General features: G+C 33.5%; 57 protein-coding genes (2 of these 57 only partly in view). 21 read left to right on the plus strand and 36 right to left on the minus strand.

Annotated elements, in window-relative coordinates; translation table 11 throughout:
* The 8 genes from ACJJVT_RS13170 to ACJJVT_RS13205 all read left to right on the plus strand — a co-directional run.
* Positions 1 to 536, plus strand: partial view of a primase-helicase family protein gene (locus ACJJVT_RS13170; protein ID WP_405399298.1) — the 3' end only. Its footprint begins 676 nt before the window's first position; 536 of the gene's 1212 nt are visible here — the last part of the coding sequence; the start codon falls outside the window, past its left edge; it ends in the stop codon at positions 534 to 536.
* A 194-nt stretch (positions 537 to 730) separates the two neighbouring features.
* Complete coding sequence (locus ACJJVT_RS13175) at positions 731 to 1588, plus strand: toprim domain-containing protein (protein WP_405399299.1); 858 nt, start codon at positions 731 to 733, stop codon at positions 1586 to 1588.
* 166 nt (positions 1589 to 1754) lie between these two features.
* Positions 1755 to 2207, plus strand: coding sequence for a BfmA/BtgA family mobilization protein (locus ACJJVT_RS13180; protein ID WP_405399301.1), 453 nt, complete (start codon positions 1755 to 1757; stop codon positions 2205 to 2207).
* A 2-nt stretch (positions 2208 to 2209) separates the two neighbouring features.
* Positions 2210 to 3100, plus strand: a complete 891-nt coding sequence (locus tag ACJJVT_RS13185) for a DUF5712 family protein (protein ID WP_405399302.1) — start codon at positions 2210 to 2212, stop codon at positions 3098 to 3100.
* 428 nt (positions 3101 to 3528) lie between these two features.
* Positions 3529 to 4965: a type IV secretory system conjugative DNA transfer family protein gene (locus ACJJVT_RS13190; protein ID WP_405399303.1), complete on the plus strand. Its 1437-nt coding sequence runs from the start codon at positions 3529 to 3531 to the stop codon at positions 4963 to 4965.
* 210 nt (positions 4966 to 5175) lie between these two features.
* Entirely contained in the window at positions 5176 to 5421 is a 246-nt protein-coding gene (locus tag ACJJVT_RS13195; RefSeq protein WP_405399304.1) for a hypothetical protein, read from the plus strand.
* A 44-nt stretch (positions 5422 to 5465) separates the two neighbouring features.
* A complete protein-coding gene (locus ACJJVT_RS13200; RefSeq protein WP_405399305.1) occupies positions 5466 to 5642 on the plus strand; it encodes a hypothetical protein in 177 nt (58 codons plus the stop codon).
* Positions 5643 to 5690: 48 nt separating this feature from the next.
* Entirely contained in the window at positions 5691 to 5981 is a 291-nt protein-coding gene (locus tag ACJJVT_RS13205) for a hypothetical protein (RefSeq protein ID WP_405399307.1), read from the plus strand.
* A 38-nt stretch (positions 5982 to 6019) separates the two neighbouring features.
* Here the strand turns inward: ACJJVT_RS13205 and ACJJVT_RS13210 are convergent, their stop codons facing one another.
* Complete coding sequence (locus ACJJVT_RS13210) at positions 6020 to 7120, minus strand: hypothetical protein (RefSeq protein ID WP_405399309.1); 1101 nt, start codon at positions 7118 to 7120, stop codon at positions 6020 to 6022.
* Between the two features lie 376 nt (positions 7121 to 7496).
* Here ACJJVT_RS13210 and ACJJVT_RS13215 point away from each other — a divergent pair, with 376 nt between their 5' ends.
* From ACJJVT_RS13215 to ACJJVT_RS13235, 5 genes are all read left to right on the plus strand, one after another.
* Complete coding sequence (locus ACJJVT_RS13215; protein WP_405399311.1) at positions 7497 to 7952, plus strand: JAB domain-containing protein; 456 nt, start codon at positions 7497 to 7499, stop codon at positions 7950 to 7952.
* Positions 7953 to 8111: 159 nt separating this feature from the next.
* The gene (locus tag ACJJVT_RS13220; protein WP_405399313.1) at positions 8112 to 8891 is read left to right on the plus strand and encodes a hypothetical protein; all 780 of its coding nucleotides are present in this window, start codon (positions 8112 to 8114) and stop codon (positions 8889 to 8891) included.
* A gap of 140 nt (positions 8892 to 9031) precedes the next feature.
* Entirely contained in the window at positions 9032 to 10195 is a 1164-nt protein-coding gene (locus tag ACJJVT_RS13225) for a hypothetical protein (RefSeq protein WP_405399314.1), read from the plus strand.
* 156 nt (positions 10196 to 10351) lie between these two features.
* Positions 10352 to 11359 carry a DUF262 domain-containing protein gene (locus ACJJVT_RS13230; protein WP_405399315.1) on the plus strand — a complete coding sequence of 336 codons (1008 nt, stop codon included), beginning with the start codon at positions 10352 to 10354 and terminating at the stop codon, positions 11357 to 11359.
* Positions 11359 to 11967: a hypothetical protein gene (locus ACJJVT_RS13235; protein ID WP_405399317.1), complete on the plus strand. Its 609-nt coding sequence runs from the start codon at positions 11359 to 11361 to the stop codon at positions 11965 to 11967. The genes ACJJVT_RS13230 and ACJJVT_RS13235 overlap by 1 nt, the downstream gene beginning before the upstream one ends.
* 321 nt (positions 11968 to 12288) lie before the next feature.
* Here the strand turns inward: ACJJVT_RS13235 and ACJJVT_RS13240 are convergent, their stop codons facing one another.
* The gene (locus ACJJVT_RS13240) at positions 12289 to 12630 is read right to left on the minus strand and encodes a hypothetical protein (RefSeq protein WP_405399319.1); all 342 of its coding nucleotides are present in this window, start codon (positions 12628 to 12630) and stop codon (positions 12289 to 12291) included.
* 153 nt (positions 12631 to 12783) lie between these two features.
* Between ACJJVT_RS13240 and ACJJVT_RS13245 the strand changes: the two genes are divergently transcribed.
* The gene (locus ACJJVT_RS13245; RefSeq protein WP_405399320.1) at positions 12784 to 13008 is read left to right on the plus strand and encodes a hypothetical protein; all 225 of its coding nucleotides are present in this window, start codon (positions 12784 to 12786) and stop codon (positions 13006 to 13008) included.
* Positions 13009 to 13129: 121 nt separating this feature from the next.
* Here the strand turns inward: ACJJVT_RS13245 and ACJJVT_RS13250 are convergent, their stop codons facing one another.
* From ACJJVT_RS13250 to ACJJVT_RS13270, 5 genes are all read right to left on the minus strand, one after another.
* The gene (locus tag ACJJVT_RS13250) at positions 13130 to 13366 is read right to left on the minus strand and encodes a hypothetical protein (protein WP_405399321.1); all 237 of its coding nucleotides are present in this window, start codon (positions 13364 to 13366) and stop codon (positions 13130 to 13132) included.
* Between the two features lie 113 nt (positions 13367 to 13479).
* Entirely contained in the window at positions 13480 to 13842 is a 363-nt protein-coding gene (locus ACJJVT_RS13255; RefSeq protein WP_405399322.1) for a DUF2493 domain-containing protein, read from the minus strand.
* A 7-nt stretch (positions 13843 to 13849) separates the two neighbouring features.
* On the minus strand, positions 13850 to 14455 hold the full coding sequence (locus ACJJVT_RS13260; RefSeq protein WP_405399323.1) for a hypothetical protein: 606 nt from the start codon (positions 14453 to 14455) through the stop codon (positions 13850 to 13852).
* 123 nt (positions 14456 to 14578) lie between these two features.
* Positions 14579 to 15712: a hypothetical protein gene (locus ACJJVT_RS13265; RefSeq protein ID WP_405399324.1), complete on the minus strand. Its 1134-nt coding sequence runs from the start codon at positions 15710 to 15712 to the stop codon at positions 14579 to 14581.
* Between the two features lie 27 nt (positions 15713 to 15739).
* Complete coding sequence (locus tag ACJJVT_RS13270; protein ID WP_405399325.1) at positions 15740 to 16975, minus strand: tyrosine-type recombinase/integrase; 1236 nt, start codon at positions 16973 to 16975, stop codon at positions 15740 to 15742.
* Between the two features lie 280 nt (positions 16976 to 17255).
* On the opposite strand from ACJJVT_RS13270, the gene ACJJVT_RS13275 reads away from it, so the two are divergent.
* Positions 17256 to 17891, plus strand: a complete 636-nt coding sequence (locus tag ACJJVT_RS13275; RefSeq protein WP_405399326.1) for a vancomycin high temperature exclusion protein — start codon at positions 17256 to 17258, stop codon at positions 17889 to 17891.
* Between the two features lie 62 nt (positions 17892 to 17953).
* Positions 17954 to 19204: an NRAMP family divalent metal transporter gene (locus ACJJVT_RS13280; protein WP_405399327.1), complete on the plus strand. Its 1251-nt coding sequence runs from the start codon at positions 17954 to 17956 to the stop codon at positions 19202 to 19204.
* 21 nt (positions 19205 to 19225) lie between these two features.
* Here ACJJVT_RS13280 and ACJJVT_RS13285 read toward each other — a convergent pair whose 3' ends face one another.
* From ACJJVT_RS13285 to ACJJVT_RS13315, 7 genes are all read right to left on the minus strand, one after another.
* Positions 19226 to 21136, minus strand: a complete 1911-nt coding sequence (locus ACJJVT_RS13285) for an OmpA family protein (protein ID WP_405399328.1) — start codon at positions 21134 to 21136, stop codon at positions 19226 to 19228.
* Between the two features lie 11 nt (positions 21137 to 21147).
* On the minus strand, positions 21148 to 22128 hold the full coding sequence (locus tag ACJJVT_RS13290; RefSeq protein ID WP_405399330.1) for a type IX secretion system membrane protein PorP/SprF: 981 nt from the start codon (positions 22126 to 22128) through the stop codon (positions 21148 to 21150).
* 8 nt (positions 22129 to 22136) lie between these two features.
* Positions 22137 to 26573 carry a Calx-beta domain-containing protein gene (locus tag ACJJVT_RS13295; RefSeq protein WP_405399331.1) on the minus strand — a complete coding sequence of 1479 codons (4437 nt, stop codon included), beginning with the start codon at positions 26571 to 26573 and terminating at the stop codon, positions 22137 to 22139.
* A 157-nt stretch (positions 26574 to 26730) separates the two neighbouring features.
* Positions 26731 to 27618, minus strand: coding sequence for an ACP S-malonyltransferase (fabD, locus tag ACJJVT_RS13300; RefSeq protein ID WP_405399332.1), 888 nt, complete (start codon positions 27616 to 27618; stop codon positions 26731 to 26733).
* Positions 27619 to 27694: 76 nt separating this feature from the next.
* A complete protein-coding gene (locus ACJJVT_RS13305; RefSeq protein WP_405399333.1) occupies positions 27695 to 28204 on the minus strand; it encodes a gamma carbonic anhydrase family protein in 510 nt (169 codons plus the stop codon).
* 10 nt (positions 28205 to 28214) lie between these two features.
* On the minus strand, positions 28215 to 28946 hold the full coding sequence (locus ACJJVT_RS13310) for a LytR/AlgR family response regulator transcription factor (protein WP_405399335.1): 732 nt from the start codon (positions 28944 to 28946) through the stop codon (positions 28215 to 28217).
* Positions 28943 to 31147, minus strand: a complete 2205-nt coding sequence (locus ACJJVT_RS13315; RefSeq protein ID WP_405399336.1) for a histidine kinase — start codon at positions 31145 to 31147, stop codon at positions 28943 to 28945. The genes ACJJVT_RS13310 and ACJJVT_RS13315 overlap by 4 nt, the downstream gene beginning before the upstream one ends.
* A gap of 203 nt (positions 31148 to 31350) precedes the next feature.
* On the opposite strand from ACJJVT_RS13315, the gene ACJJVT_RS13320 reads away from it, so the two are divergent.
* Positions 31351 to 32535, plus strand: coding sequence for a vWA domain-containing protein (locus tag ACJJVT_RS13320; protein ID WP_405399337.1), 1185 nt, complete (start codon positions 31351 to 31353; stop codon positions 32533 to 32535).
* A gap of 37 nt (positions 32536 to 32572) precedes the next feature.
* Here ACJJVT_RS13320 and ACJJVT_RS13325 read toward each other — a convergent pair whose 3' ends face one another.
* Positions 32573 to 33595 carry a type IX secretion system membrane protein PorP/SprF gene (locus ACJJVT_RS13325; protein WP_405399338.1) on the minus strand — a complete coding sequence of 341 codons (1023 nt, stop codon included), beginning with the start codon at positions 33593 to 33595 and terminating at the stop codon, positions 32573 to 32575.
* A 123-nt stretch (positions 33596 to 33718) separates the two neighbouring features.
* Here ACJJVT_RS13325 and ACJJVT_RS13330 point away from each other — a divergent pair, with 123 nt between their 5' ends.
* From ACJJVT_RS13330 to ACJJVT_RS13345, 4 genes are all read left to right on the plus strand, one after another.
* Positions 33719 to 34630 carry a NifU family protein gene (locus tag ACJJVT_RS13330; protein ID WP_405399339.1) on the plus strand — a complete coding sequence of 304 codons (912 nt, stop codon included), beginning with the start codon at positions 33719 to 33721 and terminating at the stop codon, positions 34628 to 34630.
* A gap of 71 nt (positions 34631 to 34701) precedes the next feature.
* On the plus strand, positions 34702 to 34902 hold the full coding sequence (locus tag ACJJVT_RS13335) for a dodecin family protein (protein WP_027064938.1): 201 nt from the start codon (positions 34702 to 34704) through the stop codon (positions 34900 to 34902).
* 66 nt (positions 34903 to 34968) lie between these two features.
* Positions 34969 to 37020 carry a thioredoxin domain-containing protein gene (locus tag ACJJVT_RS13340; RefSeq protein ID WP_405399340.1) on the plus strand — a complete coding sequence of 684 codons (2052 nt, stop codon included), beginning with the start codon at positions 34969 to 34971 and terminating at the stop codon, positions 37018 to 37020.
* Between the two features lie 73 nt (positions 37021 to 37093).
* A complete protein-coding gene (locus tag ACJJVT_RS13345) occupies positions 37094 to 37921 on the plus strand; it encodes a mechanosensitive ion channel family protein (protein WP_405399341.1) in 828 nt (275 codons plus the stop codon).
* Between the two features lie 66 nt (positions 37922 to 37987).
* Here the strand turns inward: ACJJVT_RS13345 and tsaB are convergent, their stop codons facing one another.
* The 21 genes from tsaB to sprA all read right to left on the minus strand — a co-directional run.
* Entirely contained in the window at positions 37988 to 38668 is a 681-nt protein-coding gene (gene tsaB / locus ACJJVT_RS13350) for a tRNA (adenosine(37)-N6)-threonylcarbamoyltransferase complex dimerization subunit type 1 TsaB (protein WP_405399342.1), read from the minus strand.
* A gap of 85 nt (positions 38669 to 38753) precedes the next feature.
* Positions 38754 to 40094, minus strand: coding sequence for a TolC family protein (locus ACJJVT_RS13355; protein WP_405399343.1), 1341 nt, complete (start codon positions 40092 to 40094; stop codon positions 38754 to 38756).
* Positions 40095 to 40161: 67 nt separating this feature from the next.
* On the minus strand, positions 40162 to 41286 hold the full coding sequence (locus tag ACJJVT_RS13360; protein WP_405399344.1) for an efflux RND transporter periplasmic adaptor subunit: 1125 nt from the start codon (positions 41284 to 41286) through the stop codon (positions 40162 to 40164).
* Between the two features lie 44 nt (positions 41287 to 41330).
* The gene (locus ACJJVT_RS13365; RefSeq protein WP_405399346.1) at positions 41331 to 42587 is read right to left on the minus strand and encodes an ABC transporter permease; all 1257 of its coding nucleotides are present in this window, start codon (positions 42585 to 42587) and stop codon (positions 41331 to 41333) included.
* Between the two features lies 1 nt (position 42588).
* Complete coding sequence (locus tag ACJJVT_RS13370; RefSeq protein WP_405399347.1) at positions 42589 to 43818, minus strand: ABC transporter permease; 1230 nt, start codon at positions 43816 to 43818, stop codon at positions 42589 to 42591.
* On the minus strand, positions 43811 to 44512 hold the full coding sequence (locus tag ACJJVT_RS13375) for an ABC transporter ATP-binding protein (protein WP_324023771.1): 702 nt from the start codon (positions 44510 to 44512) through the stop codon (positions 43811 to 43813). Before ACJJVT_RS13375 ends, ACJJVT_RS13370 begins: the two co-directional genes overlap by 8 nt.
* Positions 44513 to 44603: 91 nt before the next feature.
* Positions 44604 to 45722: an efflux RND transporter periplasmic adaptor subunit gene (locus ACJJVT_RS13380; RefSeq protein ID WP_405399349.1), complete on the minus strand. Its 1119-nt coding sequence runs from the start codon at positions 45720 to 45722 to the stop codon at positions 44604 to 44606.
* 30 nt (positions 45723 to 45752) lie between these two features.
* A complete protein-coding gene (locus ACJJVT_RS13385; RefSeq protein WP_405399351.1) occupies positions 45753 to 47009 on the minus strand; it encodes an ABC transporter permease in 1257 nt (418 codons plus the stop codon).
* 36 nt (positions 47010 to 47045) lie between these two features.
* Positions 47046 to 48293 carry an ABC transporter permease gene (locus tag ACJJVT_RS13390; protein WP_405399353.1) on the minus strand — a complete coding sequence of 416 codons (1248 nt, stop codon included), beginning with the start codon at positions 48291 to 48293 and terminating at the stop codon, positions 47046 to 47048.
* A gap of 116 nt (positions 48294 to 48409) precedes the next feature.
* Positions 48410 to 48628, minus strand: a complete 219-nt coding sequence (locus ACJJVT_RS13395; protein ID WP_405399355.1) for a hypothetical protein — start codon at positions 48626 to 48628, stop codon at positions 48410 to 48412.
* Positions 48618 to 49151 (minus strand): DUF420 domain-containing protein, encoded by a 534-nt coding sequence (locus ACJJVT_RS13400; protein ID WP_405399357.1) that lies wholly within the window; start codon positions 49149 to 49151, stop codon positions 48618 to 48620. The genes ACJJVT_RS13395 and ACJJVT_RS13400 overlap by 11 nt, the downstream gene beginning before the upstream one ends.
* A 9-nt stretch (positions 49152 to 49160) precedes the next feature.
* Entirely contained in the window at positions 49161 to 49892 is a 732-nt protein-coding gene (locus tag ACJJVT_RS13405) for an SCO family protein (protein ID WP_405399359.1), read from the minus strand.
* Positions 49892 to 50521, minus strand: a complete 630-nt coding sequence (locus ACJJVT_RS13410) for a hypothetical protein (RefSeq protein WP_405399361.1) — start codon at positions 50519 to 50521, stop codon at positions 49892 to 49894. The genes ACJJVT_RS13405 and ACJJVT_RS13410 overlap by 1 nt, the downstream gene beginning before the upstream one ends.
* A gap of 125 nt (positions 50522 to 50646) precedes the next feature.
* The gene (locus ACJJVT_RS13415; RefSeq protein ID WP_073242389.1) at positions 50647 to 51030 is read right to left on the minus strand and encodes a cytochrome C oxidase subunit IV family protein; all 384 of its coding nucleotides are present in this window, start codon (positions 51028 to 51030) and stop codon (positions 50647 to 50649) included.
* A gap of 52 nt (positions 51031 to 51082) precedes the next feature.
* Positions 51083 to 52057 carry a cytochrome c oxidase subunit 3 gene (locus ACJJVT_RS13420; protein WP_299797374.1) on the minus strand — a complete coding sequence of 325 codons (975 nt, stop codon included), beginning with the start codon at positions 52055 to 52057 and terminating at the stop codon, positions 51083 to 51085.
* 96 nt (positions 52058 to 52153) lie between these two features.
* Entirely contained in the window at positions 52154 to 52735 is a 582-nt protein-coding gene (locus ACJJVT_RS13425) for a heme-copper oxidase subunit III (RefSeq protein ID WP_405399364.1), read from the minus strand.
* Positions 52736 to 52737: 2 nt separating this feature from the next.
* Complete coding sequence (gene cyoE, locus ACJJVT_RS13430; RefSeq protein ID WP_405399366.1) at positions 52738 to 53640, minus strand: heme o synthase; 903 nt, start codon at positions 53638 to 53640, stop codon at positions 52738 to 52740.
* 277 nt (positions 53641 to 53917) lie between these two features.
* Positions 53918 to 54622 carry an energy transducer TonB gene (locus ACJJVT_RS13435; protein WP_073242381.1) on the minus strand — a complete coding sequence of 235 codons (705 nt, stop codon included), beginning with the start codon at positions 54620 to 54622 and terminating at the stop codon, positions 53918 to 53920.
* A 62-nt stretch (positions 54623 to 54684) separates the two neighbouring features.
* Entirely contained in the window at positions 54685 to 55035 is a 351-nt protein-coding gene (locus ACJJVT_RS13440) for a VanZ family protein (RefSeq protein ID WP_405401040.1), read from the minus strand.
* 34 nt (positions 55036 to 55069) lie between these two features.
* Positions 55070 to 55450: a glycine cleavage system protein GcvH gene (gene gcvH, locus ACJJVT_RS13445; RefSeq protein ID WP_282049208.1), complete on the minus strand. Its 381-nt coding sequence runs from the start codon at positions 55448 to 55450 to the stop codon at positions 55070 to 55072.
* 134 nt (positions 55451 to 55584) lie between these two features.
* On the minus strand, positions 55585 to 57671 hold the 3' end of the coding sequence (gene sprA, locus ACJJVT_RS13450; RefSeq protein ID WP_405399369.1) for a cell surface protein SprA. The gene runs 5107 nt beyond the window's last position; 2087 of the gene's 7194 nt are visible here — the last part of the coding sequence; its start codon lies beyond the right edge, outside the window; its stop codon occupies positions 55585 to 55587.

A 57671-nucleotide genomic window follows, 5' to 3' on the forward strand; every position in this document is an offset into this window, starting at 1 on the left:
TCATTCTAATAGATAGTGATGAGATACGGTTTTGGGTTCGCAAGGTGATACCTTTTAAAACAGAGGATACCGAGTACTTAAGCAAGCTTTACAAAGAAATACCTGCCTTTCTTCAATACTTAATCGATAGACCTTTTAGTACACCTAAGACCACTCGCATGTGGTTTACACCTAAGCAGCTTAAAACAGAAGCATTACAAAAATTGGTATGGTTAAATAATAATGAAATAGAACGTGAAATGATATTCTTGTTCTACGAAATGTTTGATTCATTTGTCAAAGACCAAGTAAAGGTAACACCTAGAGAAGTTGTTTCGAATTTAGGCAAGTCACGCAAAAAGCATTTTGCCATGAATGATATTCGAAAGATTCTAAAAAAGAAATGGAACCTAACACCTTCTAACAATGCTAATTCTTATCAAGGTTTTGAATATACCAGTTATGGTGAATTTGTTCAAATAGATCGTAAAGGGAGATACTTCACCATTCAGAAAGAGTACATACTTAAAATTTATGATGAAATGATGATAGAGTGATTTTTCTTATTGAAAATCAATCAACTACATCGTCATCATTTTATCATCAAACTATCATCAATAAAATACTAATGAAGAAAAAAGGGCTTTTTGATGATTGATGAAAATTTGATGAACCAGGCAAAGCCCATTCATACCGCTAATATCAACAATTATCATCAAAACCTCAATTTTAATTTAAAACACTATTAATCATGAAAAATGAAAACAATAATAACCTAGACTGTAAAACTGCTAGAGATATATCAATTATAGAAACATTACAAAGACTTGGGTTCTATCCTAAAAAAACAAAAGAAAAGGAATGTTGGTTTCTTAGTCCGTTCAGATCTGAGAAAACGCCATCGTTTAAAGTGGACTTAAAACTTAACCGTTGGTATGATCATGGCGAAGCTGTCGGTGGAAATGTAATTGATTTAGTTATTAAAATTTCTGGTTACACCATAAAAGAAACTTTAGAATTTCTAAGCAATTCAAATAGTTTTTCTTTTCAAAAGCCGACCGTTTCCACACAAGATTTGACACCAAATTACACTATTGAAAAGGTCATTGATTTGGAAAATGATGTCTTACTATGGTATTTGATTATGAGACGTATTACTGCGAGAGTTGCATTGACCTATTGCCAAGAAATTCATTACACCATTAATGGCAAAACCTATTTTGCAATAGCTTTTAAAAACGATGTAAGCGGCTATGAAATACGAAATAAATATTTTAAAGGATGTCTAGGCAACAAGGGAGTGACACATTTTAATAATGGAAGTCAAAGGCTACTTCTGTTCGAAGGCTTTTTAGATTTCTTATCCTACAAAGAGCTTTTTACAAGAAATAAAGATGAAGATTATTTGATTTTAAATTCCATATCACAGCTAAAAAATTGCTGGACAATTTTATCTAAATATAGCCATATAGATTGCTACTTAGATAACGATGATGCAGGTAAAAGAACAACCAATCTAGTAATGGAAAAATTTTCTTTTGCCCAGGATTGCTCTTCTAAATATGAACCTTTCAAAGATGTCAATGACTACTTAGTGGAGGTTTCTTAAAAAGAAAGCAAGTCGGACAGGGGCGATACCCCTGTCTCCGACTTGCTCTGCGAGGCTAAACACCTCATATTCAGGTTTTTAATTCTATTAATTCATATAACCATTTATAGAATATCTATAAAACAACAGCTATTCAACTGATAGTAAGCACTTTAAAATATAAACCATGTCTAAAAAAAGCATCTTAGTTAATGAAAACGCCCATAAGGACCTTTCTAAATTGGTAGTTCAATTCAATTCTAATTTCGGTCAATTAGTAGGTTCTATGATTCAGTTTTTTAAGAAAACTGGTATCAATCCTAATGAACCATTAAAGGATAATCCGTCCATATTGGTTAAAAAATTAGACAATAGAATTGTCTCTTTTTTAAAGGTTCAAGAACGAGATATTTTGAAACCTATGCGAGCCGATATTTATCAATATCAAAAATCTAATAATGATCGTGTACATGCAGAAAGAGACTTTTTGAACTCCAAACTAAATGAAACAAATGAGAAGCTCGAGAATATTCTCATGGAAATCAGAAAGCAAAGACAGGTGCATTTAGAGGTAGTTCTGTTTTTAGATACTAAAAATAAAACGGGCTTGTTGAACAGAGTACAATCGATACTAAAATAGTTGTGCCAATATCTAAAACACATAGTTCCACAGGAGGGAATAATACGGGCTCTTGTTCAAGTTTAGCTAACTATTTAGAAAAAGAAAATATAGAATTGGATAAGATGTCTGATCAGGAAAAAGACCACGATAGTAAAATGAAGATTGAATCTATGAAGCAACAGTTTTTTAATCATGAAAAATCTGATGTTAGTCATACAGAAGTCATTTCAAGTATTGATAATAATAAAAAGAAATTAGGAAAAGAGGACGCTAAATTTTTTGCTCCTACAATCAGCTTTAGCGAAAAGGAACAACAGCAAATAGCAAAGATGGTATCTGGCAAAAATATCGAGAACATCAAAGATTTGAACGTTAAAGAATTCAAAGCCTATAATAAAGCTATACAAGACTATGCAAGAAAGGCTATGGACAATTATGCGAAAAATTTTAACCGTAAGGACAAGGGCTTAGAAACTGGAAAAGATCTGGTGTACTATGGCAAAGTAGAGCACATGAGAAAATATAAGGGTACAGATAAAGAAGTCCAACAAGGAAAAATTAAGTCTGGTGAATATAAAAAAGGGTTACAAAGCCATGTTCATCTTATTGTTTCAAGAAAAGATAAAACTCAAAAGCTAAAGCTTTCGCCTATGGCTAATGAACGTAATAAAACTAGAAAAATAGGAGGCAATGAATACAAAGTTGGTTTTGACCGAAAAGAATGGATTCAAGCCAATGAAAAAGCCTTTGACCAACAATTTCAATACAAGCGACAAGAAATAGAAAAATTTCAAAATCAAAATATTTTAAAAAATGGTAATCCTTCTGAAAAAGCCAAAATCATAAAAACAATCGAGAAGGATAAAGGAATCGAAAAAGCACAAAACTCACAAAACGAATTAGGAATTTAAAACACAATAACATGTCACTTTCAGAAGCAAACAAAGAAACTTCAGGCTTAGGTAAAAGCGTCTTAGGTCTAATAATGATAGGAGCAATATTTCTGCTATTTAATTTTATAAAGAACTCCTTTTTCTATATAATTAATATGGATGTAGTATATGAATTATGCAGACTAAATGAGTTTATTTCAACTCCATTCGGTAAAATCACGTCTTACCTATTATTCTCTTATATCATCAGCATATTGTTAACATTCAGGCTATTTAAGAATTGGAAAACTAAATGGTTGTACAAACTATACCTTGTACTCTGTATAGCTTCTATACCATCCACTTTAGATTTAGGCTTACTATTCAATATAAATATAACCTGGTATGTATTTTTCGCAATAACTGTAAGTATCATAAAGCTTTCGTTACTTTTTTACAGACCTAAAGTGTTTAGCTTTTTACGCTCTAAATTTATAAGAAGGAAGAAATCACAAGAATTATCAAATATCATTTTAGCAACTAAAAAAAGAAATGTAGAAATTAAAAATCCTTTTGCCGGAATTTATATTCAGGGTGGTGCCGGAAGCGGTAAGACAGAGAGTTTATTAAAACCCATGATGAAGCAATGTATCGAAAACAATTTTGCTTTTATCATCTATGATTTCAAAGGGGAACTTACTCCATTTGCAAATGAAGTTATGGAAACTCAAAATATAAATCAATTCAATACATTAAACTTTAAAGAACCCTTATTAAGTGATCGGTTCAATCCTTTAAATCCATCGCATATTAGAAATACTGCAGAAGTAGTTGAATTAACTAAAACCTTGTTTTATAATCTAAATCCTGCTTCAATTAAAAAGACGACTAATAATTACTTCTTAGACGAAGCTATCAACCTCTTTACTTCGATTGTAATTTTTCTAAAAAATAATAAACCTGATTATTGTACCATCCCTCATATTATAGCAGGACTTTCAAATAATAGCATAGATAAAGTAATCTTAAAAATAAGTACAGAATTTGAGGCATTACCTTATATATCTTCTCTTAAAAATGTAATTGAATTAAAAGCGGAGAAACAAGTAGCAGGTGTAATAGGCTCTTTACAAGGTAGCCTTGCAAAATTCACTTCAAAGGAGTTGTTCTTTATTTTATCTAAAAGCGATTTCTCGCCTGAATTAAATGACCCAGAAAAACCTAATCGATTATGTATTGTTAACGATTCAAGTCTGCCAAGCTTCTATGCGCCCCTTATATCAATGATAATAAACAATTGCTTAAAAAAGATGAATGTGGCTGATAGACATAAAAGCGCGATATTTCTTGACGAAGCACCAACTTTATTTATTCCTGAATTTGAGCAAATACCTGCAACTGCAAGGAGCAACAAAATCGCTACCGTATTTACTACACAAGATTATACACAGATTCTTGATAAATATGGTAAAGAAAAAGCACAAACAATTATTAGTAATCTAGGATCACAATTTTACGGCAGAACTACCAATGTGGAATCTATGAAACAAATATCAGAACTATTTGGAAAATATGATAAAGTGTTCAAAACTAAAAGTAAAGGAAAATCATCTGATTTTTTAACTGTAGGCGATATAAAAATAAATAATGGTCAAGCTGAAAGTATACAACAAAGGTACACTGTTACTAGTAATGAACTGCTAAAACTTAAGCCTGGTGAATTCTATTCCATAATAGGTGATAAAAAATCTCACAATCAACATATACAATTGAAAAAAGAAAAGGCTAAAAAAGAAAACTATAATGCCACGAAAATTAGAAAACTATCAAATGCAATAACCCAGTTTGATTTAGATAATAATTATATAGCAATAAACAACGTGGCAAAGACATTGTTTGATTAACATTTAACGACTTAAAGCTTAATAGTATGATATTAAATACAGCTATAGTACGCAGAGCATTGTTTTTGCTTTGGATAATTTCACCATTAGTAATAAGGCTTTCATCTGAACCAAGCATTTTTTGGCTAATTTCATATTTCATAAGTCTGCCTCTTTACTGCTATTTTCAAATAACTAAAAAATAAATATTAACACCATAAAAACAACAACATGAGTTACATAGATAAATTTGGATTTGAAGATTTTGATTACTTAGACCTACATGAAGAAGGATTTAAATGTTGGCAGACAGATTATAGATTGTTAAGAGAACGAAATGAAGAAGCAGACAAGATAGCTTGGGAAGGTGGAGAAAAGGATTTTAAAGACACTTGCATGCAGAGGGATAAAGATAAGCAAGTTCCAAGACAGCGACCTTTGTTTAGTAAAGAACAATTAGCCAATTGGAATAACTAATTTATAAACCCTAATTCCTTATTTATCACAAAAAGCTTATCAAAATGGAAGAATTAAAAAATGAAATAGATAACGTCTTAAGAAAGGAGCTTGAAGTCTTTAGAAATGAGTTTACCAAGAACTTAGATGACTACCATAAATCCATAATAAAAAAAATGAACCAACAAGCCATTATTATATTTCTTGGTTTAATCATAATAGCCATTATATCAGTTTTATAAGATATTAACTAATATCTAAAGCCAAATTAAAATGAAATTTGTATCTAAATGAAAAAGGAGATAAAAACATTCAAGAGTGATAATCACTCATCCACCTGTCTAATCTGTGAAACTACATATAGGATAGGCAAACAAATTAATCCTCAGCCAAGTTGCACTTGCGGAAATATTCCTTTTTTCGATATAACTCCTCATTACGTGCGTATTGCGATTTCTTGGCCACTGGTCGTTGTAAATAATGATAATGATTGGAAGTCGGAAATTCTCTCCGAAATTAAAGAATTTGGTAGCCCTAAAAGTTTTAGGAATATACCTGATAAATATGATTACAACCGCTAATAGATACTTTATAGTTACAAATTTAATCAGTTTTACACTTATGAATTCTTATTCTCAGATGTATCCCTTACCGATTTATATCCTCTTTCGTTAATTGAATAAATAAAGATATGAGAACCTAATTCCTGAATTTTCATAGTAATTTTTTCCCCTACTAAATTACCATCTAAGATTATGTCTAACGTAGACTCATTCAATTCCCATCTCCCATTTCTATTATTACCATTTTCATAGGTCAACTTTAAATTATCACGATGTGCATTAGAATTAGGGTAAAAAAATATTTGACCATTATTGAATTTCCATTTTCCGTATAATTGTTTTTTATTATAGTCTGTAGAATTTATTTTACGATTAACTTTCAAAGCATTGTATAAGTCCCAATTAAATTCTGGAAACTTATTTTCTCCAAAAACACTGAGATAATGATTATAGTCAAATCTAAGTTTACCCTTTTTTTCTTCAAATTGTTGTTTAGTGAGTAAACCGCTTTCATATACCTTTTCTAAATTTTTAAACTCGGTCAGGTTAGAAATTTTATCATTTACACTTTGCTCATTAATTATATTTAATTTTTCTTGATATTCTAACTCACTAAGAATACCTTTATTTTTAAGGATTTCTAAACTTCGCTTTTGTTCTTGAATTGTTAGTTTACTGACATTTTTTTTACTACTACTACTACTACTACTACTACTACTACTACTACTACTACTACTACTACTACTACCACTAAATATTCGACTATTATTAACCCTTGACTCATTAATTAATTGAAAATAAAATTTTGGGTCATGATTTTTTATCAAACCTTTAGATAAATTCATCAAGTAAAATCCTAAAATTATAAAGACAAAAAATAAATGACCATTCTCACCTCTGGATATCACTAACCCGATTAGACTAATTATTCCAAGAATTAAACAAATTACAGCCCATATTTTATATGATTTATTAGGTTTGGATGGTTCATTTTTAGCTGATGGACTAACAGCTATCGCTATTAGACCAGGTATAAAACCTGCACACAACAAGGCAAAAGCCCACCATCTTCCAATATGCTTACCTCTACCAAACAACTCAGCTATTACAAAAAATAATACAAAGCCGATTAAAATAATTCCAATTGTTGAATCCATGAATTTATGTTTCTGTTCCGATAAATATGGCGCTATCATAAATTGTATGTAGATAATTAACATTAATTCAATTAATGTTGATAATCATCATTTCTACTTTTTATTATTGAGCTTATAACTAAACTCATTTTAGATCTATCTATTGTTTGGATTTGAGTAAAATCTAAGTCCTCTTAAGCTTTATTAACAATTAATATTAAAAAAGAATATCATAACAACATCTACACAAAGTTAAGCACGCAAAATATTCCCATCGAAAGACTACAGCATAAACCAGGCTCATGTTTCGCTCTTATTTATTCCGTTTCCTTTAGAGCTGAAATTTTACTACCACTTGTGATTGCGCAAATATTGTTCAATCTAAAAATCATTTAAAATGAAAAAAGTGACCATTTACAAGAATTTGGTAGGCGAGTTAACCATAAACTACAAACGAACTAAAAAACGAGCACAGAAAATCTCTAGTTCAGAAGACGCAGCGGATTTTATTAGACCTTACTTTGACAATGTAATGGACGATCATGAAGTTGTCAAAGTAATTCATGTAAACCATGAAAATAGAGTAATTAATATTCATCATGCAAGTTCTGGTACAGACACGGCTAGTTTAGTGCCCGTAAAAGCTATAATAAGAGATGCTATCATGTTACCTACTACAGGCATAATACTGGTTCATAATCACCCTAGTGGTCAAACAAGATTCTCAGAGGCAGATATTGCCGTGAGTAAAAAACTAGAAATAGCCTGTAATTACTTCGAAATAAGATTTGTGGATAGCATAGTAATCACCCGAGAAAAGCATAGTTCAATGAAAGATGAAAGGGTCATATGACCCTTTTTTTGTTCCTGAATATATCTATAAAATTTATTTCTCTTTAGCTAAAATATTGTTAACGCGTTCCCTAACCTACTTACAGAATATTATAAAATGACATTTTAATCTGCATCAATTTAGAATTCAACATAAAAAATGTGTTATATATATCTTATCTTGGAAGGATATGTAAAACATATTGTTAAAGTGCATTTAAAAAAAGGCATTTGCTCAAAAAAAAGTTTAATGGATGACAAAATAAATATTGACTTAAGGTCGAAAATTTTACAAAATGCTCTTTTTATTGAAGATGGCATAAACGGACTTCTGATTGGATATTTGGCGATTTTTGATAAAGAAAAAACAAAGAATTTTGGAAATAAAGCTGGAATTCCATTTAAAAGCAAAATTGACTTACTTTTTGATATAAATGTCTTAAACAAAGAGGAACATTTCAATTTAGAATTACAAATGATTTTTCGAAATAAGTTTCTTCACGACTTAAATTTCAATTCGTTTAGATATGCAATAGAAAATCTCGACAACGGAATTATCAACAAACTAAATAAATTTATCGAAGACGAAGACGGAGAGGACATGGACATTGAAGAAAAATATTGGAAGGCATATTATAATCTATACGGAGCGAACGCCAAAATGATTTTGAAAAAATTTCAGGTTAGAGACGACAAGATTACTGAAAGAAAAGATTTTATAGTTGGTTTAACCAGCTCATTTGAAACTGCCATAGACTTATCTTTTGGACTTGTTAGTGATATTAATCAAATATTAGAAGACTCTGACCTTAAACACCCTAAAATTCTTGAATTATCAAATAAAATATTAAGCAAGTGTAAATTATTTACTGAAAAAATGATGACTGAGCCAGAAATGATTTATAATCGGCAATTAATACAAAATACAAAGATTAGCACACTAGAAGACTTGCTGAAATAAAAACGCACCATTACTACTTATATAAAACATAAATATTACATACTTTCCGAGAGGTTTGTGTGTATTATTCGAAAGGTAAGCGTCATTTTACAGGATACGTTTCATAAACAAGCACGTTAGGCACAACACCAAAAAAAAATATGGATTTAGAAGCGAAACTCAGGAAAATTCACAAAGATATAATTGCTACAATTTCAGTTGATGGACTCTTCGTTAACCACCCAGATTTTGATTTTGAAATTGAATTTGACAGAAAAGATGAAACAGATGATGAACTTGTTGAAATAGTAACTAATTTTTTCAGTTATGAATATCAAGAAGGGCAATACATAAGAAAAATAGATTATCAAGAAATAGTCATTGACATAACTACATATTCACCTATTTGGTATGATGAGAATTTTGAAATACCAACCCAAGGAAACATAGAAAATAAGATTCATTACCAAATTGGAGAAATATCTAAAGATTTCGAAATTTTTTTAAAGAATAATATACTTTGGGAGGGTTTTGATGCACATTATTTTAGAAGTTTAAAAATCTATTCTGTGAATACTCAATTGAAATTATCCGAAAAAAAAGATTTAGACAAAGCTTATATGGAAATCTTAAATTCAATTTTTTTCGATTTACACTACAAAAATAACTTAAAACTATCGACCATCGATTTAAGCGATTTGGAAAAATACGACTTTGATAATCACGAAGAACCAGAAATTGAAGATGTAGAGGATACTTCAGTAGTTTATGGAAAATATGATACTGACTTAGTTTCATATTACAACAGAGCCGTTAATATGAGCGATAGTGAATTTAAATATTTGGCATATTTTCAAGTTTTGGAATGTATTTTTGATGAAGTCTATAAATATGAAACAATTGAGGACGTAAAAGGAATTCTTCAATCTAATTGGTTTTCGAATAGAAAGAATGAAGATATAGGTGCAATAATTGATATAGTTGACAGATATAACAAGGATAAAAATGACAGAAACAAAACCAAACTTGTACTTGATAAATTTTTCAAAGGAGAGCTTCACGATGAGGCATATTTTTTAGTAAATAAAGAAATATCTGAATTGCTTTTTGAAATGAAACTATTTCAAAAGGAAAGTGAATTAAAAGATTGCCAAAAATTAGCAAATATAATTTATGACTTTAGATGTGAATGTACTCACTCTAATCGTTCATATCCAATAAAAAACACGACAGTAATTTCAAATGATAATTTAAGTCAGTATTTATTATTAATCAGAAAAGTCTCTGAAAGAATAATATTAAATTATGGAAAGTCAAGTACTTAATAAATTAATTGCGAGTTCTAGCCTTCTTACGAGTACGAGGACTTTATAGAGGACTTTATACCTGTGATACATCAGCTAACTTTAGTGCATAAAGAACGCAACTAATCTTATACAATTTCGTTAGCATTAATGAAGTAAAATATTATATTTAATAGCATGGAAAGAGTAGATTATCAATCATTAATTATCCAAGATCTGATTAATCTTGAGAAAAAGGACGAACTCAATTTAAATCCTTGGTATCAAAGACGGTCTGTATGGAATGACGGTCAAAAATCTTATTTAATAAATACTCTTTTTGAAAGAAAACCTATTCCTGCGATTTACATTAGACATTCGCTCGACTTAGAAAAAGGTAAGAGCCTTAAGGAGGTTGTTGATGGTCAACAACGTTCAAGAGCAATTTTGTCCTTCTGCAATGATGAGTTCAGTGCTATTTTACCAGAAACTCAAAAGAGAGTTAAATATAGCAATTTGACCTCTTTACAGAAACAAAGCTTTTTACTAACTCCGATTCCAGTCGGATATTTACAGGGAGCTACAGATGCAGATGTGATTGATATTTTCGCTAGGATAAATTCCGTGGCTAAAACACTAAACGCTCAAGAAAAGAGAAATGCCAATTTTAGCGGTTATTTCAAGCAATTAAGTGTTACCGAATCTGTCAAAAGACTTGAGTTTTGGAGAAATTATAAGATTTTCACTTCAAATGACATCGCGCGTATGAGCGAGGTGCAATTCATGTCAGATATAATAATTGACTATCTTGATGGTTTGACAGCCTATAGCGCCAGCAAATTAAATAAATATTACAAAAAGTATGATGTGGAGTTTGATAATTCAAGTGAAATATCAGAAAGACTGGATAAAGTGTTTAATTTATTAATTAAAATCGAACCTAATTCTATCAAAGAAACAATATTTAGAAGACCTCCATTATTCTTTTCACTTATGATTGCTCTTGACTTTTTAGGAACCAATAAAATCGATTCTAAGAAATTAGAAAATGGTCTATTTAAAATAGATGATATTTTCAATAGTGATACACCTGTAAGTGAACGTAATAAGAGAGATATTGAGTTTTATAATGCTTCATCTTCGACAACACAAGGTTCTACTCAACGGCAAACCCGACACGATTATATTGTCTCTTATATCTCGTAATGGCGTCACCAAGTATACGTGTAACATACGACAGAGCTATTAATGACATAAGGATTCTAGAAAATTATAGAAGGGATTCACTTTCACTAGAGCCTAAATTTCAACATTTTGTTGCCGAAGTAGTTCTACTAAGACTTTTTTCAATAATCGAAATTTCTTTAAAGGAAACAGCAATGAAATTAGCTTGCCAAGCATCCTATAGAAATGGTACTTCTCCCACTTTGTTTATAAATTGTAAGAGTACAATTGATGCGGAAAATCAATTTATGAATTTCAATAGAGCAAAACCTACGCGACTTTCTTGGACAAATGCCAAGTACATTAAAGACAGTATCAAAAAAGTCATTCCTCACACCGAACCATATAGAACGAATTTGATTATCCATAGTGCAACATTTGAAGAAATGAGAAAGGTAAGAAATCACGTTGCTCACCGCGCTCGTTCAACTTATACAAATTATAAACTTGTAGTAAACACCACTTTTGGTGCTAATCTTAATATCCAACCAGGTCCTTTTTTAACATCAATCAAAAGAATTCCAGTTGCGAAAATTGATTATTATATTGGTGCGGCAAAAATCATTTTAAACGATGTAACAAATGGATAAAGAACTATTAAGATTAGCGATATTGCATTTGAAAGGACTAAATAAATGATAGAATCTCAAGAAACAAACGTAAATCTTAATAAAAATATTGAGATATTTTCAAATTTGGATTTTATATCAAAAGACGAATTGAATTATATATAAAGTATCGTTTCTGGAAAGAAAATATAAAACTGCAATATAACAACTGTATAATTAATAACTGGTTCTTAACTACTTACGAAAGCCCTATCGGGTTTTCTATAAAATAGTCATTGATTAAATCAAGCACTTAAACATGTTAAAAATTTATATAAAGGATTATTTATATGAAAACTAAAGTTAATTAATTTTTCTTTTAAAATCTCCATTAAGATTGGTTAACCAAGATGTTTCTTTATACTTTTCTAACCTTCTTAATTCTAACTCTCTACTTTCAGTCATTTTCACTTCTAAAATTAAGCTATATCTGATTTCATTTCCGTAAGTGCTTTTTTTAATAAAATTTTGCCGAATTAATAAATTCACAATATCTCTTACTGGATTCTTATTTTTTGTCGAAAGGTGATGTAAAAGCTTATAAAGTTGAGTTTTGGAATAAAGTGTGTCGTAAGCAAGAGCTTTCTTTGCATTTTTTATAAGTAACTTCTCCCCTTGTTCTGAAGTGCCCAAAACTCTTTTCATTTTCCTTTTTTTCATCATCAGATAATTGAAGTTCTTAAAATAGTAAGAAAAACCATATAACTAAATAAATAAAATATTATAAATCAAATAGGTTGAAAGATTCCTTCCAACTATTATAAACTGTATTTTTATACTATGGGTCTTTATGAATATATGATGCTAACGGATGAGAAACAATGGACCGATCTTTGGGAAAATGGTACATTCTTAACTCATCATATCGAACTTAAAGAAAAGTTCTCCTTGTACGCTCTATATGATTTTTTTATTGAAGTTGAACTAGACTTCAAAACCAACAAAATAATTGGAAAGGGGCACTTTAAAGCTGGGGAAACACTTGATAGATATGCAGGTAATATTGATATTAATAATATTTAAAATTATCATAGACAATTACTATAAAAGAAGAAATATTATAAGGAATTAACACCACAAAATGCGAATTATTGATTTTATGCAATATTTAAGCTCGATACAGAAATTATAGACGGTGATAAATTTATTTTTTATATTTTAATAAATTATAGTTTCCTGTAATACTAACCAAGGTTTTAATTATTGACTCATCGGTTCCGGGAACCACCAGTTCACATCTACCACAAAGAGCAAAATCTGGATGCACTTCATCAATACCATAACAAGTGCAATAATTAATGTCCAAACTTGCCACATCATCAAATAGTTTTAAATCTTCTTTAGAAAATTTACTTCTATCGCCCTTAAACTTTTCGTTCATAACAGTAATTTATTTGGTAGTTAGTTTTAATGCAACTATAATTATTAACCAATTTTTCAAAAGATTGAACAAATAGTTTCTCAAACAAGCTTATTCAAGTAAATTTTTTTTATTTAATCTATTGAAATAATTTCAACAACTAAATCGTTCTTCCTAGCTAGATTGATCATTGATTTGGTTCCTTTACTTTTTCCATCCCAAAAAGAAAGAAGATGTGTGGCATATTTAGCCATTTGAGCATTTCTTTTAGGACCTGCAGACCTTCCATATTTAGCCCAATCAGCAGGAAAAATTACAAATTCAATATTTTGCTCTTTTGCAAACCGCTCACCTAAAGCATCAACACCCTTAGCTCCCCCAGACACAATCTCAATATCCGTTTTGTCAAACTTAGAAATAAAATTTAATACTGAATTTTCTAAAAAATCATAGTCATTAAAATTTCTTCCACCTGCAATTATAATTTTTTTATCCATTTGTAATTTATCCTTTTCGTAATTTTAATTTGATTGTTTTTTTAACCACGCTCGGCTGTCTTCTCAATAGCTCAGCAACTTTATCGATATTCTTGAATTTTATGAAAGCTCTTATCATAATATCGAATTCTCTTTCTGTCCACTTTTCATAAGCTCTAGGGTAAGTTTTCCTTATTTCTATCGCCCGTGGTGGTAAGATAGACTCTTCAATTTTAGGTAATTTATCTATCTGAGATTTTGACTTTAAAATTAATTCGTCTATCTCTGCTTCTGTTATTTCTGGAACAATTGGGCTATCAGCGTTTATAGACTTGATATTCGATTTCACCTTACTATTAGGTATACTGTAAAATCGCCACTCATAAAATTTCGATTTGTTTTTACTTCCCTGACATTGAGGAATAAGATTCAACATCCCTCTTTTATGAAGGCGTATTAAGTATTTTCTAAAATGAGCGCCATTATGCCTATCCTTTTGAATTAGTCCTTTTCTAGCTAGTAAAGGATAAACATCAGTACTTCTAATACCATGCAAGCCAGTTTGCTCTAAATATTCTTGAATAGCTCTGCTAATTCTTCTAGCTTTTTGAAATTCTTCGTGACTAATTATCATAACATTTGTATTAGTTGGAATATCTAAAATAATCAGTTAAGAAGAATCCTACAACTCGTTACGTTATAATTCCCATCCAAAGCCGGGAACTGCTCAATATTTTAAAAATGGAATTAAAATGACTCAATTCTTTATATATTTCAAAAAATCTTCTTTGGATGAGAAACCAATTTCCCTAACTAAATCATTTACACTTAACTCCATCCATTCAGAAATATATTTTCTTAAATCATCACTAAGCCAAACTCTAGTATTTTTCTTTTGTTTTTTAAGAGCATTTATTAATACTCGTTTTATAAACGAAGCACCTTCAGGTTGAATGAAGTTTAGCGCTGTAAGAAGTAGAATAGTTTTACAAATAACTATCGTATCTTCTTTACTATTCAGAAATAAAACTTCTTTAGTTATATCTTTTTGAAATGAGTATTTTTTAAAATTGTAATTAAAACTATGTGCAACGAAATTTCGAATTAAGATTGTTTCTTCTCTTTTAAGAATTTGGCTAAATAGTTTGACCAAAACCTCAGGATGCAAACCAATTAAAACTAATTTTTCTTCATACTCTTCATTTTGGTTGAATGTATAAGAAATCTTATTAAGTGGTGTTTCAGCAAGTTCCTTTAAAAATGAAGTAAGATTGTTTAAATCAATAACACTTCGCTCCGGAAAAACTATATCATCAACAATCGTAGCTCTATTGTCTTCAAAACCTGCATCCCATACATATTGAGATTTTAATCTGTACTTGATTTCAGAGATAGCAGCTTCATACTTTTTAAGTAAATATTTTCTATCCTCTACTTCGCTTATTGCAAGCTCATGAATGTAAGCAGACTCAAGATTAGATTCATCATAGAAAAATGGAGATAACAACAAAAACTCAGGATTACCTGACAAATAATAATTTTTAGAATGGTTTCTGTTATATAAATAAGATAATTCAAAGCTAAACTTCTGCTTGAAAATATGCGTCAACAATTTAATCTCTGATAGTATAAATAATTTAATTTTTGTATCACCATAAGATTGTAAAAATGTAGACCATACAGCATGTTCACGAATAGCTATTACATCTAATTCAACTTCCTCCCATTTATCATCTAAATCAAAATATTCCCACTCCATAATAGGATTCACGATATCCAACTTTCTGAAATATTCAAGATATAATTCATTAACCAAATAGAAAAATCGGTCTACCAATCCCATTTTGGTTAATTCATTTTTTATTAAATCAATTTTTGAATTGGTTTCCATTTATAGTTATTGCTAAATATTCTTTAGTTACTTCTTATCCCAAGTACTATCCATTTCACTTCGCTTTAAATTTTCGCTAATATTTACATAACGTCTAAAGCTTTGTTCTTTTTTATGCCCGGTAATAGACTTAAGCACTGGTATTTTCATCCCTAAAATCAAACTATTAGTTACAAATGTTTTTCTTGCCGTATGGCTCGTTATTAATTTCCACTTAGGTTGTGTGTGTTCTATTTTTCTACTACCTACAAATCTTGTGGTAGTAGTTTGCGTATTAATCTCAACTTTTTCACAAACCTTTTTTATCTTCTTATTGAATTTCTGAGAACTAATAACCGGTAACGGTTCATTGAGCGTACCCTTATATTTATCTAGAATAGCTTTTGCGAAACTGTTTAATGGTATTGTATGATCAACTGTTTTGGTCTTTTGAATATTAAATTTAATCTCATTTTCGTAAACGTTAGAAGTTTTTAAATTTCTAATATCCGAAAACCTAAGTCCGGTAAAACATGCGAAGCAATACATATCACGAGTTCGACTAAATGAATCAGAATCAAATTTAAAATTGTAAAGCGACATCAATTCTTCATAAGTAAGATATATAACCTCAATTTCTTCTTCAGGAGCTTTAAATTTTAAGAATGAAATATTACTGTGATAATCTCTCTCTAAAGCCCATTTCATGAAAGTCTTCAAAGTAGTAACCAATCTAGCGAAGTAATTATTCTTTGTATTTTTTACTGTAAAACAATATTCTTGCAACTTTTCAAAAAACTCATTGGTAATAGTTTCAAATCGTAACGTATAACCTGTATAAGCTTCAAATTCTTCATAGAAATTTTTGGCTGTGGTATAAGATTTTACAGTTCTTTCTGCTTTTGTAAGCTTGCCCAAATCTATAAATTCATCAAATGAAGAAATAAACGAGTGTGTTAATTCAATTTTTGTTTCAGAATTAAGCTTTTCTAAAATGAACGCTTTGTCTGGTACTATTTCATTTAAAAGAATATATCTATTCAATGTTTTTAACTTACTATCTAAGTCATCTATAATTTTATTATACTCAATATGATTATTATAAGGCTCATTTGCCTTTGGGCTCTTTACCCGTTCTTTTTTCTTATCCCATGAGGCTATAGATGATTTAACATTCTTTACAGCTTTGAAGATTTTAAAACCATTTGAAGCCACCACCATGCGAATAGGTGCCAAACCTCCTTTTCCAATTTTGTCTTTCCTTAAATGAAATGTAACTTGCATTAATCTTGTATTAGATTAAAACTGATTAAATAGGGCTACAAAAGGGGCAACCAAACCATATTTAAATCGGTTAAAATAAATTTTAACCCAATTTAGTAATAATATATACAGTAGTACCTAAGAGTTTAAAAAGATTTAAGGACGTTTAAAAACAAGGGTACTCCCGCCTCGAGTACTAAAACCCTTGTTAATCTTTAGATTTTCAAGGGTTTTTTATTTTATATACTTTTCAAATTGAAGTCTTCAGTTATTCATTAACTTTAGTTATCATTACAAATGCATGCTGAAAAAAATACTAAAAATATCAGGGTTATTACTATTAGCGTTAATTCTAATCATATTTGCCTGTAATAGTATTATTTCAAGTACCGCAGAAGACAAAACGTATTCAGACGTAACATTAGTACCTGCTAATAGAGTCGGTCTCGTTTTAGGTACCTCCAATCGATTAACCAACGGTTCTCCTAATCCCTATTACACTTATCGTATAAACGCAACCAAAGCCCTCTACAATGCGGGTAAGATTAAATTTATACTAGTTAGCGGAGACAATGGCAGCATCTATTACAATGAACCAGACACCTTCAAGAAAGACTTAGTAAAAGCCGGTATACCAGAAGAGGTTATTTTCTTAGACTATGCAGGGTTTCGAACTTTAGATTCTATGTTCAGGGCAAAGTTTATTTTTGGCTTAGATGACGTAACGGTTATCTCTCAAAAATTCCATAACGAAAGAGCAATTTATATTGCAAAGCAAAAAGGCTTGAATGCCATTGGTTTCAATGCTAAAGATGTTTCTGCAAGTCAAGGGCTAAAAGTTCATGTAAGAGAATATTTAGCTCGGGTAAAAGTATTTATTGATATGATACTAAACACCCAACCAAAATTCTACGGCGCCGCTATTGAGATTAAATAAGTCGCAAAATTCAGTACAATAAAATACACTACATTTAAGAGCACCGACCAAAACCAATTAGAATGCTCAATTTAAAAACAATACTTAAAAACTTAGGACCCGGACTTCTGTTTGCAAGTATGGCCATAGGCACCTCTCATCTTGTTTTATCGACCAAAGCTGGGGCACAATATGGCTGGCTGATGATTATTCCTATAATTTTAGCTAACATTTTAAAATACCCTTTCTTCGAATTCGGAGTGCGATATACAAATGTCACCAATAAAACCTTAATAGAGGGCTATTTAAATCGTGGTAAAGGATATTTATGGTTTTATGCTATAATTAGCTTCATTACCACTTTCACTATACTAGCAGCTCTATATACCGTTACAGCCGGTCTATTCATTAATTTATTTGGCATCGGGCATAGTTCTATCGCAATGGTAGCACTAAGTTTATTTTTAATTATAAGCGCATTACTCATTTTCGGAAAATACAAGTTTTTAGAAATCAGTTTAAAATTCGTTGTTAGTATATTATTTCTTGCATTATTAGTGACTACAATTTTAGTTCTAGTAAAAGGACCAGTATGCCATGTACCAGACTTTAAACCCTTACCCATTTTTAACGAAGTTGGAATTCTATTTTTAATAGGATTAATCGGATGGATGCCTACCAGCGTAGAAGCTTCTAGCTGGATCAGCTTATGGAGTATTGAAAAATGGAAAACTCAAGACAAGCCAAGCTTAAAAGAATCTTTACAAGAGTTTAATATTGGCTATGCCATTACAGCCATATTAGCTGTCTTTTTTATGATAATAGGATGGTATACGTTATACGGAACAAACATCCAACTCAGCAACAATGCGGTAAGTTTCGCTGACCAGGTAGTTCAATTATTTACACAACATATTGGCTCATGGGCATATCTGTTTATAGCAATTTCTGCATTTGCCACAATGTTCAGTACTTGTATGACCGCACATGATGCTTTAGCAAGAGTCAGTTTAGATATCATTTCGCTGTTAAAACCAAAAACGACATGGTATAGTACAAAAACAGCATACGCAGTAAGCGTATTCGCTTTAACTCTAATTAATTTTGTAGTTATAGCAGCGTTTAGTGCAAATATGGGAAATTTAGTTGCCTTGGCTACATTCGTCTCTTTCGTAGTCGCGCCGATTGTAGGCTATATGAATTTAAAAAATGTAACCAGCGATGACCTAGACCCAAAATTTCGACCAGGAAAGAAATTAAAACTACTCACCTATGCCGGAATTTTATTCTTGTCTGGTTTCGCCCTCTATTATTTCTATATCATTATTTTTTAATACTATAGAAATAGGCATCAATTACTCAACGACAAATAAAGTACGTTCGTTTTGTTTATGAAGAAAATCTAAACAATAAGCACCATTTACGCAATTGTTTACAATGTTTTCTTCACCATAACCAGTTGCCTCAATAATGTTGTTTGAATTTAAACCATTACTTAAAAGATAGTTTTTAATTACATCAGCTCGCAGTTGCGATAACCTTTTATTAGACGAAGTACTACCCCGGGTATCTGTATACGATTGTATCCTTAATCTCATTTGCGGAAAACGAACAACGGCATCTACAACTTTCTTAAGCTCCTCTTCTACTTGCGCGTTTAAAACTGATTTTCCTTTATCGAAATAAAATTTATTCAGTTTTAACACCGTTTTGTCTTCTCGTTGTGTTACCAAATCTTCCATTCTTGCAAGACCCATGTTATAAGCCGTGTTTTGAATTTCTTCCATTCCTTCTTCCGAGTATGTAGTAGAAAAAATAGAATAGCCATCACTCATTGCCTGTATGGTTACTTGAGACATCCATGGCACTTCAACTCTAAAGCTACCGTCATCACCTGCAATAACCTCTTTTAAAACATCTCCTTGCTGGTTCAACAATCTTACCTGAGCACCTTTCAAACCTACTTTATTTCTAAGGTTTACCACTTTACCGCCCAATGCAAAAGTTTTTAATCCTGGTGCATTTTTAAGTCCAAAACCGTATAAGTCATCTCCGCCTTTACCACCAGCTCTATTAGAAGCAAAAAATCCTGATAATCCTGTGTTTTCAACATTATGAATAATAAATCCGAAATCATCTGCTGTCGAATTAATTCCGTCACCAAGGTTTACCGGTATGGTATACGAATCATTAGGCAACATATTAGATTTGTAAATATCCATCCCTCCAAGACCATAAAAAATATCCGAAGAAAAATATAAACTACCATCAAAAACATAAGGAGCAATCTCGTTACCCGGCGAATTTATTCTAGGTCCTAAATTAATAGGTGCAGACATTATCTGTCCGTTATTCGTGTATACATAATACAAATCGGTACCACCATAACTATCGTCAAAATTTGCTGCAAAATATAAACGTTCTGTAGCATCATCAAAGTAAGGGTAATAAAAAGAAGTACTTAAATCTTTTAATATAAATCTAAACCTGTCATTTTTAGTAAGCGTACCTATTGCCAATGCATTTTTACCATTCTCATTATACCTAAGTTCACCATCTTCTTCATTAGATAGGATATAAAAAAACGTTTCAAGTTTTTCAGAATAATATGGTGTAGATTTATGAAAGTCGGTTGCAGGAATTTCTTTAAAAGTTTCTACATCAACTAAATTATTATCAGAACTTAATCTTGCAAAGTAGATATCTAAATATGACTCACCTGTTGGCTCATAAACATTTTTGGTATTTCGACCTCTACTACTACTAAAAATTACACCGTTCTTATAAAAAGCCGGCGAGAAATCGCCTTGCGCACTATTCACGCCCAAATCACGTATAACACTGTTATCCGTATTTGAGGGAATTTCCAATAAACTATAATTAAACTCCGCATTTTCTAAAAGTTCAGGAGATAATTTGTCAGCTTTTGACTTCAAGAACATTTTCACCCTTTCTCTCTCGGAGTTTTTAGAAAGGCTCTGCAACATTTTATTAAACCTGTTAACAGACATTATCGTATCGTTCTTATTGACCTCTAAATAAAGTTCAGAAGCACTATCATAACTACCTGTACTAAAATAAGAATCTGCAAGGTTCAATAACTGATAATTGGTCAATGAATCTTTTTGCATTTCGCTCTTATACGCTGCAATCGCTTTTTCATATTGATAGCCATAGAAAAGGTTATCGGCTTTTGATTTTTTGTCTTGGCCCGCACCTAAAAATGGTACAAAAGCTAGTAATACTATGATTAATTTAAATCTCATTTTCGTTCACTTTAAAAGAATCTAGGCGAATCTACTTGTTTCGGTTTACCTTTTGCATTCTTATCACTACTACCTTTAGATTTCGAAGGTCCTTTTCTACCTAAATAGAATTTAAGTATAATCTCATGAGACCCATTATTGAATTCGCCAAGTAAGTTTGTGTTATAATCATATGAATACCCCGCAAACAAGGTATTGGAAATCTGAAAACCTGCTAAACCGCTAAATGCATTATCTATACGATATGATACACCCGCTGTAACCACATCAGAAATCAAGAAATTACTTGAAAGGTTGACATTTACCGGTGAACCAGCAATAGTATTCACCAAAAAGGCTGGTTTAAATTTTAAATTATCTGAAAGTTCAAAAACGTAACCACCAATAAAGTTAAATTGAATCTTATCTTCTACTACAGATGCTATCTCGTCATTATAGATACCCTCGGTCAGAAAATTAGGAACAGAAGCACCTACATACCAATCTTCTGAATATAAGAATGCACCGGCACCTACCGTTGGGTAAAATTTAGAAAGCATTTCATCACTAAGATTTTCACCTGGGTTTTCAAAAGTTCCTTTAGAGAAATCAACATTTAAAAACGAACCACCGGCATCAATACCGAACGACAATTTTGTCTCATCGGTTACCATTATTTGATAAGAATAAGAAATATCGGCATAGGTCTGTGTTGCCGGACCCAATTCATCATTTACGATATTAATACCTAAACCCACTTTTTCATTTTTAAACGGCAAGTTTGCACCAAAACGAAACGTTCTAGGTGCACCAGGTATATCGATCCACTGCGCTCTATACAATCCAGAAAATTCAGGATTTTCTACCGTACCAACATAGGCCGGGTTAAAACTACCAATATTATACATGTACTGTGTGTACTGCGGTTCTTTCTGTGAAAATGCATTAAAGCTTAACAGAGAAAATAGTACTAAAGCAATAGCATAACTCGATTTATAAAAGTTATAATCCATAATTTATTTTATCTAATAAGCTGTATCCAACCTTTGTCTAAAATTGCAGGTTGATTATTAACACTATAATTCATGATATAAAAATAAGTTCCCTTTGGCGATTCTTTACCTTCATAAGTACCGTCCCAAACATCGCCATCATTTACTTTTTCGGTTTCAAAAACAAGATTTCCGTAACGATCGTAAATTTTTATTTTGTACTGCAAATCAACCTCTACTTGCGCACCAGTATCTGGATCTGTCAAAGTTCTATTAATTCGAAGAACCTCATTCTGATTATTTCCATTTGGCGAGAATTGATTAAATAGGAAACCTGGATCAGCAGGACTTTTCTGAATTACTTCGACCTCAACAGTTGCCTCATTATTTTCTGTATTACCATCACGTGGTGTAGACCTAACAATATTTGCCGTATTCGTATATGTACCCATTGCAGGAACTCTAGCAATAATTCTTAACGTAGCCATTTCTTCTCTATTTAAAGAAGGAATATTCCAATTACCAGAAGCTTCGTCATACGTACCACCAAAATCTGACTCAGCAGAAACAAATTCAAATCCGTTTTCAATTGCTATTAAATCATTTACAATAATATCTGTTACCACATCAGATTCAGAAATATTGGTAACACGGATAATAAATTCTACTTCACCACCTACCAATGCTTTATCTGGACGAGCTTCTTTCTCGATTTTAAGATCGACACCTTCTGGAGCTTCTGTACTTAACTCTACAGTAGCTTCATCATTCTCAGGGTTATTATCTGTCGGAATCGATTCCAATAAAATTGCAGTATTCATATACGGACCTTGTTCTGCAACGATTACCGTAATAGAAAGCTCTAAAGAAATACCTGCTGCAAGTTCTGGAATATTCCAATTACCAGATACCTCATCATAATCAGTACCTTCAGGCGCATCTGCAGAAACAAAATCGAAACCTAATTCTAAAAGATCGCCAACAACAATAGCTCTTGCAGTTCTGTCAGATAAATTGGTAAGCAATATTTTAAAAATAATGGTATCACCAATTAATGCATCAACATTATCTACGGATTTCAACACCTCTAAATCTATAGGTTCATCGCAATTAGGAGTTGCCACGGGATCACAAGGATCATCGGGGTCAGAACCATTTGTTTGTTCATCTAAATCTGAAATTCCGTCACCATCTGTATCACAATTACCATTAAAACGATTAGGTATACATGGATTGTTATTAGCAGGATCTTGTTGATCGTTTACTCCGTCATTATCAGCATCTGCAGTATTAGAATCAAGCGCATCGATAATTCCGTCACCATCCTCATCTAATGGATTATCGATATCATCACCAACCTCCACACCATCTTCAATACCATCGCCATCGGTATCAGCATCGTTAGAATCAGTACCTAACACTACCTCTTGACCACCTAGAAGTCCATCATTATCATCGTCGGTTTCACAATCGCTAACGTTTATAGTTACATCAACAGTAGGATTCTCGCAAGGTGCAGTAGAATTTGTTGTCGTAAACCTAAAAATATAAGCACCAGAAGCAAAATCTTCGAATTCCACAACATTTGTAGAACTAATAGTCACATCGTTTTGCGGACCAGAAACAAACACCCAAACCCCAGGATCGGCACCATTCAATCTCGTATCTAAATCTATAGTCGTAAGTCCGTTTACAGCCACATTACAAATAGAACCGTTCGTTGCAGTACCAGTGGTAGCCTGAGAACCTATTCTTGCAATAACCGGTTGTCTCTCGGTAGTACATTCGTTCTCTGTAGCTTCTACATAATAGGTCGCAGTAGCATTTAAAGAAGGTGTTGTATATGTTTCACCCATTGCAATCGGTGTAACCGCATCTATTGCGTCGTACCAATTAATAGATGCACCGGCAGTTGGCACTACACTTAAAAGAAGCGTACCCGGGCCACAACGCTCATTATCATTAATAGTAACTAATTGCGGCAATACATTTCTAACAATTTGAACTTCAATAGTTCCACTAGCGCAATCATTAGCTGCATCATAGAAAAAACCATAGTATGAAGCTGGCAAGTCTACATCTTGAGCTTCTGCAACGGTTAAATGAGAATTCGTATTTAGAGGATTAGAAACTCTACTCCATGTTAAAACAGTTCCCGCAGGAGCTGCGCTACTTGTAAAATCGAATAGGTTTGCAGAAAAAGCATCTCCAGCTGTCTCAACACAATATATATTCGAAACCGATGTATCTAAGGTCGGTGCAGCAACACAATTGTCATCATCTTGAATTGTACCAGTTGCCGTACCACCGCCAGCCCTTTGTACATTATTGGTTGGCAAACCCAATTGAACGGTAAAAATTTCTGTATTTTCTAATACAGCATCGTTATTAATCGGAACCGTAATTGTTTTGGTTTCGTTCGCTGTACCTGTAAAAATTAGCGAACCATTAGTACTTGTATAATCTGTACCACCACCTGTCGCAGTATCATCTGCAAAGGAATAAGTTACGGTTGTACCATTTACAACAGCTAAATCAAGAACTACATCAAATATCATTTGACCAGCCGCATCATCTTCATTTAATGATTCATTAGAAATTGTTAATGTTGCTTGATCATTATCATCAATTTGAACAGTAGCAGTACGCGTAGGTCCAGAACCTAAAATATAACCTGTTCCTGTAGCTAAAGTGAGTATAACTGTTTCAGCCCCCTCTTGAATTGCATCATTAATCGGCAGAATATCAATTTCAGCATCTTGCTGTCCATTAGGTATACTTACCGCATTAGTACTTATAGCCGTATAATCTGTACCATTAACAGCTGTTCCACTAACAGCGTAATTGACTATAATTGGACTTCCTGTATTATTAGGAACACTTAAACTAACAGTGAATTCACCTGGAGAGACAGCCCCATTACTTTCTGCGGCAGTACCATCTGATGCAGTAATTTGTGCAACGTTAGTATCATCACTTACAATAAAAACTGTTGCATTATTTGGCGAACCAATAGTATAGCCTGTACCTGCCGCAACTGTTAAGATTACGCTTTCATTATCTTCAATAGCAGTATCATTTATTGGAACTACGTTAACAACCCCTGAACTTGCATTGTTCGGTATTGAAACAGTACCACTTAATGCTGTGAAATCTGAACCTGATGTTGCAGTACCAGCTATGCTATAATTTACGACTACCGGTGCGCCAGTTGTATTATTTTCATCTAAACTTATTGTGAAAACGCCATTAGAAACCGGATTTTCATTAGCTGTAGCAGTAGTTGAAACAACAGTAACTTCAAAAATAATATCATTGTCATTGTTTACAACAGGAACATTTGCTACATCACCCCCATTTAAAGTGTTATAATTAGTATCAGCAGACGTTACATTACCCGTAACAATTGTATATGAAACGTCACCATCAACCACAGCATCATCAACACCTGTTACAGTTACCAATGTACCAGTTTCCCAATTTGCTACAGGAATTGTCACATTAGCAGGAACAGTACCTTCATCCGTATTATTACTAGACAAAATGACTGATACTGCTGCCGTTGGCTGGGTATCTAAAGTAACATTAAAAGTGGCTGTTGTACCATCTTCACCTGTATCACCACTTATTGCAGTTACGTTTACACCTGCAAAATCATCGTTAATAATTGTACCCTTCGAGGCTGCGCCAGCATTTACATTTGTGTTAGTTGCACTTACTATTTGAACACCAAAACTTTCATCATCTTCTATAACATTATCATTACCTATTGGTACTGAAAAATTTTGCGAAGTAGAACCTGCTAAAATCTTTATTGTTTGAGAGGTACTATTGTAATCTTGAGGATGAGCAATACCGGGACCCCCACCTATAGCATCTCCTCCAGAAAACTCAACTTCTACCTCGTAGTCATATTGTACAGGTTGATTTGTGGTTATTGTAAAATCTAATCCATCACCCTCATCTGCTGAAGAATCATTAATACTTAGAGTCACAAAATCATCATCTGCAATAATGACTGTTGCAGTAGTATTACCCGCACTTAAGTTATAACTAGGATCTGCAACTAATTCAATATTTACTGTTTCTTCACCTTCTATCAGAAGATCTTGAGCAGAGGCAATAACATCTATTATTTCTGAACCTCCAGAAAAAAAAGTATAATCAACCACCACTTCTCCTGTCAAAGCAATATAATCAGAGCCGGCGGTAGCAGTACCACTTGCTAACACGTTATATTTAACTACAATTGAGCCATCGCCGGATATAGGAGCTACTTGAACCCTGAATCTTCCCGTTACAAAATTTCCTTCTGCAGCATCTCTAAGGTTTTCAACTGAAACAACCTGTGCAGAAACACTTTGCGAAAAAGCACCTAAAAAAAGGAATCCAAAAACAAAAAGGAATTTCTTTAAGCTCCTACTAATATTAGAAGTCAAAAAACAATTATATACTCTTATTTTCATAGCATTCTTTATCATTCCCAACAATAAGGCTGGAGGATGTTCTAAATCCGTAACCAAAAATGAGGGTCCCAATATTACAAAAAAATCAAGGTAAACCCCTCACAAACAGTTGAAAAAAGGATTTATAGGTTAAATGGTAATATTAAGGAAACAATAGTTAGTCTGTTAACTCTGGAGCTTGTGTGGTAACAGAAGGTTCAATTTTTCTTACCAACCCTTGTAATACCTTACCAGGACCTATTTCAGTAAAAACCGTAGCACCATCTTTTACCATTTGCTGAACACTTTGCGTCCATTTTACTGGCGCAGTCAATTGCAGCATTAAGTTCTTTTTAATTTCATCTGCACTATTTACTGCAGTTGTGGGTACATTTTGATAGATTGGACAACTAGGTGTCGAAAAAGTAGTATTTGCTATTGCAGCAGCTAATTCTTCTCTAGCAGGTTCCATTAAAGGAGAATGGAAAGCTCCACCAACAGGAAGCATTAACGCACGTCTAGCTCCTGCTTCTTTTAATTTTTCACAAGCTTCTTCTACTGCCGATACTTCTCCAGAAATCACCAATTGACCCGGACAGTTATAATTCGCAGCAACAACAATACCTGAAATTTCGGCACATACTTTTTCAACAACAGCATCTTCCAAACCTAAAACGGCTGCCATGGTCGATGGTTTAAGTTCACAAGCTTTTTGCATTGCTAAAGCACGTTGTGATACTAATTTTAATCCGTCTTCAAAACTTAAGGTATTATTTGCCACCAAGGCAGAGAACTCTCCTAAAGAATGACCCGCAACCATATCTGGTTTGAATGCATCTCCCATTACTTTACTTAGAATAACAGAGTGAAGAAAGATAGCTGGTTGAGTAACCTTGGTTTCTTTTAATCCTTCGGCAGTGCCTCTAAACATTACCTCAGTAATCTCAAAGCCTAGTATATCGTTTGCCTTAAGAAACAACTCTTTTGCAATAGGGTATTTTTCATATAAATCTAAACCCATTCCGACAAATTGAGCACCTTGCCCAGGAAAAACATACGCGTTCATAACTTTTAGTTTTGGTAGGTCAAAAATACGTATTTTAGATAGACTGCAATGCCCAATTGTATATTTGGATTCTCATCTATTCTTTAAACCAGCCAGAATACATGGTATAGGCTTCAGCAATTCTATTGATTTCACCAGAACTTAATTCGGGACTAATATCTTTTATTTTCTTTGCCGGCATGCCCGCAAAAATACTTCCTGATGGCACATGCGTTCCTTTTGTTAGAACAGCTCCTGCAGCTATGATACTATTACTTTCTACTACACAATCATCCATAATAATACTACCCATACCAATTAGCACATTGTCATGAATAGTACACCCATGTACCAGAGCATTATGCCCAATAGAAACATTATTACCGATTGTGGTAGGAGATTTTAAATACGTACAATGAATTACGGCACCATCTTGAACATTAACCTTATCGCCCATTTTAATGAAATTAACATCGCCACGTAATACAGCATTAAACCAAACACTACATTGCTTTCCCATACTCACTTCACCTACTATGGTTGCATTTTCTGCAATAAAACAATCTTCACCTATAACGGGTTCTTTACCTCTAACAGCTTTTATCATTGTAATTCTTTTAATTAAAATAGGATAGAAAATCTTTCTTTTTTGATGCGGAAACCATCACTTCTTTTCCGTTAGACATAACAACACTGCCACCTTTACCTTTTCTATACTTAATCACCTCATTTACATTTACCAAAAAAGATTTATGTACTCGTGCAAAAGGATAATCGGTTAATGCATCTTCAAAATACTTCAATGTTTTGCTGACCAAAATCTTCTTATTCAACAAGTAAATTTCGGTATAATTATCATCTGCCTTGCAATACAGTATTTCGGCAATATTTAATACTTGAAATCCGTCTTGTTGGGGCAATGTCAACTTCCCTTCTACTCCATTAGATTTCGTGCTCAGCACCTCTCCTTCTAAACTAGCCTCTTTGTCTCGAACACCTTCCACATATTCCACAGCATTTACTAACTCATCTATATTAATGGGTTTCGTTAAATAATACGCGGCATGATTATTCAAGGCATCTTTTGCATAATGATCATATGCCGTGACAAAAACGGTTTCAAAAGTTCTGTCTGGTAATTGATCCAATAAATCAAAAGCATTACCAAAAGGCATCTCTACATCTAAAAATACCAGATCTAAGTCGTTAGCCTCAATTAAGACCAAGGCTTCTTTAATTGATGAAGCCTCACCTAACAAGTTTACACTTGGGCAATATTTAGCAATATAATTTCTTAATATCTCTCTACTATTTGCTTCATCTTCTACTAAAATTGCGTTTAAGCTCATTTTTCTCTTTTTAAAATGAATAGGACTTTAGTTCCTGAACCATCTGACTGTAAATCTGAAATTTTGATATCTACTTTATCTGTATACATATCGTTTAAGATAGCAACACGTTTTTTAATGATGCCCATTCCTTTCGACTTCTGTTTTCGCTGATTTTGTGTTTTAATTTCTGCAGATTTCTTTCGACCGATTCCGTTATCAGTAATGCAGATTATAATAGAATCTGCACTATTCTCTTTAACCGTAACCAACAATTCTCCCTTTTCTTCTCTATATCTTAATCCGTGCCAAATAGCATTTTCAATATAAGGTTGCAATAACATTGGTGGAATTTGAAACTTATTAACCTGTACATTCTCATCAACAGCTATCTGGTAATCAAATTTATCTTCAAATCTAGAATGCTCAAGTTTTATATAAAGCTCTAACTGCTGCAATTCTTTTTCTAACGGAATAAAATCTTCCTCAGAATTTTCTAATACAGAGCGCATCAACTTTGAAAAATCGCTTAAATATCTATTTGCGCTACGTTCATCACTTTTTGAAATAAAGTTATTTACCGAATTCAATGCATTAAAAATAAAATGCGGATTCATCTGTGACCTCAACGATTTCAATGCCAATAAGTTATTTGCCAGTTTTTGTTGCTGGTTACTTCGATAAAAGAAAAAAGCCGCCAATAAGGTTAATAGCAGTCCGAATATGAGCGAATAAATTACCAGTTGCTGTCGCTTATTACTCTCTTTCACCAACTCCTGTTCTGTAAGCGCAAGATCATATTTACTTTGCGAAAGTTCTCTTTCTTGCTCTAAACCAGTAAGTCGATTTTCTGCATTTGCAATTTCGCGATTAAAACGAGTAGCTCTAGAAATTTCTTGTTCTTTACGTACATATAACGAATCTACCAAAGCCACATATGTTTGGTAGGTATCTAATGCCTTGGTAAAATCACCTTTCACTTTATACACTTCAGATAACTTTCTAGTAGCATCTTTCTGAACCACTAAATCATCATCTGAATCTGCTTCAACAATACTTTTCTCTAAAAAAGGTATCGCCTCATTATACCTGTCTTGAGAGATATATGCATTAGCAATTTTGTAATTAATACGTTGTGATGTGATGGTGTCGCCTAATTCTAATTTCTTAACTCCGGCATTGGGCGAATTGAGTTTTTTTAATTCTTGAAGACTGCTTTTACGCATAGTAATCTCTTCGTTGAACCTATTTTTGGTGTTATAAAAATCTGCAACCTTTTCTTTCTCTTGCAACGCTCTTTTAGGTGCCGATTGAGTTGCAAGTTCTAACGAACTATCATAATAAGCTTCAGCCTCCATATTCTGATTTCCTAAAGAATAGGTATCGCCTATTTTAGAATTTAGGTCAATCATTTTTGATGTAATCTGATTCTTATCGGCAATCAACAACCCTCTATTATATAAATCTAAAGCTTCTTGTGTTCTACCATTTCCTTTTTTAGCATCACCTAACAATTCATAAAGTACTACACTTTGGTGCGGTGGCATAGATTTAATTTCTAATAACGGATTCAATAACCCCAAGCTTTCGTCAAATCTATTCGTTAAGTTATATGCCTTAGCTAGTAGCAAAGAAGTAGAAATCGTTTTATTATTTTCTAAAGCATCTTCGTAATTATCAATAGCCAGATCTAATTGTTTATGATATTGATAGATTTCACCGAGTTTAGAAAGCGACCTTGCCAGCTCTTTCTTTCTCCCTCGCTTGCCTAAAATTGAAATTGATTGTGCTACTAAGTCAATACTTCTTTCAATATCTTGAGCTTTATACTCTTCTGCCGAATCTAATAATTGCTGATGCTTGACAGCTATATCTGGCAATGATTTTGATCGACTACTAATTGGTGAAGATTCAAAATCTTCAACTAAAATTAAGACATCATCATTCTTCTGTACATCGTACCGTAGGGTTTCAATATCATCATGTTCTATAACTAGCTGATCACCAATTCTAGTTCTAATCTCAAACTCCCCTAATGCATTAGTAATCACAAAGTCTCCCATATCATTAGAAATAGAAACACCAGATATTGGTTTTCCAGTATTTCTAACTTCTACCCTACCCTCTAAAGTAAATCTTAGGGCATCGTTTGGCCTTTGAGAATGAAGTGCGTTCCATCCTAAAAGAAAACATATTACAATATAGACACTATAATTTTTCATCTGTTATTACTACGGTAAACTTAGCTGATTATTGTGGCACTAAAAAATGCGTATTACTTAAAACACCCTAATCTAAACAACCATTTCACGGGTTTACAAACTCTGCATGCCACTTTACTAAGTGAAACGGACAATTCGCTCATTCTCGTTATTCAGAGAAATACTTTGCCTTTAGTTTAGCATTGAATTTAAAACATAAAATGATGAAAACGATTAAGCAACTTGGATCATTCGGCATAGCACTTCTTACTTTATCTACTGTATTCGCATGTAATACTAACGATAAGAAAAAACCTATTGAATTGATTGCCCAGGCTACAGAAACAATTGAACCAATTGAAGCAAAGGAAACGAACACTGTTCAAATAGCCCTGTTATTAGATACTAGCAATAGTATGAACGGATTGATAAACCAAGCAAAATCTCAATTATGGGATATTGTAAACGAGTTTAGTTATGCCAAATGTGGTAACGACACCAGACCGAATTTACAAATTGCATTATACCAATATGGAAATGATAATCTTTCTGCTAACGAAGGATACATTCAGCAAGTATTAGGTTTTAGTAGTGATTTAGACGAGATTTCAGAAAAGCTATTTTCTTTAACTACCAATGGTGGTGAAGAATACTGTGGTAAAGTACTGCAAACCTCTTTACATCAATTACCATGGAATAAGAATCCCGATTTACTGCGAATGATTTTCATAGCCGGTAACGAACCATTTACTCAAGGTAGATATAACTACAGAACTGCATTAGCAAATGCCAATGAAAAAGATGTAGTGGTAAATACTATTTTCTGCGGAAATTATGAGTTGGGAATAAACACCGATTGGAAAAATGGTGCTTCATTAACAGGCGGAGAATATATGGCTATTGATCACAACAAGAAAGTTGTTCATATCAATACCCCTTATGACGATATCATTATTAAACTGAATTCAAGATTAAATACCACATATGTTTCTTACGGATCTATGGGTAAATCAAAAATTATCGCACAAGAAGTACAAGACAGTAATGCATTAGAGATGGAAGAAACCGTTGCCGTTAAAAGAGCGGTGAGCAAAAGTTCTAGGCTTTACAATAATAAAAAATGGGATTTGGTTGATGCATACGATGATGCCGAATTCGAAATAAGTTCTGTGGAAAATGATGAGTTACCAGAAGAGCTACAAGGCAAAAATGAAAAAGAGATAAAAAAGTATGTCGATGACAAAAAGAATGAAAGAGAAGAGATTCAAAAAGAGATACAAGAATATAACAAGAAACGATTAGCTTATATTTCTGAACATAAAAAAGATGAAAAATCAGGAGAGCTTGAAAATGCTATGATCAAAGCAATTAAAAAACAAGCTAAAACAAAAGATTACAGTTGGGAATAATAAAATACCAGGTCTGCCCAATTACGGGCAGACCTTTTTAATTTGCTGCTGGGCAATAGCAATCGTACTTACGTTCTTTTTGACCGAAATCATAACCTAAGGTAATTTGATGAAATCCTCCGTTATCAAAACGATAATCATTCATTTGATAAGAATAGTTGTAAGAAACCATAAAGTTATTGAAGTTCGCACCAACAATCGGCGTAACTAATTGCAAACGTTGTTCCCCGAAAGAAGCTCCATCTTGAAACTGTGCTCCGTCAAAACTTCTTCTATACGAGAGTCCGCCCCAAATACGACCAAAATCTACATCTTTATAAACCTTAGCATTAATATCTAAACTTTTCTCTTTGGTAAATTCAGTCATTTGAAATAAAATGGAAGGCTCGAACTGCCATTCACTTCTTCCAAAAACATAACCAGTAGAAACTAAAAAACGTCTAATATTATCAATAACCAACTCTTCAGGATTATCTTGTCTATCTCTATAATATAAATTTCTTTTACTGCCCGTTAGTGCATTGGTCACGGCAAAATGCGTGTAAAATTCTTGATAGTTATATGAAATCCCGATATCAACATTAGTGTAAGACGAACTTAATTTAATACCTGAAACCGCAGGGTCTGGTGTAACAGACCTAAATTCAGTTTCATCTAAACTGCTTTGTAAAATGGTTGCGCTTAATCCGAAAGAAAGTTGATTTAACTGCCTAACATCATCTCCACCCATTCTTAAATGGTGGGCATATGTCAATTTTAATCCTGTTTGAGAATGGTAACCATTTGCGTCATTAAATATGATTGCACCAATACCACTTGGGGAATCACCTAATCTAAAATGAGCATTTATCGTCTGTAAACTTGGCGCATCATCGACATCGAACCATTGTTTTCTTGCCGTAGCCCTAATCTTTCCACCTTCACCGATACCGGCCATTGAAGGAAAAACTAAATAATAGTTATCAGATAAATAATCGAAATAAACAGGAATACCTTCTTGTGCAGTAGATTTTAAACCAATCATAAGCACGGTAAACAATAGAAGTATATGGTATTTCATATTGGGACTTTAAAACTAGGGTTTAGTTTCACTAATATAAAGTTTATAACGAGTTAACCTCAACATTATTATGTAGGTGCAAACTAAGATTTCCTTTGTATTTTTGCTTAAAATTTTTGAGAGATGAAAGAGTATTCAATTACAGTCGTTAAAACCAATAACCCAAATATATTAAAGTTCGAAACTAATCACATTTTAGTTCAACGAAAAAATTACGAATTCAAGAATATTGACGATGCTAAAAATTCACCTTTAGCTCAGCAATTATTTCATTTGCCTTTTATAAAAACAGTCTATATTTCTGGTGATTTTATTGGCCTAGAACGTTATGATATTGTTCAATGGGAAGATGTGAAAGATGAAGTAGCACAACAGTTAGTTGAGTATTTAAATGCTGGCGAGCCTATTGTTATTGAAGAAGACATGGACAAACCTGTACCGGTTACAGTTTATGCGGAGGTTACACCTAACCCATCTACAATGAAGTTTGTGGCTAGCAAGAAAATTGTAGCATCTGCATTTGAGTTTAAGAATATTGATGAAGCAAGAGATTCTAAATTGGCGATGGAGCTATTTCAGTTTCCATTCGTAAAACAAGTTTTTATAGATGAGAACTACGTTTCTGTTTCCAAATATGAAGTTGCAGAATGGGACGATATTAACATCGAACTACGAGAAGTAATTAGAAATTTCATCGCTGACGGTAAAGAAATTGTTGCTGATAACGCAAAAGCAATTGGTGCAGAAGCGCAAGTATCTGAAACTGTATCTGCAGAAAGTACGGTAGAACTTGATGAAACCTCTCAGGAAATAGTTGACATTTTAGAAGAATACGTAAAACCAGCTGTAGCAAGTGACGGTGGTAATATCATGTTTCAATCTTACGATGTAGAAAGCAAAACTGTTAATGTTATTTTGCAAGGAGCTTGTAGCGGTTGCCCATCATCAACTTTCACGTTGAAAAACGGTATCGAGACAATGCTGAAAAATATGATGGGAGACAAAGTAAATGAGGTAGTTGCGCTTAACGGTTAATTATTCATTGAAATGAATTAAACATTGCCCTCAATTTTTGTAACTTTAAATAAATCTAAAAATCATTAATTATGGCAGTTTTAAAAGTAATCGAAATATTAGCAAATTCTGACAACGGATGGGAAGACGCAGCGAAAAAAGCAGTTTCTGAAGCATCTAAATCAGTAAAGAATATTAAGTCGGTTTACATCAACGAGCAAAGTGCTACTGTTGAAGATGGAAAAATCAAAAATTATAGAGTAAATGTTAAAATCACTTTTGAAGTGAAATAACAATTACCTAACAGGATTAAAAGCGCCAAATGGCGCTTTTCTTGTTTTAAAACTAAAATACACTCAATGCCTACCCCACAAAAGCATACTAATAATCTAATTAAAGAAAGTAGTCCATATTTACTGCAACACGCCCATAACCCGGTTAATTGGGAAGCGTGGAATGATGACGTTTTAAAACAAGCCAAAGAAGAACAAAAACTAATACTTATTAGTATTGGATACGCCGCTTGTCACTGGTGCCATGTTATGGAACATGAATGTTTTGAAGATGAAGAAGTTGCTAAAACAATGAATGCCCATTTTATTAATATTAAAGTGGACAGGGAAGAACGACCAGATATCGACCATATTTATATGGATGCATTACAAATGATGACAGGTAGTGGTGGGTGGCCTTTAAATATTCTTGCGCTACCCGATGGCAGACCTTTCTGGGGCGCAACTTTCGTCAAAAAACAAGAATGGATACAAGTATTGAATCAACTTCAACAACTTTATGTTGATGACCCTAATAAGATTATTGGATATGCCGAAAACATGGCAACAGGACTAAAAGAAATCAATGCAATAACCACAGGTGACAATCAAGATTTAATTGAAGGTTCTGAAATTGATACAATGGTTAGTGATTGGACCAAATATTTCGACACCTTTTTAGGAGGATACAAACGGGCACCAAAATTTATGATGCCTACCAACCTCAACTTTTTACAATACTATTCGCACGCAAAACAAGATAGCACTGTAAATGAATATGTAAACACTACCCTAACAAGAATGGCCTGGGGCGGTATATTTGACCATGTTGGCGGCGGATTCTCTAGATATTCTGTAGACACGAAATGGCACGTACCCCATTTTGAAAAAATGTTATATGATAACGGCCTTTTAATTAGTCTTTACGCAAATGCATATGCAAAGACTAACAATGAACTCTATAAAAGTGTCGTTGAAAAAAGTATCACTTTCCTAGAAGAAGAACTATTAGATAAAAGTAACGGATTTTACTCTTCTTTAGATGCCGATAGCTTTACTGATAACAACAAATTAGTAGAAGGTGCATTTTATGTTTGGCAAGAAGACCAACTTAAAGAACTACTAAAAAACGATTACCCTGTTTTTGCCGATTACTTCAGCATTAACTCTTATGGATACTGGGAAGATGACAACTATGTACTTATTAGAGATTCAGAAGCATTAGCTATTGCAATGAATCATTCTATCACCAAAGTAGAATTGCAAGAAATAATTACCAAGTGTCTTTCACTATTGAAAGTAGAAAGAGAAAGAAGAAACAAACCAAGATTAGATGATAAAATTTTAACCTCTTGGAATGGCTTGACCCTAAAAGGACTTACAGATGCTTACAGATATTTAGAAGACGATAAGTATTTAAGTCTTGCTATTAAAAATGCGAATTTTATTCTAAAGCATATGACCACCGAAGATGGTGGCTTATACCGCAACTTCAAAAATGGAAAAAGTACTATTTACGGTTTTCTAGAAGATTACGCTTCTATTATAGATGCTTTCATAGGGTTATATGAAGTTTCATTTGATGAGAAATGGCTTGATCATAGTTTGGAGTTTACAAAATATGTCATTAAAAATTTCTCAGATGCTGACACAGGATTATTCTTTTTTACATCTAATAACGAAGACAATCTTATTAGAAAGACTCTAGAAGTTGCAGATAACGTAATTCCTTCTTCTAATTCAATGATGGCTCATAATTTACATAAGCTATCAAAATATTTTCCTGAAGATAATTTTGATATTCGTTTGCATCAAATGATGAAAACCATGAAACCATCAATCACTCAGAATCCTCAAAATCATGCCAATTGGCTTCACTTAGCACAGCTAATGAGTGAGAATTTCTATGAATTGGTCGTTATCGGTGAAAACTTTGAACTCATATGCAAAACCCTCATGAAGAACTATCTTCCAAACGCTATATTTGCTGCTTCAAATGCTAAAACTAGCAACTTACCTTTGTTAATGAATAGGTATGTAATGAACAAGACGCTCATCTACGTTTGTAATCACGGTAGCTGTCAAATGCCCGTAGAAGAACCTAGCAAAGCTTTAGATCTCGTTTCATCTATCACTTAACAATTATTCAGCCTTGTATTAATTTTAGGTTACAAGTTACTAGTCGATTTAGCAGTTTAAACAAATAAAAGTTATGTTAGATAAAATAATGAATCTGCAAGAACATGCAGATAATGCTATAGCTTGGCTATGGGACGTACTACCTAGTATATTATGGGCAATATTTCTATTAATTGCAGGTACGTATGTTATACGTTTCATAAATAAAATGATACGTAAATTTTTCGCAAATAAAGATTATGATTTAGCGTTAGAAACATTCTTACAAAGCTTCATCAGCATTGCTCTAAAAATAATACTTTTCATATTAGTGATTACCCAACTAGGGGTTCAAACAAGTTCACTAGTTGCCATTTTAGCATCTGCTGGTTTGGCTATAGGTTTAGCCTTACAAGGTTCTTTGGCAAATTTCGCTGGCGGAGTGCTAATCTTATTATTCAAACCCTTTAAAATAGGAGATTTTATTTCTGCCCAAGGAGTTGATGGAACAGTAAAAGAGATATCAATTTTCACCACCAAGGTGAGCACATTCGGTAATCAGATAGCTATTATACCAAATGGTCAACTTTCCAATAACACCATTACCAATTACAACGCACAAAATACAAGAAGAGATAAAATTGATGTAGGTATTGGATATACATCGAACATTAAAGAAGCCAAAGAAATTCTTTTAGCTATATGTAATGATTATGAAACCATACACAAGACTCCCGCACCAGAAGTATATGTAGGTGAATTAGGAGATAGCTCGGTAAATCTGACCTTACGTTTTTGGGCAAATAACGCAGATTTTTGGGCTGCGCATTTCTATGTGTTAGAAGAAATAAAATATCGTTTTGACGCTGCAGGTATTGAAATACCATTCCCACAGAGAGTGGTTACGCAGATGAAAAGTTAATTTATAATTCACAAAAAAATAAGAAAGCCCTTGATTAATCAAGGACTTTCTTATTTTACATCACTTTTATGCTTTCGCCTTCTTAGTCTGTATCACAAAATCTTTCAAATAATATGGCTCAAAATAAGCGACATCTTCAAAGTCAGCTATATTATATTTATCAGATGAAATAGCTGCCATTTCTTTTGCTGATGGTACTACTTCACAATGGTAAGTAATCATTTCTAAAGGAAATAATTCTTTTATCTTCTCTGCTCCACTACCTAAAAAGTGAACATGTTTTTTATTGATATAGTCTTGAAAAGAATGCTCATCGATTACTTCAGCTTTAGTTTCTCTTATTTCATTGAGCTCATTATCAAAAACTGACGAATACACTTCCATACGTCTAGCATCTAAAACAGGTATTAATACTTCATCATTTTTAATTTTCACTTGGGATGCCATACTTTTCAATGTAGAAATCGAAATCAACGGGATACCTAATGCATAACACAAGCCTTTTGCCGCCGAAACTCCAATTCTAAGTCCTGTATAAGAACCAGGACCTTTACTGACTGCCACAGCTTCTAAATTTTCCATTTTCAAAGAAGCCTCTTGCATTACCTCTTCTATGAAAATATGTAGTTTTTCTGCATGTGAATAGTTTGCCGAATTCAACTCTTTCATTGAAAGGATAACTCCGTCTTTAGCTACACACACCGAACAATTAGTTGATGAAGTCTCTAGATTTAATATTACGCCCATGTTGCAAAGGTATTACTTACTGTAAAATGAAAAAGCCTGTACACATGAAAATGTTACAGGCTTTTAAATTATATTATCATTTATACTATTCTAAAGAAATAGGAATTCCGAAATAAAATTCTAATATTTTTAATCTGAATATGTAATCATACTTAGCACGTATTAAATCAGCCTCTGCATTATCTACAAGAGTTTGTGACTGGCTAAAATCAAAAGCATTCATTAACCCCACATCGTAACGTTCTTTAGAATACTCAAAGGCCAGTGATCTTGCCTCAAGTGTTTTTTCTGCCGCCTGAAAGGTCTTGAAAAAATTAGTGACATTAACATAGGCTTGATTCACATCTGTTTCTAATTGTAACTTTGTTCTTTCGTATTCAATTTGAGCTATATCAATATTAATTTTCGAACGCTTTATATTATTACGAACACTCCAACCATTGAAAACAGGAATATTCATTTGAGCACCATATGATATACCATCATTGATATACAATTGATCTTTAAATGGAATTGCCTCTCCAGTAAACGGATCATTATTTTGATCAGAATATCTAGTATTATAATTGATAAATGCACCAACACTAGGGTATTTTGCTCCTTTAGCAATCTCTAAATCCTTCTCAGCTAATTCCACACCAGTTAAAGCAAACTTTATATCATTTCTAAAAGTTAAAGCTTTATCGAAAATTACTTTAGATGAATTATTTAATATATCAGAAGGCGGTATATCGAACTCTTCCTCAGCAATATCAAAATTTTCATAATCAGTAATACTTAGCAATTGTGCCAAACTAATTTTTGAAATTAAAATTAAATTCTGCGCATTAATCATTTGTTGCTCTTGAGTTGCAGCAGTTGCTTCTATCTGCAAAACATCTCCTTTAGGCAAAACACCAGAATCAACCAGCTCTTTAGTTCTTTTTAAATCTTTTTGGGTAATAGCCAATTGCGATTCAAAAACTTTTAATGATTCTTTATTCGCCAAAACATTCAAATAGGCATTAGCAACACTCAATTTAATATCGTCTTTGATATCATCAACTCTATATTGACTACTAATCGCACTTAATTTAGCTCTTTCGATAGTATTATAGTTTCGAAGCCCATCAAATAAAGTTACTGAAGATGTCAAACTTCCTGAAGCAGAAAATATAGTTGCAGAAACCAAATTATTTGTTGTCGGATCTAACGCTAGACCTGTATTTGCTGAGGCGCTAATTGTACTATTAAGACTAGGCAACAAGGCACCAATTGCATCAGACCTATCTATTAAAGTACTTTCTAAATCTAATTCTGATTGCTTAACAGTAAGGTTGTTTTCTACAGCGTAATACACACACTCCTCTAGAGTCCATTTCTTTTGCTGTGCCATACCTAGCACAACAGAACATAATAGTAGTAATCCTGTGATTTTTACTTTCATTTTATTCTTTTTTAAACCAACCTATACCTAGGTTGCTCGATTCGTTTTTTGATTTGATTGATTATTCTTAATCCTCATCCGGACCATTATCTTCACTCTTGGCTTCTAACTTGTTCCAGATTTTTATTTTAGAGTTTTCATCGATTCCAGATATAATTTCTACGTCGATGCCATCACTTACACCTAGTTCAAGCTCTCTCTTTTCAAACTCATTATCACCAGTTTCCACTTCTACATAGGGCTTATTGGTTTCTTTATCGAACTGTAACAAAGCTTCTTTTATAGAAAGCACATCTTTCTTCTCTTCTAAAACAATTGCCGCGTTTGCACTATAACCCGCTCTAATATTTGTACTATCAGACACTACTAAATCACCCTCGATTTTAAATTGAACAGCGCCTTCTTCTTCCACACCTTTAGGTGCAATAAACTTTAATTTTGCGCTGAACTTTTCATCTTGTAAAGCACCCATGCTAATCTCTAATGGCATGCCAACTTTAAGTTTGCCTACTTCAGCCTCATCTACCTCTCCTTCAAAAATCATTTTAGACATATCTGCAATAAACGCAATAGTAGTACCATCGTTGAAATTATTACTTTCGATAACCTGATCACCTACCTCTACAGGTATTTCTAATAATGTACCCGTTACCGTAGCTCTAATGTTGGTATTGGCACTAGATGAACCACCTGCAGAACCAACTCTAATAATCTGGTAATCTGCCTGAGCATTCTGTAATTCTTGCGTTGCTTGATCAAATCGTAATTGCAAGGCATTAAAATCTTGACTAGAAATCACCCCTTTATCAAAAAGTGTTTTATTACGATCATATTCAATCTTTGTATTGCTTAAAGAAATTTTGGCATTATTTACTCTACCTCGAGCTTGATTTAAAGACTGCTCATTTGGTACTACTTTAATTGTGGCAATTAAGTCACCCGCTTTAACTTGAACACCTTCTTCCAAATACACCTTTTGTATAATACCAGAAATTTGAGGTTTTATCTCAATTTCATCTTGTGGTATCACCTTACCGGTAACAACTACCTTATTGGTAATATCTCTTTTTTCAACGGTTTCAGTTTCATATGTTTTTAAAGGGGTGCTATTTTTCTTTAAAAAATAGACTACTGCAGCCAGTATCCCAATAACTGCTACTCCTATTAATACGTACTTTACATACTTGTTCATGCTCAACTATTTGATTGTTATTTATTCTTTTGTTGTTTGGTCTGTTACTCTTCTCTTAATGCGTCAATTGGTTTTATTCTTATGGCTCTATTCGCAGGTATCAATCCGATTAAAACACTCAGACCAACCATTAAAATAAAAGAACCTAAAAACTGTGGTATACTAATCATAAGATTATAAAATGGCACATCACTGTTTTCGCCAATCATATTATTCGCAATCGCCAGAAAACCTATTGCAATTGCAAAACCGACAAAGCCTGCAAACACCGTAATTACTATTGATTCTAATACAATTTGTCTTTTTACCACTTTTGGTGTAGCACCTAAAGCACGCCTAATACCTATTTCTTTGGTACGTTCTTTTACCGTAATCAATAAGATATTACTAATGGCTATTACGCCAGCAAGCAATGTTAATATTCCCACGAAGAATGATACCCCTTGCAAAACACCTGTAAATGCCGATACGTTATTGAAGACTTCAGACATGTCGAAACTACCAATTGCGCGTTCGTCTATGGGGTTGATATCATACTTGTTTTTCAACAGGCGTTTTATTTGACTTTCAACTACAGGTACTTTAGTATCTGACTGAACAGAAATTGCCATCCATCCCATTTTATCTCCTGATCCAAAAGCTTTTTGAAATGTTGAAAATGGAATATACACTGAATTCTCACCGTCAATATTTATATTTTGGTTCGGCTTATATATCCCGACGATATTAAAAAACACGCCGTTAATACGAACATCTTCCCCTATCGCATTTTCACCTTTTTCAAACAGAAGCTTATAGGTTTCTTCTCCAATAACACAGACTTTTTTAGACTCGGTCATGTCATTTTCATTCAAGAACCTGCCCTCTACCAGTTTCTTTTTCATGATTTCATCCACATTCGGATAATCACCATAAACCGCCGACCCACTCGTTAATCCGTTTCTATACACTGTAACCACACCTCTATGATTACCAAGTTCTATTCTTGGGGCAAGAACTTCTATTTCTGGTATTTGCTCTTTTAAAATCGTTGCATCCTCTAGTTTGAATTGAATTCTACGACCTCTTTCAAATCCTTTATAAGGTTCAGATGTACTTTGACTCCAAACAAAGAGACTGTTAGACGCCGTACCAGCGAATATTTTCTGAAAGCCATTGCTCATTCCGTTTGCACCACCTAATAATAGTACAAGAATTATCATCGCTATAATAACCCCTAACATGGTTAAAAATGTACGAAACAAGTTCTTACCTAATGTGGCAAAAATCTCTGACCATAAATCTCTATCAAATATCCACATATTATTTATCGCTTAATGCTACAATTGGTTTTACTCTTGCTGCTTTCATTGCCGGAATCAATCCTGCGAGAACGCCTGCTACAATCAATATTATAGTTGCAGTTACAACCATTGACATACTAACCGACGGATTTGCAAAAGCCCCTGTTTTAATACTCGGACCGATAGCCGCTAATAATCCCGTTGCAATCCCTAATCCTATAAATCCTGATAAGGCAGTTATAAAAACAGATTCGAACAAGACTAATTTTATTATTGACCACGGCTCTGCACCTAAAGCTTTACGAACACCAATTTCTTTTGTACGTTCTTTAATTATAAACACCATAATATTACCGATACCTACAATACCAGATAGTAATATTAAAAGTCCCACAATAATTACTGCGATATCAAGACCACCTGTAAAGTTGCTGATATCTTCAAAAACCTCTGCGTAGTTAAAGATTCTGATTCCTGATTGATCCTTGGGTGCAATTTTAAAACGCCTTCTAAAAACATTCTCTAATCGATCTGAAAAAGCAAGAGCTTCGGTTAAATCGTAATTAGGATTATAGGTTAAAGCAATCTGATCAATGTGATCCGTTTGCCCATACATTTTTTGATATGTACTGGTAGGCGCATAAATGTTTCGCTCTGCATTATCATCACCATCATCGGTAAACGTACCGATGACTCTAAAAGGCAGTCCGTTAAACTCAACAAACTTACCTATGGCATCTTCGTTCTTGAATAAATCTTCCTCAACTTTTCTACCGATAACGGCAACTTTAGAGGCATTCATTAAATCGTTAGTATTTATAAATCGACCCTTATTTACTAAAGTCTTTTCAATAGCTTGGTGATCCGGGTAAACTGCCTGTATATTATAACTACCCGTTTCGCTCTTATAACGTGCCGATGTATTTTGATATACTCTCGGGCTAATATACTCTACATCATTAGGAAAACTTCTTTTGATGTATTCAATATCATCATTGGTCATTTGTATTCTTCGCCCAGCTTCAAACCCTCCATAGGCTAAAGAAGTAGTACCTGTTCTAACAAAAATGGAGTTGGTAGCATCATCACTAAACTGAAGTGTAAATCCGTTTTGCATTCCCTTTACAGAAGCCAAAAGCAATACCAAAATGAAAATACCCCAACCTACCGAAAACCCGGTAAGGAAAGTTCTAAGCTTGTTGTTGCTTATGCTATGGTATATTTCTTGCCAAATGTCTCTATCAAACATATTGCTCGGCTCTTACTTGTTCTATTTTCTTATCCTCAATAATAACCCCATCCTTTAAATGCACAATACGTTTACACATATCAGCAATATCTGGCTCATGAGTAACTATTAAAATGGTATTACCTTGGTCGTTAATTTTCTGAATCAAGTCCATCACCTCATAAGATGTTTTACTATCCAATGCTCCGGTAGGCTCATCGGCAAGCAATACTTTTGGTTCAGCAGCTAATGCTCTAGCTATGGCAACACGCTGTTTTTGACCACCAGAAAGTTCGCTAGGCAAATGACCAGCCCATTCTTTAAGACCCACTTGGGTTAAATATTTTAAAGCTTTTTCTTGACGTTCTTTTCTCGGTACTTTTTGGTAGTATAATGGCAGGGCAACATTCTCTGCCGCACTTTTATAATTGATAAGGTTGAACGACTGAAAAACAAAACCTAAAAACTTGTTTCTATAACGAGCAGCCTTCGTTTCATTTAAATCTTTAATGGGAACGTTATCTAAAATATACTCTCCAGAATCAGAGCTATCCAACATACCTAAAATATTTAATAAGGTAGATTTACCCGAACCAGAAGAGCCCATGATAGCTACTAACTCCCCTTCTTCAACATTAAAATTTATTCCTTTAAGAACGTGAAGAGAATTCTTGCCCATTTTATAGGACTTATGAAGATCTTTAATTTGAATCATGTTGGTTGTTGTTTTGAACAATTTTTACACTGCCTATTCATTAGACTATGCAGTGTAAAATTTGTTACATCAATTTAATACTTTTTTTATTTTATTCGTTCTCGGCAAGCTCATCGGGCACTACTTCGTTCCAAACCTTAATTTTATCACCTTCTTCAATACCTGAATTGATCTGTACGTGAATACCATCGCTTATACCCAACTCAATATCTCTTCTTTCAAATTCTTGATCACCAGTTGCGATTTCTACGAAAGGTTTTTTGGTTTTATCATCGAATTGCACCAAAGCTTCTTTCACAGCTAAAACACTATCTGCACGCGCTAAAATTATAGATGCATTAGCACTTAAACCAGCTCTAATGAATACGGAGTCTTGTTTTTTAAGGGTTCCTTTAATTTCAAACTGTATAGCACCATTCTCTTCATTTCCTTTCGGAGCTATATAATCTAGAACAGCATCGAAAACTTTATCTTCAATGGCACCAACGGTAATTTCTAACGGAAGATTCTCTTTAATTTTACCTACTTCAGACTCATCGACCTTACCTTCGAAAATCATTTTATCTACATCTGCAATAGCTGCTATGGTAGTACCTTCATTAAAGTTATTACTTTCAATAACCTGATTACCTACTTCTACGGGTACTTCGAGTACCATACCACTAACCGTTGCTCTAATTTGTGTATTTGCGGCATTACCAAAACCAGAAGTAGTACCCGTTTTTACTATATCATATCTTTTATTAGCAGCTGCGTAAGACTGTTTCGACTGATCATAGCTTAACTGAGCACGCTCTAAATCTACTTTAGAAATTACACCTTTAGAAAACAATCCTTTTTGACGATCTAAATTACGCAATTGATCATCTAGGTTGATTTTAGCTTCATTAATATTATTTCTAGCATCATTTAAAGAACTTAGATTAGGTACCACTTTAATAGTACACAGCAAATCGCCAGATTTTACATAGTCGCCACCCTCCACAAAAATCTTCTCAATTACTCCAGATATATTTGGCTTAATAAGCACTTCTTCTAACGGAAGAATACTACCCGTTGCCATCGTCTTTTTAATAATGGTCTGCTTAGTAGGTTCTTCTGTTTGATACACCACTGGATCTTCTGCATTTTTTGAATACAAATAGAACATAGACCCGCCAAAGGCAAGCACTATAATAAGCAGGATGATAATTGTTGTTGACTTTTTCATTTTTTGATTGGTTATATTTTGATGATAATTTTATTCTGTTCTTAAAGCTTCAATTGGTCTTATTTTGATGGCACTTTGTGCAGGTATGAATCCCGCTAACAAACCGGAAAATATTAAAATAACCAGTGCACTCACTACCACACCTAAACTTACACTAGGGTTTACAAACATATCTACAGGACCTACGGAGTCTAGCACCGCATTGACGCCATAAATAAATGCCGCACCGAAAACAATGCCTATCATACCCGATATGATCGTTAGGAAAATAGATTCCATTAAAATTTGTTTTTTGATAGACCATGGCGCTTCGCCCAAAGCCCTACGAATTCCGATTTCTTTTGTTCGTTCTTTAATTACAATGAGCATAATATTACTCACGCCGATAATTCCGGATAATAGCACAAGCACCCCTACAAAGTAGGCTACCCAGCGTAATGCACCGAATAGACTTTCGACGCGATTATATTGTTCATACAAATCAAAATACCCAACGGCACGTTTATCATCGGGGTGAATTTTTCTATTCTCCTTAACGACATTTACAATCTTCTCTTTGAGATTAGAAATGGAACTACCATCTAGCGCGGTAATGGCCATCCACCCAACATCATTACCCATATTAAAAGCTTGCGAGAAAGCAGTAAATGGAACATAGATTTCTTTCTGTCCTTCTTCACCACCGCCATCATCTTTCTTTTGATAGGTACCTACTACCATGAAATTGACTCCTTGAATTTTAATGTAGGTTCCTAGTACTTTTTCTCCTCGATCATAAAGTTCATTTCGTACGCCAACACCAATTACTGCAATTTTTCTTTTGTCTTGAATGTCATTATGATTTACAAACCTACCCGATGTAATGGTCATGGGTTCTTGCCGTATAATTTCTGGATAATCTCCGTAGACATTGAAAGCACCTGTTTTTAAACCGCGAACAACATTATTACCCCCACCAAATCCGCCTAATTGATTTCGGGGAGAGATGAATCTTAAATTGGGAATATTATCTTTTATAGATTGTACATCTTCTAGCTTAAAATTAAAACGTCTTCCCTTTGGCAATCCTTTATAAGACATTGTCGTATTACGTGACCACATGAACATGGTATTGGTAGCGATATCGCCAAAATCGGCACGAATGCCATTTTCCAAACCTTTACCTGCAGCAAGTAATATAATCAGAATAAAAATACCCCAGCCCACACCAAAAGAAGTAGCCAATGTTCTAAATACATTGCTAGATAATACTTCTAAGATTTCTTTCCAACGGTCTCTATTGAACATGGTTATATCTTAATTAATAATGCTTTTTATATTTTACTACTCGTCTCTTAATGCTTCTATCACATGAATTTTAGCCGCTCGCCATGCAGGGAAAAATCCCGCTACTGCTCCTGCAAAAATCAATACAAATACCGTGGTTAAGGCAACATTGAAATTCACTGAGGGATTCAAAACATAATCTACCTCTACATGCGGACCTACAATTTCGAGCAGCCCCATGCTTAAAATGAGTCCCGTGAAACCCGCTATTGCCGTAATAAAAATTGCTTCGTGTAAAATCATACCAACAATTGACCATGGCTTGGCACCTAACGCTTTGCGAATACCTATTTCTCTGGTGCGTTCTTTCACGACAATGAGCATAATGTTACTCACCCCAACAATACCAGCGATAATGGTACAAACCCCTACAAACCAAAAGAAAAATTTGATACCTCCCATTAATGCATAAAAGCGCTTAGCCTCTTCCATAGGGTTATATACTTGAATGGCACTTGTATCTTCTGGCGCCACCGTATGTGCTTTTTGTAAATACGATTTTAATTCATTCTTAAACTTGATAGATTGTGCAACGGCAGTTTCGAAATCTTCTACAGGAGGTAATGTATAGGAAAGATTATTTAAATGATCGGCGCCATTAAAAACCTGCTGCGCGGTACTTACAGGAATATAAATACGATCCTCTTCACGTTCGCCACCAATATCACCGTATACACCAACAATTTTAAAAGGGATGCCAGAGAGGTCTAAAAATTCCCCTACAGGACTTTCTAGCGCATGAAATACTTCTCGATTAATCTTATTACTAATGATTGCCACTTTAGCCTTAGCATCAACATCTTGTTGATTGAGGAACCTACCTAAGGTCATAAACTCATTTTCGATAAATTGAAATTGATCAGAAACACCCTGTACATTATAAGCTAAAGACTCGCTACCGTAGTTTACGAATACCCCTCTAACAAATAACCTTGGCGATTTATTTTCTATTTGGTCCTCAAACAACACACCCGCCATGTCGTAATTCTCATTACGAAATTGAATAGGTCTACCCGGGTTCATACCTTTATAACCCATAGTGGTAACACCCGGCCAGACCCAAACACTGGTAGCAGCATCTTGTTCGAATTCTTTGGCGATACCATTTTGCATGCCTTGACCAAAACCCAATAAAATAACTAGAATGAATATACCTGAAGCAACGGAAAGTCCGGTTAGAAATGTACGTAGCTTATTCTTGCGAATAGTATCGAAAATTTCTTGCCAACGTTCTAAGTCGAACATAAGATTGATTGATTAGTTTGATTGATTGATGAGCGCGATACAACTATCACACAATCATAAGACTAACCAAAAGGAAGAATGTTACACTATTTGTGAAAAAAAACTATAAAAAAGATTTAAGGCCTCATCTTTTTGTAGATAAAATAGAAAAGACCAGCTACCAAAACATACGGTACAGCCATTAAATAAACGATACCATTATTAATACCTTCGGCTGTTTTACCAGAAGATTCACTTTCTAAAACCGCTCTACACATTGCGCATTGCGCCTCAGCATCTATTGGGATCAACAGAAACATTACAACTACCAATAAGATTATTTGTTTAGTATGCATAGTAGGGAGATATCATTAAATAAACTACAACACCGGTAACGGCAACATACAACCAAACAGGAAATGTATACTTTGCCAATGCTCTGTGATCTTCAAACTTCTTTAAATATGCCATAGCATAAGTTCTCAGCACTAAAGGAATTAATGCAATAGAAAGTACGATATGAGTAATAAGAATAAAATAATAGACGTATTTAATAGCACCTTCACCCCCATAACTAGTAGAGTCTGATGTCATGTGATACGCTATATACATCATAAGAAATAATAAAGACAACGCAATATTGGTTGTCATTAAACTCTGATGCAACTTTTGATTACCATTTTTAATAGCCCAGACAGCTACTAACAGTAATACAGCCGTAATTCCATTTATTGTGGCATAGATTGGAGGCAGAAATGAAAGCGGCTCAACATTAGGCAACTTAACACCAAAAAGAATTGCAACTACTATTGGTATAATAACAGAAACAACTGCAATTAATTTATTAAACTTTTTCTCGTCTTTAACAGTCCCTTGCATACTTCTTACTTATTCTTCTAACAATTTCTGAATATCAACTTTCAGAATCCCTATTTCTTCTGTTTCGCCATGATCATTAACCCCTTTTTCTTCTAAAATAGCACCTCTGTAATATACTATTGGGTTACCAAAGTCATCTATTCTTGATCGTAGGTAACCATCTTTATCTACTAAGGCAAATAAACCCGAATGTTCAAACCCACCAGGAACATCTGGCATTTCGGCCGCAAAAATATTAAAACCTGCATTTGCCAATTCATATATACCATCATGATCACCGGTCATTAAATTCCAGTTTTTATCTTGAATTTGATATTTCTCTTTATAATCTCTCAATACCTGTGGTGTATCAAACTCTGGTGTAATACTAAAAGATGCTATTGCAAAGTCATCAGCATCTTTAAAATGCTTTTGCACATCTACTAAGTTTGTTGTCATTACAGGACAAATGCTTGGGCATCTTGTAAAAAAGAAATCTACTACATATACCTTACCCAAATAGTCTTTATCAGAAACAACAATACTATCTTGGTTCATAAATTCAAAAGCAGGCACTTTTCTTCGTTTCCCATCTAACAATATATAGCCAAGCTTATCGCTACTCTCTTTTGCAGAAACATTTAAACGATCGTTCTCAACTACCGATCCAGAAGACAATCTTTCTACTATTCTTGGCACTACAATGATGCCGAAAATCAGCACAATTAACGAAACCCAAACGTATGTATACTTCTTGTTCATTATTTAGATTGATCAGTATTATTCTTTTTTAATGCAAGCCTGTATTCTGCTAGTACGATTTTTACATCATCGATCATTTTATTATTCAAATCTGAAACGGAGTTAGAATTGAAACCATATTTCGTACCATCATCCTCATCAGCTGACCTACCTCTTAATGTCAAGTCTTTATCTATTATAAAAACATATGAAGTACTGTTATTAGCATCTAATACTATGTCGGTTTTTAAACTATTAAAAAGGTCTTGAATTTGAGTATCATTAGCAGACACGAAATTCCACTTATCATTATCTGCTAGTGTAGCCAGCTCTGTTTTAAGCGCTTCAACTTCACCTTCCGTATCATTGGCAACAACCATAACAAATTGGATGTCTTTAAACTCGTAGAAGCGTTTATATATTTTTTGATTTATATTGAATGCATTACCCTTTCTACCTTCAACATCAGAACCTAAGAAACCTAATATGGTAATTTTACCTTTGAATTTAGCTTCATCAGAAAAATCTATTTCATGAACATTTTTTGTTAGCTGCGATAGCTTACCAAAATTAGTTACCCCAGAAGCAAAGAATAGATACGCCACAATTGGCAGTATAAATAAGACAACAAGAACAAAGGTCTTTTTCATAAATCAGGAAGACTAGTTATTGAAACCATTTAATTAGTTACAATAGATATAATCAATAAATTACAAACTATACAAAAATAAAAAAGACGGTTATAAAACCGTCTTTTAATACTGTTAATTATAACTTAGAAGTTCCAACTTACAAAGCCATCTTTATATACATTATAAATATAATCGGCTTCTACAAGAAGAATAAATGTCAAATAAATAACCAAAAATATTGGTGTCCAAACAATCGCCCTTCTTAATGAAGACTTCTCGTCACGTAAGTGCATAAAATCCCAAGCGATATAATAAGCTTTAACTAAGGTTAATATAATAAAAACCCAGTTGATCAATTTCATACCCAATACATAAGTATCAGTTAATGATGCCGGCTTAATAATACCTAATACCACTTCTACTGCAGTTATAAGCGTTAAAAAAGCTAATACTCCCCAGATTTTCTGTGTGTTAGATTTGAACTTTACAAGTCCTCTAAAAATTTCTAATTTATGTCCGTCTGCCATTTTACTTTAATCTAAAATTCTATTTTCAGTAATGCTGTTTTTCTTAATTGGATTACACTAGGTAGAAGAAGGTAAATACGAATACCCAAACTAAATCTACAAAGTGCCAGTACAACCCGACTTTCTCAACCATTTCATAATGACCTCTTCTTTCATAAGTACCTATAACAACATTAAAGAAAATGATAATATTAATTACTACACCCGAGAATACGTGGAAACCGTGAAACCCTGTAATAAAGAAAAAGAAGTCAGCAAAAAGTCTGCTTCCATATTCATTATGAATCAAGTTAGCACCTTCAACAACTTGTGTTGCCTCTGCCAATTTTGCTAATGAAGCCTTTCTGTCTAAAAGTGTTTTCTCGCCTTCTTCGTTGATTTGTTCAGTTCTGATTAAAATATTAGAATCTGCTTTAAACCCTTCAACAACCTCTGTTAATGAAACACTAGTTAATGTTGGCTCTTGAAAAAACCAAAGTCCGTTCTTTCTTTCGTGAATAATTCTATCATCTGGTATAGACGCTGCGAAATCTGCTAACGAAGCTCTCTCACCTGTATCAGCTTTTACAAATTGTAATATTCTACCACCTTTAGTTTCTAAAGCACCATGGTCACCTTTAATAAAAGTACCCCATTCCCAAGCTTGAGAACCAACGAAGATGATACCTCCTATTACAGTAGCGAACATATACCATATAACCGCATTCTGTTTCATTTTATGACCAGCATCAACTGCTAAAACCATAGTTACAGATGACATGATCAAAACAAAAGTCATAAGTGCAACATAAATCATGGGGTAATTTCCATGAAAGAAAGGAACGTGTGTAAACACTTCGTCCGCTATTGGCCATGTTTCAATAAATTTAAATCTTGAAAAGCCGTATGCTGCTAAAAATCCAGAGAAAGTTAACGCATCCGATACAAGGAAAAACCACATCATCATTTTTCCATAGCTTGCTCCTAAAGGCTGGTTGCCACCACCCCATACGCTTGTTTCCGTTCCCGTAGTCACCGTAGAATTCATATACTAATTATCGTTTTAATAAAACTTTAGCAAATTTACATTTTTTTGAACTATTTAAAAACGCAATTTGACTCAAAACTAACTTTGATACACTTTTTATTTCACAAAGAACATAAATAACACCAAATAGACCCATAATAAATCTAAGAAATGCCAGAATGTTGCCCCTAAGGTAACACCTAAATAGTTCTCTTTACTATATTTTCCTTTGTTTTGATTGTACAACACCACCAATAATGATATCATACCCGCCACAACATGCACTACATGCACCATTGCAATCAAAAAGACATAAGATACTTTTATACTACTTGTAGGTCCTGTGAAGTAGTATCCTTCGGATACTAATTGAGAAAAACCCGAGAACTGTAGAAAAATAAAAAGCACTCCTAAACCTAACGTTGCCAATAGCCATTTAGTACCGCTTGCATTTTTACCTTCACTAATTGCTTTCTTTGCCATCATATAGCTAAGACTACTAACAATGATAACTATAGTACTATATAGAAAAGAATTTGGTAGCGTAATGTCGCTAGACCAGTCTTCTCGCGAACTACTTACAATATAAGCACTTGTCCACCCTGCGAAACCCATTAATAGGCTGATAATACCAAACCAAAGCATCATCTTTTTTGCCCTTGCATTTTTCTCTGCCGCCGTACCTTGTGTTAAATCCATAATTAAGCTAAAAATTTATCTATTACGTAAACTATTTGCATCAGTGTAATATAACTGACACTTGCCAACATTAATTTTCTTGCCGAAACATTATCTCTTTTTCTATACAATTGAAAAGCAAAACCTAACATAACAGCACCCATTAAAAAGATTAGTACTGCAGCAACTATCGATAATTGAAGCCTACCTGTAATACCAAAAACCGGAATTATTGAAACTGCCATCATCCAAATAGTATACATTATTATCTGCAATACCGTTGCTGCATCTTTTTTCCCTGTCGGTAACATTTTAAATCCACCAGCGGTATAATCATCATCTAACATCCATCCTAATGCCCAAAAATGAGGGAATTGCCAGAAAAATTGAATCATAAATAATGTACCGGGCTCTATACCAAAATCATCAGTAGCAGCCACCCAACCTAACATAAAAGGTATTGCCCCAGGTATTGCACCTACAAACACTGCTAGCGGAGTAATTGTTTTTAAAGGAGTATAAACACTCGTATATAGAAATATAGAAATTGCCCCAAACATTGCTGTTTTAGGATTCAAAAGATAGAGTGATAATATACCGACCAGTGTTAGTACAATTGCCAAAGTCATTGCCGTATTAACAGACATACGACCTGTAGGTATGGGTCTATTTTTAGTACGCTTCATTAAAGCGTCTAAATCTTTTTCTATAATTTGATTATACGCGTTACTGGCACCAACCATGCAATACCCTCCAAAAGCAAGAAGCAAAACTTGAAACCATTGTATTTCGTAAGCACCTAAAAAGTAACCTGCTATCGAAGAAAAAACGACACTAACAGCCAATCTAGCTTTGGTAATCTCCTTAAAATCGGCAAAAATCAATGCAAAAGCACTTTCTTTTTCCGAACCAACAGCCGTTTTCATACTCTTTTTTATAGATCTGCAAAGATAACCCCCAAGTCATATTTCTGCAACCTAAAAGCTTTATTTCTAGTATTATTGACCTTGTTAAAAATCAAACCTCAAATACAACTATTAAATGACTGAGTTAAATACGGTACAGTAAGTAGTTGTCAACTTTCAACATATAGACCAGTTTCTAATATTATATAAGTAATAATCTCTAGGGAAAGTTTAAAGCAAAAAAAATCCCGAGCAAATTGCTCGGGATTTTTTATATGATTAAAACAGTAACTAAATACTATTGTAATTTAAAGTTAATTGGAATACTAAAAGGAACACGTACTGCTCTACCTCTTTGCTTACCAGGAGTCATTTTAGGTAATTTACTGATAATTCTCGCAGCTTCTTTTTCTAAGTTTTTATCTGGTCCACGCATTCTAACGTTACCGATACTACCATCTTTTTGAATTACGAACATTACACTAACTCTACCTTGAACACCCATTTCTTGAGCAATTTCTGGGTAACGGAAGTTTTTACCAATGTGTTTTTGAATCATTTTGTTAAAACAAGCTCTTTTATCGCTCTCGTTCTCACAACCTGGAAAAACAGGTACATCTTCAATAACTGCAAAAGGTACATCTACATCTTCTTCAATTTCATCAACAACAACATCGTCAACCTCAACGATTTCTTCTTCTTGACTAGTTTCTGTAGACTCGATTACAGTTTCTTCTACCTCTTCTTCATCTTCTACAACCTCGATAATTTCAGGTGCAGCTGGTGGTGGTGGAGGTGGTGGAGTTTTGATTTGTTCTGTCATTGGAACCTCTTCATCTAAAAGATCATCCACATTCATAGAAATATCATAATCATTTACCTCATCATACGTTTTCCATTCAAATGCTACGAAAGTAAATAGCATTACCACGAATAAACCGATAACGAAATAAAGACTGCTGTTCTTTGTTAAATCCGCCTTTGGATTCTTTTTAGGTTCCATATATATTCAATTTAGTGATTGCTAATTTAACTAATTAATCCATAAAAATGCAACTAAAATTTTCATTTTAACGAGGGCACCCGAAAAAATATAAATCTAACAGCCAACATTCCAACAATCGCTCCGGTAGAATTTGCAAGCGCATCTAGCGGATCTCCGTGTCTATCAGCGGTAGCTACATGTTGTAATACTTCAATAATTATGCCGTACAGTATAGCAAATAAAACAATGTACCACAATAACTTAGACCTACCTACACCTTGCTCTTTGCTCTTAGGTATTGCCAAGTAACCTAGCACTACCATTACAGAGTAAAAGGTAAAATGTACAGCCTTATCCATATGCGGAATATTGAACCTTGAGGTACCAATTCCTGAAAAAGAAAATAAGCTGGAAAATGTTACAAACATCATCCAGCTTATGAAAAGTACTTTATAAATAGTGTTTTTAACCACCTATTATCTCTTTATATGCAGCATCGCTAAGCAAATCTTCTAATTCGCTAGCATCGCTAAATTTAATTTTCACCATCCAACCGTCACCATATGGATCAGAATTTACTTTTTCTGGCTCGTCTTCTAGTGCTTCGTTGAACTCAACAATTTCACCAGATAAAGGAGAGAATAAGTCAGAAACAGTTTTTACTGCTTCTACCGTACCAAAAATAGCTTCGCGATCCAATGTTTCGTCTAGGGTATCGACTTCTACATAAACAATATCACCTAATTCACCTTGTGCGAAATCTGTAATACCTACAGTAGCAACATCACCTTCTATCTTAACCCACTCGTGATCTTTCGTATATTTTAATTCAGCTGGTATATTCATTATAGTCGTTTATTATTTTTTTACTTCGGCAAATGTAAAGTTTTCAACTTAGGTTATCAAAACATTTACCAATGTTATCATATGTTTAATAAGGGTACATAAAATATGTAGTCAACTTTTACAAAGTTGCGGTATTAGTTACCAAAATTGTATCGAATTGTAAATCCGGTATTAATAGTTGTTTGTGGAAAAGCGGTCGAGACTGCAAATTGAGAGAACGAATGATCGTAAAAGAACAATGCATTTAAGTTCTTACTTAAGGCGTAATCTGCCGTAAACTTCAGCGACATTAAATTCTGACCAGAAGTAATTTGGTTATTATTGATGTCTAAATTTCTAATAATAGTAATATTATCTCGTAAGGTGACATCAGCTTTTAAGTTTAAGTCACCCTTTAACCTTGTTTTGTTACCACCAATATTCGTTACAAATTTTACATCTTTAAAACGATACCCTAACCCAACTGTATATTCTTTACCGTTGATTTCGGTCATTAAATCATTATCGAAACTTAAAGATAATGCTCTATCTGTTCTTACTTCTGCTAAAACACTAACAGAATTCTTCATTTCAAAATCTACACGAATTAATGGATTAAATTGATCCGTTAGTACCACATTATTTAAAATTAAATCTGGTAAAATGTTTCCATTTTCGGCATTGATAAGTTCAATAGTAGGATCTAATCTTCTATCACTGATCAACTGCACCTTCTCTAAATTCGTTTGGTACGAGTTAATACTATATGATGCACGATACCCATGACTCAAAGAAAAACGCTTGAATTTCTTTTTAAACCATTTACTTTTCATTAAACCAGTATACTTAATACTCCAGTTCGGTATTGGAATATCTCTAAACGTATCTAAGTTTACACGTTTAGCATCTTGACCAGTATACGCTGAAAAGAATGCCGGTAATAAAACACTTTGTTGTGTTTTTCCATATCCTTCAGGAAACTCACCATTCGCATCAACAGGTATACCTTGTTCGACTGCTATTCTATTTGCAATCGTAATTCTATTATCCTGAAACTCTTGAAAAGTACTAGAATCAAATTCATCACTTTTACCAAAAGCGGTACCAATCATCATAGTAGAAATACTAAAGCTACCATAGTTGTTACCCAACTGCAGGTTGTATTCTTGGTCAACCACATTAAAATTCTCTTGATAACTGTCAGAATACTGTCTATCTGCTACCAAATCAATCGTAATATCTTTTGTTGGTTGTGCAGTTGCGGTAATATTCAATTGTTTATTTGTTCTTTGGATGAATTGCTCGTTGAACTCTTGATACCCCGTAAGCCAACCATTTCTAGCCGCTTCGTACCTAACATCTGACTGACTACCGAACAAGAAACCAATAGTAGGTTTAGTTGTACCGACGAACCCAACAGATTGTGTATATCCAGGTAGTACAGTACCATTATTCTCACTGTAATTAAAGTTCAATCGTTTCACCATAGTAACGACATCTACGACCGTATTGAATAAATCACTTGTTTTACCTTTAATTTTCTCTTGATCTTCAGATAATGCACCCGACTTATCTCTACGTATCGGTCCTGTAGCAGAAGCTTTTGGAGCTTTACGTTTTTTAAGTCCGATTAAGTCATAGAACTTTTGCATGCTCAAAGACGATGTTATCGTATGCGTATTTGCATTCTGTACTGTATTTATATATTCACCAGCTACCTCAAACAATGCGTCGCCACCTCTTTGCCAATCGAAATTACTGGTATACGAGTATTGTGTACTTATAAAATCTAACGCAGGTATCTTAGAAAAAGGTACTTCATAATTCAACTGCATTTGTTGAGAATGTCTATTCGGTTCACCAACATCAAAGAAGCCGTCCCACAAGCCAAGTTCATTTCTTATTCTATCGGCAGATTCTAAAGGCTCATCTTCGTTTAGATAATTTCTAACAATATTATTATTCGAACCAGTAAGATTTAATCGTAACGATTTTGTCAAATCATAGTTGATAGCATATTGCCAATTAAATAAATAATTACGCTGCTGCAACTCTGGTAATGCAATTCTATCTTCACCATCAGTATACACATCTCTAAAACGCTGTGCATTAAATTGCCTATTAATATTAGAAGTAACACCAATATTGGACGGTAATAAATTTAAGTTCAGATCTTTTAGCCATTGCCAGTATTTACCTGTAAAAAGGGAGTCTTTTTTAGCAAACGGAGCAACTTCTACCG

Source organism: Maribacter sp. Asnod2-G09, from assembly GCF_045063795.1.
Taxonomy (GTDB): Bacteria; Bacteroidota; Bacteroidia; order Flavobacteriales; family Flavobacteriaceae; genus Maribacter.

Excerpts from the sequence above, each read along its gene's own strand:
- ACJJVT_RS13175 (WP_405399299.1), top strand. The coding sequence starts at position 731 with ATGAAAAATGAAAACAATAATAACCTAGACTGTAAAACTGCTAGAGAT.
- ACJJVT_RS13180 (WP_405399301.1), top strand. The coding sequence starts at position 1,755 with ATGTCTAAAAAAAGCATCTTAGTTAATGAAAACGCCCATAAGGACCTT.
- ACJJVT_RS13195 (WP_405399304.1), top strand. The coding sequence starts at position 5,176 with ATGAGTTACATAGATAAATTTGGATTTGAAGATTTTGATTACTTAGAC.
- ACJJVT_RS13200 (WP_405399305.1), top strand. The coding sequence starts at position 5,466 with ATGGAAGAATTAAAAAATGAAATAGATAACGTCTTAAGAAAGGAGCTT.
- ACJJVT_RS13205 (WP_405399307.1), top strand. The coding sequence starts at position 5,691 with ATGAAAAAGGAGATAAAAACATTCAAGAGTGATAATCACTCATCCACC.
- ACJJVT_RS13210 (WP_405399309.1), bottom strand. The coding sequence starts at position 7,120 with ATGGATTCAACAATTGGAATTATTTTAATCGGCTTTGTATTATTTTTT.
- ACJJVT_RS13215 (WP_405399311.1), top strand. The coding sequence starts at position 7,497 with ATGAAAAAAGTGACCATTTACAAGAATTTGGTAGGCGAGTTAACCATA.
- ACJJVT_RS13225 (WP_405399314.1), top strand. The coding sequence starts at position 9,032 with ATGGATTTAGAAGCGAAACTCAGGAAAATTCACAAAGATATAATTGCT.
- ACJJVT_RS13230 (WP_405399315.1), top strand. The coding sequence starts at position 10,352 with ATGGAAAGAGTAGATTATCAATCATTAATTATCCAAGATCTGATTAAT.
- ACJJVT_RS13235 (WP_405399317.1), top strand. The coding sequence starts at position 11,359 with ATGGCGTCACCAAGTATACGTGTAACATACGACAGAGCTATTAATGAC.
- ACJJVT_RS13240 (WP_405399319.1), bottom strand. The coding sequence starts at position 12,630 with ATGAAAAGAGTTTTGGGCACTTCAGAACAAGGGGAGAAGTTACTTATA.
- ACJJVT_RS13245 (WP_405399320.1), top strand. The coding sequence starts at position 12,784 with ATGATGCTAACGGATGAGAAACAATGGACCGATCTTTGGGAAAATGGT.
- ACJJVT_RS13250 (WP_405399321.1), bottom strand. The coding sequence starts at position 13,366 with ATGAACGAAAAGTTTAAGGGCGATAGAAGTAAATTTTCTAAAGAAGAT.
- ACJJVT_RS13255 (WP_405399322.1), bottom strand. The coding sequence starts at position 13,842 with ATGGATAAAAAAATTATAATTGCAGGTGGAAGAAATTTTAATGACTAT.
- ACJJVT_RS13260 (WP_405399323.1), bottom strand. The coding sequence starts at position 14,455 with ATGATAATTAGTCACGAAGAATTTCAAAAAGCTAGAAGAATTAGCAGA.
- ACJJVT_RS13265 (WP_405399324.1), bottom strand. The coding sequence starts at position 15,712 with ATGGAAACCAATTCAAAAATTGATTTAATAAAAAATGAATTAACCAAA.
- ACJJVT_RS13270 (WP_405399325.1), bottom strand. The coding sequence starts at position 16,975 with ATGCAAGTTACATTTCATTTAAGGAAAGACAAAATTGGAAAAGGAGGT.
- ACJJVT_RS13275 (WP_405399326.1), top strand. The coding sequence starts at position 17,256 with ATGCTGAAAAAAATACTAAAAATATCAGGGTTATTACTATTAGCGTTA.
- ACJJVT_RS13280 (WP_405399327.1), top strand. The coding sequence starts at position 17,954 with ATGCTCAATTTAAAAACAATACTTAAAAACTTAGGACCCGGACTTCTG.
- ACJJVT_RS13285 (WP_405399328.1), bottom strand. The coding sequence starts at position 21,136 with ATGAGATTTAAATTAATCATAGTATTACTAGCTTTTGTACCATTTTTA.
- ACJJVT_RS13290 (WP_405399330.1), bottom strand. The coding sequence starts at position 22,128 with ATGGATTATAACTTTTATAAATCGAGTTATGCTATTGCTTTAGTACTA.
- ACJJVT_RS13295 (WP_405399331.1), bottom strand. The coding sequence starts at position 26,573 with ATGAAAATAAGAGTATATAATTGTTTTTTGACTTCTAATATTAGTAGG.
- fabD (WP_405399332.1), bottom strand. The coding sequence starts at position 27,618 with ATGAACGCGTATGTTTTTCCTGGGCAAGGTGCTCAATTTGTCGGAATG.
- ACJJVT_RS13305 (WP_405399333.1), bottom strand. The coding sequence starts at position 28,204 with ATGATAAAAGCTGTTAGAGGTAAAGAACCCGTTATAGGTGAAGATTGT.
- ACJJVT_RS13310 (WP_405399335.1), bottom strand. The coding sequence starts at position 28,946 with ATGAGCTTAAACGCAATTTTAGTAGAAGATGAAGCAAATAGTAGAGAG.
- ACJJVT_RS13315 (WP_405399336.1), bottom strand. The coding sequence starts at position 31,147 with ATGAAAAATTATAGTGTCTATATTGTAATATGTTTTCTTTTAGGATGG.
- ACJJVT_RS13320 (WP_405399337.1), top strand. The coding sequence starts at position 31,351 with ATGAAAACGATTAAGCAACTTGGATCATTCGGCATAGCACTTCTTACT.
- ACJJVT_RS13325 (WP_405399338.1), bottom strand. The coding sequence starts at position 33,595 with ATGAAATACCATATACTTCTATTGTTTACCGTGCTTATGATTGGTTTA.
- ACJJVT_RS13330 (WP_405399339.1), top strand. The coding sequence starts at position 33,719 with ATGAAAGAGTATTCAATTACAGTCGTTAAAACCAATAACCCAAATATA.
- ACJJVT_RS13335 (WP_027064938.1), top strand. The coding sequence starts at position 34,702 with ATGGCAGTTTTAAAAGTAATCGAAATATTAGCAAATTCTGACAACGGA.
- ACJJVT_RS13340 (WP_405399340.1), top strand. The coding sequence starts at position 34,969 with ATGCCTACCCCACAAAAGCATACTAATAATCTAATTAAAGAAAGTAGT.
- ACJJVT_RS13345 (WP_405399341.1), top strand. The coding sequence starts at position 37,094 with ATGTTAGATAAAATAATGAATCTGCAAGAACATGCAGATAATGCTATA.
- tsaB (WP_405399342.1), bottom strand. The coding sequence starts at position 38,668 with ATGGGCGTAATATTAAATCTAGAGACTTCATCAACTAATTGTTCGGTG.
- ACJJVT_RS13355 (WP_405399343.1), bottom strand. The coding sequence starts at position 40,094 with ATGAAAGTAAAAATCACAGGATTACTACTATTATGTTCTGTTGTGCTA.
- ACJJVT_RS13360 (WP_405399344.1), bottom strand. The coding sequence starts at position 41,286 with ATGAACAAGTATGTAAAGTACGTATTAATAGGAGTAGCAGTTATTGGG.
- ACJJVT_RS13365 (WP_405399346.1), bottom strand. The coding sequence starts at position 42,587 with ATGTGGATATTTGATAGAGATTTATGGTCAGAGATTTTTGCCACATTA.
- ACJJVT_RS13370 (WP_405399347.1), bottom strand. The coding sequence starts at position 43,818 with ATGTTTGATAGAGACATTTGGCAAGAAATATACCATAGCATAAGCAAC.
- ACJJVT_RS13375 (WP_324023771.1), bottom strand. The coding sequence starts at position 44,512 with ATGATTCAAATTAAAGATCTTCATAAGTCCTATAAAATGGGCAAGAAT.
- ACJJVT_RS13380 (WP_405399349.1), bottom strand. The coding sequence starts at position 45,722 with ATGAAAAAGTCAACAACAATTATCATCCTGCTTATTATAGTGCTTGCC.
- ACJJVT_RS13385 (WP_405399351.1), bottom strand. The coding sequence starts at position 47,009 with ATGTTCAATAGAGACCGTTGGAAAGAAATCTTAGAAGTATTATCTAGC.
- ACJJVT_RS13390 (WP_405399353.1), bottom strand. The coding sequence starts at position 48,293 with ATGTTCGACTTAGAACGTTGGCAAGAAATTTTCGATACTATTCGCAAG.
- ACJJVT_RS13395 (WP_405399355.1), bottom strand. The coding sequence starts at position 48,628 with ATGCATACTAAACAAATAATCTTATTGGTAGTTGTAATGTTTCTGTTG.
- ACJJVT_RS13400 (WP_405399357.1), bottom strand. The coding sequence starts at position 49,151 with ATGCAAGGGACTGTTAAAGACGAGAAAAAGTTTAATAAATTAATTGCA.
- ACJJVT_RS13405 (WP_405399359.1), bottom strand. The coding sequence starts at position 49,892 with ATGAACAAGAAGTATACATACGTTTGGGTTTCGTTAATTGTGCTGATT.
- ACJJVT_RS13410 (WP_405399361.1), bottom strand. The coding sequence starts at position 50,521 with ATGAAAAAGACCTTTGTTCTTGTTGTCTTATTTATACTGCCAATTGTG.
- ACJJVT_RS13415 (WP_073242389.1), bottom strand. The coding sequence starts at position 51,030 with ATGGCAGACGGACATAAATTAGAAATTTTTAGAGGACTTGTAAAGTTC.
- ACJJVT_RS13420 (WP_299797374.1), bottom strand. The coding sequence starts at position 52,057 with ATGAATTCTACGGTGACTACGGGAACGGAAACAAGCGTATGGGGTGGT.
- ACJJVT_RS13425 (WP_405399364.1), bottom strand. The coding sequence starts at position 52,735 with ATGGATTTAACACAAGGTACGGCGGCAGAGAAAAATGCAAGGGCAAAA.
- cyoE (WP_405399366.1), bottom strand. The coding sequence starts at position 53,640 with ATGAAAACGGCTGTTGGTTCGGAAAAAGAAAGTGCTTTTGCATTGATT.
- ACJJVT_RS13435 (WP_073242381.1), bottom strand. The coding sequence starts at position 54,622 with ATGGAACCTAAAAAGAATCCAAAGGCGGATTTAACAAAGAACAGCAGT.
- ACJJVT_RS13440 (WP_405401040.1), bottom strand. The coding sequence starts at position 55,035 with ATGATGTTTGTAACATTTTCCAGCTTATTTTCTTTTTCAGGAATTGGT.
- gcvH (WP_282049208.1), bottom strand. The coding sequence starts at position 55,450 with ATGAATATACCAGCTGAATTAAAATATACGAAAGATCACGAGTGGGTT.